53 protein-coding genes, 2 tRNA genes and 2 rRNA genes (1 of these 57 cut by a window edge) are annotated in these 56,830 nt (G+C 67.9%); 35 read left to right on the top strand and 22 right to left on the bottom strand.

The window, feature by feature from the left end:
* A protein-coding gene (chrA, locus tag QZ271_RS03310; RefSeq protein WP_291428938.1) for a chromate efflux transporter crosses the window boundary here: on the top strand, positions 1-494 show its 3' end. It extends 655 nt beyond the left edge of the window; only the last 494 of its 1,149 coding nucleotides appear in the window; its start codon lies off the left edge, out of view; its stop codon occupies positions 492-494.
* A gap of 11 nt (positions 495-505) precedes the next feature.
* Here the strand turns inward: chrA and QZ271_RS03305 are convergent, their stop codons facing one another.
* On the bottom strand, positions 506-832 hold the full coding sequence (locus QZ271_RS03305; RefSeq protein ID WP_291428948.1) for a YkgJ family cysteine cluster protein: 327 nt from the start codon (positions 830-832) through the stop codon (positions 506-508).
* Between the two features lie 32 nt (positions 833-864).
* A complete protein-coding gene (hisC, locus tag QZ271_RS03300) occupies positions 865-1,950 on the bottom strand; it encodes a histidinol-phosphate transaminase (protein ID WP_291428935.1) in 1,086 nt (361 codons plus the stop codon).
* Positions 1,951-2,256: 306 nt separating this feature from the next.
* Between hisC and QZ271_RS03295 the strand changes: the two genes are divergently transcribed.
* Together QZ271_RS03295 and QZ271_RS03290 are read left to right on the top strand one after the other, a co-directional pair.
* Complete coding sequence (locus tag QZ271_RS03295; protein ID WP_291428933.1) at positions 2,257-2,859, top strand: TetR/AcrR family transcriptional regulator; 603 nt, start codon at positions 2,257-2,259, stop codon at positions 2,857-2,859.
* Positions 2,852-3,181 (top strand): hypothetical protein, encoded by a 330-nt coding sequence (locus QZ271_RS03290; protein WP_291428931.1) that lies wholly within the window; start codon positions 2,852-2,854, stop codon positions 3,179-3,181. The genes QZ271_RS03295 and QZ271_RS03290 overlap by 8 nt, the downstream gene beginning before the upstream one ends.
* Before the next feature lie 555 nt (positions 3,182-3,736).
* On the opposite strand, the gene QZ271_RS03285 is transcribed toward QZ271_RS03290, so the two are convergent.
* Positions 3,737-4,387, bottom strand: a complete 651-nt coding sequence (locus tag QZ271_RS03285; protein WP_291428929.1) for an SRPBCC family protein — start codon at positions 4,385-4,387, stop codon at positions 3,737-3,739.
* Positions 4,388-4,636: 249 nt separating this feature from the next.
* Between QZ271_RS03285 and QZ271_RS03280 the strand changes: the two genes are divergently transcribed.
* From QZ271_RS03280 to tmpR, 4 genes are read left to right on the top strand one after another with little or no spacing between them, the layout of a single operon-like run.
* On the top strand, positions 4,637-5,608 hold the full coding sequence (locus QZ271_RS03280; protein ID WP_291428927.1) for a DMT family transporter: 972 nt from the start codon (positions 4,637-4,639) through the stop codon (positions 5,606-5,608).
* On the top strand, positions 5,605-7,077 hold the full coding sequence (locus QZ271_RS03275) for an ABC transporter permease subunit (RefSeq protein WP_291428925.1): 1,473 nt from the start codon (positions 5,605-5,607) through the stop codon (positions 7,075-7,077). The genes QZ271_RS03280 and QZ271_RS03275 overlap by 4 nt, the downstream gene beginning before the upstream one ends.
* A gap of 46 nt (positions 7,078-7,123) precedes the next feature.
* The gene (locus QZ271_RS03270) at positions 7,124-7,534 is read left to right on the top strand and encodes an NUDIX domain-containing protein (RefSeq protein WP_291428923.1); all 411 of its coding nucleotides are present in this window, start codon (positions 7,124-7,126) and stop codon (positions 7,532-7,534) included.
* Positions 7,531-8,271: a bifunctional dihydropteridine reductase/dihydrofolate reductase TmpR gene (gene tmpR / locus QZ271_RS03265; RefSeq protein ID WP_291428921.1), complete on the top strand. Its 741-nt coding sequence runs from the start codon at positions 7,531-7,533 to the stop codon at positions 8,269-8,271. The genes QZ271_RS03270 and tmpR overlap by 4 nt, the downstream gene beginning before the upstream one ends.
* Before the next feature lie 256 nt (positions 8,272-8,527).
* Here tmpR and QZ271_RS03260 read toward each other — a convergent pair whose 3' ends face one another.
* Positions 8,528-9,025: a YbaY family lipoprotein gene (locus tag QZ271_RS03260; protein WP_291428920.1), complete on the bottom strand. Its 498-nt coding sequence runs from the start codon at positions 9,023-9,025 to the stop codon at positions 8,528-8,530.
* A 175-nt stretch (positions 9,026-9,200) separates the two neighbouring features.
* Between QZ271_RS03260 and QZ271_RS14505 the strand changes: the two genes are divergently transcribed.
* Entirely contained in the window at positions 9,201-10,373 is a 1,173-nt protein-coding gene (locus QZ271_RS14505; protein ID WP_367114297.1) for a trypsin-like serine protease, read from the top strand.
* A 76-nt stretch (positions 10,374-10,449) separates the two neighbouring features.
* Here the strand turns inward: QZ271_RS14505 and QZ271_RS03245 are convergent, their stop codons facing one another.
* Entirely contained in the window at positions 10,450-11,124 is a 675-nt protein-coding gene (locus tag QZ271_RS03245; RefSeq protein ID WP_291428918.1) for a flavin reductase family protein, read from the bottom strand.
* A 29-nt stretch (positions 11,125-11,153) separates the two neighbouring features.
* Between QZ271_RS03245 and xseB the strand changes: the two genes are divergently transcribed.
* From xseB to QZ271_RS03215, 6 genes are all read left to right on the top strand, one after another.
* A complete protein-coding gene (gene xseB, locus QZ271_RS03240; protein WP_291428916.1) occupies positions 11,154-11,417 on the top strand; it encodes an exodeoxyribonuclease VII small subunit in 264 nt (87 codons plus the stop codon).
* A gap of 278 nt (positions 11,418-11,695) precedes the next feature.
* Positions 11,696-12,358 carry a lysophospholipid acyltransferase family protein gene (locus tag QZ271_RS03235; RefSeq protein WP_367114296.1) on the top strand — a complete coding sequence of 221 codons (663 nt, stop codon included), beginning with the start codon at positions 11,696-11,698 and terminating at the stop codon, positions 12,356-12,358.
* Positions 12,359-12,661: 303 nt separating this feature from the next.
* Positions 12,662-13,537: an ABC transporter substrate-binding protein gene (locus QZ271_RS03230; protein WP_291428914.1), complete on the top strand. Its 876-nt coding sequence runs from the start codon at positions 12,662-12,664 to the stop codon at positions 13,535-13,537.
* A 9-nt stretch (positions 13,538-13,546) separates the two neighbouring features.
* Positions 13,547-14,557 carry an iron ABC transporter permease gene (locus QZ271_RS03225; protein WP_291428912.1) on the top strand — a complete coding sequence of 337 codons (1,011 nt, stop codon included), beginning with the start codon at positions 13,547-13,549 and terminating at the stop codon, positions 14,555-14,557.
* A 46-nt stretch (positions 14,558-14,603) separates the two neighbouring features.
* On the top strand, positions 14,604-15,404 hold the full coding sequence (locus QZ271_RS03220) for an ABC transporter ATP-binding protein (RefSeq protein WP_291428910.1): 801 nt from the start codon (positions 14,604-14,606) through the stop codon (positions 15,402-15,404).
* Between the two features lie 5 nt (positions 15,405-15,409).
* Complete coding sequence (locus tag QZ271_RS03215; protein WP_291428908.1) at positions 15,410-15,754, top strand: (2Fe-2S) ferredoxin domain-containing protein; 345 nt, start codon at positions 15,410-15,412, stop codon at positions 15,752-15,754.
* Between the two features lie 176 nt (positions 15,755-15,930).
* On the opposite strand, the gene glmS is transcribed toward QZ271_RS03215, so the two are convergent.
* Positions 15,931-17,751, bottom strand: a complete 1,821-nt coding sequence (gene glmS, locus QZ271_RS03210; protein ID WP_291428907.1) for a glutamine--fructose-6-phosphate transaminase (isomerizing) — start codon at positions 17,749-17,751, stop codon at positions 15,931-15,933.
* Positions 17,752-18,375: 624 nt separating this feature from the next.
* Between glmS and QZ271_RS03205 the strand changes: the two genes are divergently transcribed.
* The 9 genes from QZ271_RS03205 (at position 18,376) to QZ271_RS03165 (ending at position 28,380) form a co-directional block, all read left to right on the top strand.
* Complete coding sequence (locus QZ271_RS03205; RefSeq protein WP_291428905.1) at positions 18,376-18,585, top strand: FmdB family transcriptional regulator; 210 nt, start codon at positions 18,376-18,378, stop codon at positions 18,583-18,585.
* A gap of 71 nt (positions 18,586-18,656) precedes the next feature.
* Positions 18,657-19,754 carry a S1C family serine protease gene (locus QZ271_RS03200; RefSeq protein WP_291428942.1) on the top strand — a complete coding sequence of 366 codons (1,098 nt, stop codon included), beginning with the start codon at positions 18,657-18,659 and terminating at the stop codon, positions 19,752-19,754.
* Between the two features lie 170 nt (positions 19,755-19,924).
* The gene (locus QZ271_RS03195) at positions 19,925-20,536 is read left to right on the top strand and encodes a deoxynucleoside kinase (protein ID WP_291428903.1); all 612 of its coding nucleotides are present in this window, start codon (positions 19,925-19,927) and stop codon (positions 20,534-20,536) included.
* Positions 20,536-21,159 carry a deoxynucleoside kinase gene (locus tag QZ271_RS03190; RefSeq protein ID WP_291428902.1) on the top strand — a complete coding sequence of 208 codons (624 nt, stop codon included), beginning with the start codon at positions 20,536-20,538 and terminating at the stop codon, positions 21,157-21,159. Before QZ271_RS03195 ends, QZ271_RS03190 begins: the two co-directional genes overlap by 1 nt.
* A gap of 342 nt (positions 21,160-21,501) precedes the next feature.
* Positions 21,502-22,185, top strand: coding sequence for a hypothetical protein (locus QZ271_RS03185; protein ID WP_291428900.1), 684 nt, complete (start codon positions 21,502-21,504; stop codon positions 22,183-22,185).
* A 29-nt stretch (positions 22,186-22,214) separates the two neighbouring features.
* Entirely contained in the window at positions 22,215-23,672 is a 1,458-nt protein-coding gene (locus QZ271_RS03180) for a UDP-N-acetylmuramoyl-L-alanyl-D-glutamate--2,6-diaminopimelate ligase (protein WP_291428898.1), read from the top strand.
* Between the two features lie 545 nt (positions 23,673-24,217).
* Positions 24,218-25,621 (top strand): RtcB family protein, encoded by a 1,404-nt coding sequence (locus tag QZ271_RS03175; protein WP_291428897.1) that lies wholly within the window; start codon positions 24,218-24,220, stop codon positions 25,619-25,621.
* Positions 25,622-26,216: 595 nt separating this feature from the next.
* A complete protein-coding gene (locus tag QZ271_RS03170) occupies positions 26,217-27,335 on the top strand; it encodes a carbohydrate kinase (RefSeq protein ID WP_291428896.1) in 1,119 nt (372 codons plus the stop codon).
* A 106-nt stretch (positions 27,336-27,441) separates the two neighbouring features.
* Positions 27,442-28,380 (top strand): pseudouridine-5'-phosphate glycosidase, encoded by a 939-nt coding sequence (locus QZ271_RS03165; RefSeq protein WP_291428894.1) that lies wholly within the window; start codon positions 27,442-27,444, stop codon positions 28,378-28,380.
* 86 nt (positions 28,381-28,466) lie between these two features.
* Here QZ271_RS03165 and QZ271_RS03160 read toward each other — a convergent pair whose 3' ends face one another.
* Positions 28,467-29,795: a dicarboxylate/amino acid:cation symporter gene (locus QZ271_RS03160; protein ID WP_291428893.1), complete on the bottom strand. Its 1,329-nt coding sequence runs from the start codon at positions 29,793-29,795 to the stop codon at positions 28,467-28,469.
* 395 nt (positions 29,796-30,190) lie between these two features.
* Here QZ271_RS03160 and QZ271_RS03155 point away from each other — a divergent pair, with 395 nt between their 5' ends.
* The 7 genes from QZ271_RS03155 (at position 30,191) to QZ271_RS03125 (ending at position 35,241) form a co-directional block, all read left to right on the top strand.
* Complete coding sequence (locus QZ271_RS03155; RefSeq protein ID WP_291428892.1) at positions 30,191-31,840, top strand: ATP-binding protein; 1,650 nt, start codon at positions 30,191-30,193, stop codon at positions 31,838-31,840.
* Positions 31,837-32,508 (top strand): response regulator, encoded by a 672-nt coding sequence (locus tag QZ271_RS03150; RefSeq protein ID WP_291428891.1) that lies wholly within the window; start codon positions 31,837-31,839, stop codon positions 32,506-32,508. The genes QZ271_RS03155 and QZ271_RS03150 overlap by 4 nt, the downstream gene beginning before the upstream one ends.
* 150 nt (positions 32,509-32,658) lie before the next feature.
* Entirely contained in the window at positions 32,659-34,065 is a 1,407-nt protein-coding gene (lpdA, locus tag QZ271_RS03145) for a dihydrolipoyl dehydrogenase (RefSeq protein ID WP_291428890.1), read from the top strand.
* A gap of 162 nt (positions 34,066-34,227) precedes the next feature.
* A tRNA-Glu gene (locus tag QZ271_RS03140) sits at positions 34,228-34,302 on the top strand.
* 103 nt (positions 34,303-34,405) lie between these two features.
* Positions 34,406-34,564, top strand: coding sequence for a hypothetical protein (locus QZ271_RS03135; protein WP_291428889.1), 159 nt, complete (start codon positions 34,406-34,408; stop codon positions 34,562-34,564).
* A gap of 77 nt (positions 34,565-34,641) precedes the next feature.
* The gene (locus QZ271_RS03130) at positions 34,642-35,016 is read left to right on the top strand and encodes an O-antigen ligase family protein (RefSeq protein WP_291428888.1); all 375 of its coding nucleotides are present in this window, start codon (positions 34,642-34,644) and stop codon (positions 35,014-35,016) included.
* A gap of 6 nt (positions 35,017-35,022) precedes the next feature.
* Complete coding sequence (locus tag QZ271_RS03125; protein ID WP_291428887.1) at positions 35,023-35,241, top strand: hypothetical protein; 219 nt, start codon at positions 35,023-35,025, stop codon at positions 35,239-35,241.
* Positions 35,242-35,258: 17 nt separating this feature from the next.
* Here the strand turns inward: QZ271_RS03125 and QZ271_RS03120 are convergent, their stop codons facing one another.
* The 6 genes from QZ271_RS03120 to QZ271_RS03095 form a co-directional block, all read right to left on the bottom strand.
* Positions 35,259-35,990 (bottom strand): NAD(P)-dependent oxidoreductase, encoded by a 732-nt coding sequence (locus QZ271_RS03120; RefSeq protein ID WP_291428886.1) that lies wholly within the window; start codon positions 35,988-35,990, stop codon positions 35,259-35,261.
* Positions 35,987-36,547 (bottom strand): dTDP-4-dehydrorhamnose 3,5-epimerase family protein, encoded by a 561-nt coding sequence (locus QZ271_RS03115; RefSeq protein ID WP_291428885.1) that lies wholly within the window; start codon positions 36,545-36,547, stop codon positions 35,987-35,989. Before QZ271_RS03115 ends, QZ271_RS03120 begins: the two co-directional genes overlap by 4 nt.
* Complete coding sequence (gene rfbA, locus QZ271_RS03110; RefSeq protein ID WP_291428884.1) at positions 36,540-37,439, bottom strand: glucose-1-phosphate thymidylyltransferase RfbA; 900 nt, start codon at positions 37,437-37,439, stop codon at positions 36,540-36,542. The genes QZ271_RS03115 and rfbA overlap by 8 nt, the downstream gene beginning before the upstream one ends.
* A complete protein-coding gene (gene rfbB / locus QZ271_RS03105; protein WP_291428883.1) occupies positions 37,436-38,473 on the bottom strand; it encodes a dTDP-glucose 4,6-dehydratase in 1,038 nt (345 codons plus the stop codon). Before rfbB ends, rfbA begins: the two co-directional genes overlap by 4 nt.
* Before the next feature lie 396 nt (positions 38,474-38,869).
* Positions 38,870-39,067 (bottom strand): hypothetical protein, encoded by a 198-nt coding sequence (locus tag QZ271_RS03100; RefSeq protein WP_291428882.1) that lies wholly within the window; start codon positions 39,065-39,067, stop codon positions 38,870-38,872.
* On the bottom strand, positions 39,068-40,645 hold the full coding sequence (locus tag QZ271_RS03095; protein ID WP_367114295.1) for an AAA family ATPase: 1,578 nt from the start codon (positions 40,643-40,645) through the stop codon (positions 39,068-39,070).
* Positions 40,646-41,132: 487 nt separating this feature from the next.
* Here QZ271_RS03095 and QZ271_RS03090 point away from each other — a divergent pair, with 487 nt between their 5' ends.
* From QZ271_RS03090 to QZ271_RS03075, 4 genes are all read left to right on the top strand, one after another.
* Positions 41,133-42,191, top strand: coding sequence for a glucose-1-phosphate thymidylyltransferase (locus QZ271_RS03090; protein ID WP_291428880.1), 1,059 nt, complete (start codon positions 41,133-41,135; stop codon positions 42,189-42,191).
* Between the two features lie 357 nt (positions 42,192-42,548).
* Positions 42,549-43,154, top strand: coding sequence for a YceD family protein (locus QZ271_RS03085; RefSeq protein ID WP_291428878.1), 606 nt, complete (start codon positions 42,549-42,551; stop codon positions 43,152-43,154).
* A gap of 1 nt (position 43,155) precedes the next feature.
* Entirely contained in the window at positions 43,156-43,650 is a 495-nt protein-coding gene (gene moaC / locus QZ271_RS03080) for a cyclic pyranopterin monophosphate synthase MoaC (protein ID WP_291428876.1), read from the top strand.
* Positions 43,651-43,777: 127 nt separating this feature from the next.
* Positions 43,778-45,754 (top strand): polymer-forming cytoskeletal protein, encoded by a 1,977-nt coding sequence (locus tag QZ271_RS03075; protein ID WP_291428874.1) that lies wholly within the window; start codon positions 43,778-43,780, stop codon positions 45,752-45,754.
* A gap of 305 nt (positions 45,755-46,059) precedes the next feature.
* Here QZ271_RS03075 and QZ271_RS03070 read toward each other — a convergent pair whose 3' ends face one another.
* A complete protein-coding gene (locus QZ271_RS03070; RefSeq protein WP_189064303.1) occupies positions 46,060-46,449 on the bottom strand; it encodes a helix-turn-helix transcriptional regulator in 390 nt (129 codons plus the stop codon).
* A gap of 358 nt (positions 46,450-46,807) precedes the next feature.
* On the opposite strand from QZ271_RS03070, the gene QZ271_RS03065 reads away from it, so the two are divergent.
* Positions 46,808-47,059 (top strand): hypothetical protein, encoded by a 252-nt coding sequence (locus QZ271_RS03065; protein WP_055362122.1) that lies wholly within the window; start codon positions 46,808-46,810, stop codon positions 47,057-47,059.
* A gap of 175 nt (positions 47,060-47,234) precedes the next feature.
* Here QZ271_RS03065 and QZ271_RS03060 read toward each other — a convergent pair whose 3' ends face one another.
* The 8 genes from QZ271_RS03060 to QZ271_RS03025 form a co-directional block, all read right to left on the bottom strand.
* Entirely contained in the window at positions 47,235-48,761 is a 1,527-nt protein-coding gene (locus QZ271_RS03060) for a carboxypeptidase M32 (protein ID WP_291428865.1), read from the bottom strand.
* A gap of 180 nt (positions 48,762-48,941) precedes the next feature.
* Positions 48,942-50,231, bottom strand: a complete 1,290-nt coding sequence (locus QZ271_RS03055; protein ID WP_291428863.1) for a folylpolyglutamate synthase/dihydrofolate synthase family protein — start codon at positions 50,229-50,231, stop codon at positions 48,942-48,944.
* 136 nt (positions 50,232-50,367) lie between these two features.
* On the bottom strand, positions 50,368-51,312 hold the full coding sequence (locus QZ271_RS03050; protein WP_291428860.1) for a manganese-dependent inorganic pyrophosphatase: 945 nt from the start codon (positions 51,310-51,312) through the stop codon (positions 50,368-50,370).
* Positions 51,313-51,461: 149 nt separating this feature from the next.
* Positions 51,462-54,563 (bottom strand): S-layer homology domain-containing protein, encoded by a 3,102-nt coding sequence (locus tag QZ271_RS03045; RefSeq protein WP_291428858.1) that lies wholly within the window; start codon positions 54,561-54,563, stop codon positions 51,462-51,464.
* Between the two features lie 375 nt (positions 54,564-54,938).
* Positions 54,939-56,093 (bottom strand): tRNA guanosine(34) transglycosylase Tgt, encoded by a 1,155-nt coding sequence (tgt, locus tag QZ271_RS03040; protein WP_291428856.1) that lies wholly within the window; start codon positions 56,091-56,093, stop codon positions 54,939-54,941.
* 228 nt (positions 56,094-56,321) lie between these two features.
* Positions 56,322-56,397, bottom strand: a tRNA-Gly gene (locus QZ271_RS03035).
* Positions 56,398-56,437: 40 nt separating this feature from the next.
* Positions 56,438-56,554: ribosomal RNA gene (rrf, locus tag QZ271_RS03030) — 5S ribosomal RNA — on the bottom strand.
* 125 nt (positions 56,555-56,679) lie between these two features.
* Positions 56,680-56,830, bottom strand: a 23S ribosomal RNA gene (locus tag QZ271_RS03025); the annotation flags it as partial.

The following is a 56,830-nucleotide window of genomic DNA, read 5'->3' as shown; positions in this document are numbered from 1 at the left end:
TCCTGGACGCCACGTACCGCGCCGGGGCGCTGGTGTTCGGAGGCGGCCACGTGGTTCTCCCGCTGCTCGAAGGCCGGTTCGCGAACGCGCTGCCGCCGGGCACCTTCACGGCCGGGTACGGCGCGGCAAACGCCATGCCGGGACCGCTGTTCACCTTCGCCACCTTCCTGGGCGCCGCCGCGCACGGCCTCGCCGGGGCGCTGATCGCCACGCTGGGCATCTTCCTGCCCGGCGCGCTGCTGATGGTCGGTGCCCTACCCCACTGGGCGGCGCTGGCCGCCCGGCCCGCCGCCCGCGCCGCGCTGGCCGGCCTGAACGCCGGGGTGGTCGGCCTGCTGCTGGCCGCGCTGTACAACCCGGTGTTTACCAGCGCCGTGCGCGGCCCGCGTGACCTCGCGCTGGCCGTGCTGGCCTACGCCGCCCTGACCGTCCTGAGGTGGCCCGCCTGGGCTGTCGTGCTGGCCTGCGCGGGCGCCGGGTGGGCGGCGCTGTAGGAACCAGGGTTCTACACACCGGCCTCGTACTGAAGGCCGTAGAGGGTCAGGAAGCGCCCCACGCGGGCACCCAGGGTCGGCAGGGGCGCCACCTCGCCGCACACCCAGTCCGGCTGGTACGCGCGGCACACGCCGGGGCGCGTGTCGTACACGGCGCACAGGTGCCCGCACCCCCGGTCCGGGCCGAGATGAACGCACGGCACGCCCAGCGGTTTGCCCAGCGCGTGAATGTCCGGCGCGGCGCAACAGGCCCCGCAGGCCGTGCATTCACGCGTGACCGGACTGCGCGGGGCGGCCCCTGCGGGCGGAGTGAACCGGGCCGTTTCCTGCGCGTTCAGGAGCAGCGGCCCGCCCCCGCCTGCCTCTGCGGTCACGCCAGTTCGGCCAGCGCGGCCAGCAGCGCGTCGTTCTCGGCGGGCGTGCCGACGGCCACGCGCAGGCAGCCCTCCAGCAGGTGCAGGCGGTCCTGGCGGCGCACGACAATCCCGCGTGACAGCAGGTGCGCGTAGGTGGTCTCGGCGTCCGGGCAGCGCAGCAGGAAGAAGTTAGCGCCGCTGGGCAGCGCCTGCAGGGTCGGGTGCGCGGTCAGGGCCCCGACCACCCGCGCGCGCTCGCGCAGGCCCTCCCGGACGCGCTCCTGCACGTACGCGGGGTTATCCAGCGCGACTTCCAGGGCCGTCTGGGTCAGCAGGCTGACGTTAAAGGCCGGCACGAGTTTCTGAAGCTGCCCGGCCAGTTCCGGGTGGGCCAGCGCGTAGCCCAGGCGCAGGCCCGCCAGTCCCCAGGCCTTGCTGAAGGTGCGCAGGCTCAGGCAATGGGGGTGCGCGCGGATCAGGTCGCGGTGATCCTGTCCGCTGTACTGGTAGTACGCCTCGTCGAGCACCACGATCCAGCCCTGGGCCGCGTCGATCAGGGCGCGGATGTCGCGTTCGGCGTCCACGTGCCCGGTCGGGGCGTGCGGCTGCGTGATGTACAGCACGCCGGGCTCCCGCGCGGCCAGCTCGGCCTTCAGGGCCTCGACCGGCAGGCTGAAGTCCGCGTTCAGCGGCACCTGCACCAGCTCGGCGCCCAGCAGCTGCGCCTCGAGGGTATACACGCTGAAGGTGGGGCTGACAGTCAGGACCGTCTGCCCGATCCCGCCCAGTTCGGTCAGCAGTTTGATCAGCACGTTACTGCCGGGCGTGACCACTACGCCCGCGGCGTCCCAGTCCTCGAACGCGGCGATGCGTTCCCGCAGGGTGTCGGCGTGCAGGTCCGGGTAGCGGTTCCAGGGGCGGGCCGCCATGCGCGCCAGGGCCTCGGCTTTCAGGTCCGCCGGGAAATCGTAGGGGTTCTCGTTCTGGTCGAGTTTGATGGGTACGTCCAGCGGCGTGAACGGGTAGGCGGGCACGTCGCGCACGGCGGCGCGCACCCCGGCCGGAGTGGTTCCGGCGTCGGCAGAGGGCGTGGAGGTCATGGGGTTCGTTGTATCATACGGATTCCGATTGATTCGGCGCACTTCCGAATCAATCCGAGCGGATGCGAGTAGGAACAGTAGACGGGTTGCGCGGTACGGAGCCGCGGGCGGCGCTTTTCCGACTGTGGCGCAGTGGAGCGGCAGTCCGGATCACCTGCCTCCCGCCGGGCGTCCACCCAGGGCAGACCCGCCGCCGTTCTCGCCGGGCCGCGCGGGCGCACCGACCGGTACCGTCGCCGCACCAGACGCCCGTTTGGGCGCGTGCTACCCTTCCCTGCAGGAGCGCCACGCGCCCACCCCACCACCATGACAGACACCGCCAAACCCCGCCGCGAGCAGATTCTCGACTCGGCCAGCCGCCTCTTCTCGGAGCGCGGGTATCACGCGACCAGCATGCGTGACCTGGCCGGGGACCTGGGCATGCAGGGCGGCAGCCTCTACGCACACATTTCCTCCAAGGAAGAACTGCTGATCGAGATCGTGAATCAGGCGTCCCGGCAGTTCGACGCGACGCTGTTCACGCTGCGCGGCGAGGCCATGCCCGCCGACCAGAAACTCCGCGAGGCTATGTACCGTCACATCCGCGTGGTCGCGGACAACATGGACAGCGCCACCGTGTTCTTCCACGAGTGGAAACACCTGTCGCCCGAGGCGTACGCCCGCGTGACCGGCTGGCGCGACACCATCGACGCCTTCTACCGCGAGCTGATCACGCAGGGCGTGCAGGAAGGCACCCTGCGCGCCGACCTGGACATCAAGATGGCCTCGTACCTCGTGCTGTCCGCCGTGAACTGGGCGTACACCTGGTACCGTCCCGGTGGCACCCTCGGCCCGCGCGACGTGGCCGAACAGTACGCGGACATGCTGCTGGGCGGCCTGCTCCCCCCGCCGGATGGCCACCGTGAGTAACCCCACCGTCACCGTCCCCATACGCGAGGCGCTCCGTTACGCGCAGGGCCGCGCCGAACGCCTGGGCCGCACCCAGCAGCTCGAGATCGGCCCGGACCTGTTCATCCGCATCGGCCCCGGTGGCCGCAAGTTCCTGCTGTTCTGCCTGGACGACGAACCGCAGCGCAGCAACGCCGAAGCCATCGCCGCCGCCCTAGGCCTGAAGAACCCCACCTACGGCTGGCATCAGGGCGCCACGCTGCGCTCCCTGACCGTCATCGAGGAAGGCGCGCACAACGTTCCCGAGTCCGGCCCCGCCGAGGCGAACGACGGCACCCTGTAATACGTGTTCCGTGTGTTTCACTCGGACTGAATCGGCACTGCACCGAATCAATCGGAATCCATATCAGTCCGTCTGGCCAGACCTGTCCCTGAGCAGTCTCGCCACCAGCAGGCTCGTTACCGGAACGACAAAAATAGCCACGCTGACCCCGATCTCGCCAAAACGCAGATACACCAGGAAAAAGATGACAAGGTGGAGAACGACCGCCGCTGTGTAGAGTGCAAGGATTCGCATCAAACCAACTTCCTCCAGAGTGATTCAAATTCCGATTGATTCGGTGCAGTTCAGAATCAATCCGAGCGGACGCGAGTAGGAATAGCAGACGCCCCTTCGCGGTATGGAGCCGCAAGCGGCGCTTTTCCGACTGTGTCGGAATGCAGCGAAGGGGCGTCTGAAGTCTTCCCGTGGCAAGATCGCGGCCCCGCACTGACGGTTCATGCGTTCTGGGACGGCAGGCCCGCCTCGCCCGCAGGAGAAAGTGGGAGTGTCAGCTGCACATCTGCTGACACCCCCACTTCTCTGTGTTCTACCGGTGGACTTCACCGGGCAGGGCCTTCAGTTCTTGGGCTTCGCTTCGAAGGCTGCCTTGAATTTCTGGAGGTCCTCGGCGATCTGCTGGCTGGGTTCCTCACCGAACAGTTTCGCCACAGCCGCGCCGAGCGGGCCGGCCGGGGGACGGTACGAGAGGGCCACGTGCACGCGGGTGCCCCCGCTGGGGAGCGATTCGAACTGCACGCTGCCGGCGTTGTCCACGGTCGCGCCGGGCAGGGAGTGCCAGCCGATGCGCTGGCCGGGCTTGTCGTTCACGATCTCGGCTTCCCACTCGACGTGCGTGCCCAGCGGGGCCTTGGCGACCCAGCGGCTGCGTTTCTCGTCGAGTGCCGTGACGCTCTCCAGGTGGCTCATGATCTGGGGAAGGTTCTCCAGTTTGCGCCAGAAGTCGTACACGTCCTGCGCGGAGCGGTCGATGACGACGCTGTGCTCCACGAAGATCGGCTTGGCAGCGGCGCTGTTGCCGCTCAGTCCGGCCGCTGCCATGACGGGGTCGTTGCCGGTCGCGGCGCGGTACGCGAGGTACCCACCCACGGCCGCCAGACCCAGGCCCAGCACTCCACGTTTACGAAGTCCCATCAGCAGCAGCGCGCCGCCAGCGGCGCCACTGATCATGCGGGTCTGATCCATTCCACCTTCGTTGTTATTGGTCATAATTCGTCCTCCGTAAGGGTCAGTGTAATAACGCCCCGCACCTTCGGGGTGAAGTTCCACGCAGAACCCATTACCTAGCCTTGATCTTCGCAGGGCCGTTCGGGGGAGTGTGGGGCTGTCGTTCGCGGAGTGCATCCTGTGTCCTGTGGCGCGGCACCCGGCAGACACCTGCTTCCAGACGCCTGCTTCCAGACCCCTGTGCGGGCTGGTCTGCGGCGGCAGGCGTTCCTGGGCTACCCTGCCCTCTATATGAGATCCTCCCCTACTCCGGGCCGACTGGACGGCCTTTCACTGGCCGCTATTCTGGTCACGATCGTGTTCTGGGCGTCGGCCTTCGCGGGGATTCGCGCGGGACTGGAGGTCTTCTCGCCGGGGCACGTCACGCTGTACCGGTTTCTGGTCGCCAGTCTGGCGCTGGGGGTGTACGCGCTGATTGCGCGGATTCCGGTGCCTCCGCTCCCGGACCTGGGGCGGATCGCGGCGCTGAGTTTCTCGGGCATCACGCTGTACCACATCTGCCTGAATTACGGCGAGGTGAGCGTCCCGGCGGGCACGGCCAGCCTGATCATCGCGGCGGGGCCGGTCATCACGGCGCTGCTCGCCACGCGTTTTGGCGGGGAGCGGCTGAACGCGCTGGGGTGGGCGGGCACGCTGGTCAGTCTGGGCGGCGTGACCCTGATCGTGCTGGGCAGCGGTCAGGGCGTGAGTTTCACGCGGGGGGCGCTGCTGATCCTGGCGGCGGCGGCGTTTACCAGCGTGTACTTCGTGTTCCAGAAGCCGCTGCTGCGGCGCATGAACCCGCTGCACTTCACGGTCTGGTCGCTGATTCTGGGGACCGTGCCGATGCTGGTGTTCCTGCCGGGCTTCGGGGCCGAGCTGCGCGCCGCGCCGCTGCACGCGCACCTGGCGGTGGTGTACATCGGGTTGTTCCCGGGGGCGCTGGCGTACCTGACCTGGACGTTCGCGCTCTCGCGGGTGGGGGCGGGCGTGACCACGTCGTTCCTGTACGTGTCCCCAGTGTTCGCGGTGCTGATCGCGTGGGCGTGGCTGGGTGAACTGCCGACCCGGATCAGCGTGCTGGGCGGCGTGATTGCCGTGGCGGGCGTGGTGCTGGTGAACTCGCTGGGCCGCCCGGCGCCGCTGATTGCCCCCGAGCCTGCCCCAGTGCCTCCCCCCTTGCCCGCCCCCTTGCCCGCTGAGGCGCCGGACGCGCGGCCATGAGCGCCGGGGCGGAACTGCTGGGTGTGCAGGACGTGACGGTCCGCCTGGGCGGCGAGGTGATCCTGAGTGGCGTGACCCTGGACGTGCAGCGCGGCGAGTTCCTGGCCCTGATCGGCCCGTCCGGTGGGGGCAAGAGCACGCTGCTGCGCGTCCTGGCGGGACTGCTGAAGCCGGAGTCCGGCACGGTCCGGATCGGGACACCCCCGGCGCTGGTGTTTCAGGATTACCGGCTGCTCCCGTGGCGCAGCGCCCTGCGGAACGTGGCGCTGCCCGCCGACCTGGGAGCCGGGGGAGGCCTGCCGCCCGCCGAGGCGCTGAAACTGGTGGGCATGGAGCAGTACGGGGGGTATTTCCCGGCGCAACTGTCGGGCGGCATGCGGGCGCGGGTGGCGCTGGCCCGCGCGCTGGCGCAGAGCGGGGAGGTGCTGCTGCTGGACGAACCGTTCGCGGCGCTCGACGCGCTGGTCCGCGAGCGCTTTAACGCCGAGTTGCGCCACCTGCACGAGAAGACGGGCCGCACGACCGTGCTGGTCACGCACTCGATCCGGGAGGCGGTGTGGCTGGCCGACCGGGTGGCAGTCCTGCGCGGCGGGCAGATCGTCGAGGTGCTCGATACGCGCGGAGAGGGCCGCGTGAGTGCGTACACGGACGGGCTGGAGGCGCACCTGCGCTCGGTGCTGGGCACCGGGGACAGCACCCGCGTGCGCTCGGACGTGCCTGCCCCGCGCAGCGCCGGGTGGCTGCTGCCGCTGCTGGCGGTGGGGCTGGCGCTGGCCGGGTGGCAGCTGGGCGCGTCGGCGCTGGGGCAGCCGTTCCTGCTGCCCACCCCGGCCGCCGTGTGGCAGGAGGCGGCCCGCAGCGCTCCGGCGCTGGCGGCGGCGTTCTGGGTGACGGTCCGCACGGCGCTGCTGGGCACGCTGCTGGGCGCGCTGGGCGGCGTGCTGATCGGGTACCCGCTGGCAAAGTGGCGGGCGCTGGAACGCTTCCTGAGTCCGTTCATCGTGGCGTCGCAGAGTACGCCGATCGTGGTTCTCGCCCCGCTGCTGGTGTCGTGGCTGGGCTTCGGGTTCCTGCCGGCGGTGGTCGTGTCGGCCCTGAGCGCCCTGTACCCGATCATGGTGGCGACCCTGGTGGGCGTGCGCGAACTGGAAGCCACGTACCACGAGCTGTTCAACACGCTCCAGGCCAGCGCGTGGCAGCGGCTGCGGCGGCTGGAACTGCCGGGCGCCTTACCCGTCATGCTGGGCGGCCTGCGGCTAGCGGCCAGTCTGGCGCTGATCGGAGCGGTCGTGTGGGAGTTCGTGGACCCCAACCAGAAGGGCCTGGGCCTGTCGGTGCAGGTGGCAGGCGTGTACCAGAACAAGGCGGCGCAGTTCGCGGCCATCGCGCTGCTGATCGGGTACGGGGTGCTGGTGTACGCGCTGATCACGGGCCTGGAACGCCGCGTCATGCGGCGGCGGGGTCGGTAGGCGTTCACCCGGACCAGGGAGCGCGGCGGGCGCTACCCTGGGCCGCATGGACAGACCGCTGGTGTGTGTGGGGGCGCTCGTGTGGGGCGAAGGTGGCCGGGTGCTGCTGGTGCGCACCACGAAATGGCGCGGCCTGTGGGGCGTTCCCGGAGGCAAGGTCGAGTGGGGCGAGACGCTGCTGGACGCCGTGACCCGCGAATTCCGTGAGGAAGTGGGCCTGGTATTGCGGGACGTGCAGTACGCGCAGACGCAGGAATCGGTCCTGAACCCGGAGTTCCACAAGCCCGCGCACATGCTGCTGGTGGACTTCTTTGCCCGCACGGACGGGCACCAGATCACGCCGAACGAGGAGATCGAGGAGTGGGCCTGGGTGCACCTGCACTCGGCGCTGGACTACCCGCTGAACGGCGTGACGCGCACGCTGGTGGAACTGGCCCTGCAACGGGGCGAGCAGTGAGTCACCCCGGCGCGGCGCAGGGCCGGGGGACGGCGCTCGTCACGGGCGCGTCACGGGGCATCGGGCGGGCGCTGGCTGTCGCCCTGGGCGCCGAGGGGTTCGACGTGGCCGTTCACTACCGGGGCAGCGAGGCGGGCGCGCAGGAGACCGCGCGGCTGTGCCGCGAGTACGGAGTGCAGGCGGCCACGTTACAGGCGGACCTGACCGACCCGGCCCAGGCGCGCGCGCTGGTCCGCGCCGCCCACTTGAGCTTCCGGGGGTCGGGGCTGGCGGTGCTGGTGAACAACGTGGGCAACTACGTGAACCGGCCCCTACTGGACACTACCGACGCCGAGTGGGCCGAGATGCTCGGCAGCAATCTGACGGCCACCTTTGCCACCTGCCAGGAGGCCGCGCCGCTGCTAAGCGCGCGTGGCTGGGGGCGCATCGTGAACCTGGGGTACGCGGGGGCGTCGCTGAACGTGGCGCGGCCCGGCATCGTGCCGTACGTGATCGCCAAGGCCGGGGTGCTGCAACTGAGCCGGTCGCTGGCGGTGGTGCTGGCGGGCACGGGTGTCAGCGTGAACGTGGTCAGTCCCGGCGTGATCGAAACGAGCGTGAGTCAGCCGCTCGCGCAGATCCCGGCCGGTCGGCCCGGCACCGTGCCAGAACTGGTGCAGGCAGCCCTGGCGTTCGTGCGGGCCAGCGATTACCTGACCGGTCAGGAACTGGAAGTCGCGGGCGGCTGGAACCTCTGACACGGACTCCGATTGAATGGGCTGCAAAGCCCGTTCAATCCGAGCGGAGCGAGTGGGAGCAAATCGGGTTCCGGACGTGGAGCCGGCAATCCGGCGAAGTTCCGGGTTGTCGGCGAAACAAACGGAATCCGTATGATACGGATTCCGCTCCATTCCGCCACAGTTGGGAAGACAGCGCCCTCCATACCGCGAAACCCATATGTCGGCCCTACTCGCATCCGCCCATAGGGGGAGAACCGCCCCTGCAGGTCCGGGGTCAGCGGAGGTTCAGGACGGCGCGGGGCGTGGCGGGCAGCGGGGCAGCGGCACTCTTCCAGAGGGTCTGTCCGGTGGGGCTGGTCAGGGTCGCCTGCACGGTGTACGTGTGGCCCCCTTGCAGACGGACGGGGTTGAACACGATCTGATAGGGAGCGGGAAGGCGGCTGACCGGGAACCGGACGGTGACGAGCGTGCGGTCAGGCGCGGTGGTGTCGCGGAGGGTGACGGTGGCCTGCGTGCCGTCCGGGAAGCTCTGGCGGGTGTTCGTGGCGGTACGCAGTTGTCCGCGCAGTTCGTGCCAGCCGGTGGGAATGTCGCGGCTGGCCCCGGCGTCCACGGGGGTCAGGGTGACCTGTGCCAGGACCGGACTGAGGATGACGCTGCCCGCGCGGTTCTGGGCGTGGGCGATAGGAAACAGCAGGCTGGGCAGAAGCGCGGCGCGGAGCAGGGCAGCAGGCACCGGGACAGAGGACAGGGGACTTGTGAAAACCTTCATACCCACATGGTGCGCGTCCGACCTGCTTCATGCAAGACCCTGGCGCAAGGACGGAACAGCGGGTGTGCGGTAGCGCGGCGCCCCCGGGCGCTCATCTGGACGCTGCTCCGTTCGCCCGTGGATGGGCGGGTCGCCAATGAATCAGACGGGGTCCGGATCAGAGGCTTATGAGGCTTTGTCCGGCAGCGGCACTAGCAGCATCCTGCTGTACCCGGGCCGCAGCACCAGCAGCGACGCCTACGACATCGCGCTCATCAAGGTCAGCAGCCCCTTCACGCTGGGCAGCACCGTGCAGCCCGCCGCGCTGCCCAGCAACACCGTCGAGGCCATCGTGGACGTAAACGGCAGGAGCGCCACCGTCAGCGGGTGGGGCGAGACCGAAACCGGCGCCTCCAGCCCCACCGCGCTGCGCGAGGTGACCATTCCCATCACCCCCACCGGCAGCGACTGCGGCTCGCGTCCCGGCAACACCATCTGCGGCCGGTACGCCAGCGGCAAGGACTCCTGCAACGGTGACAGCTACGGCCCGGCCGCCTGCCGCGGCTACGGCGTGTACACCCGCGTCAACGGGTACATCAACTGGATCTACCAGCGGACCGGCGGACCGGCGTCGCCGCGCAGTAAACCCGAACCCCGCCACTCCTCTGCGCAGCGAACCCGGGGCTTTCCCGCCCGGGTTCGCTGTTCCCTGCCGGGCTGCCCCCCCCGCATCCGCGAGAATGGGGGCGTGCCTTCCTCCGTTCCGCTGACCAGTCACGCCCAGGCGACCGCGCACCTGTCACTGGACCCCGTTCTGGCCGAAGTGATCGCCCGCGTGGGTGAGCTACCGGTCCTGACGCCCACCCCGGACCCGTTCGGGATGCTGATCCGCAGCGTGACCGGACAGCAACTGAGCGTGAAGGCCGCCGCCAGCATCCACGCCCGACTGAGCACCGAACTGGGCGAGATCAGCGCCGACACACTGCTCGCCGCGAGTGGCGATACCCTGCGCGGCGCGGGCCTGTCGTGGGCGAAAGTGCGGACCGTGCAGGCCGCCGCGCAGGCCGCCCGGAGCGGCGCGGTGGATTTCGCCCATCTGGCCACGCAGGACGACGAGGACGTGATTGCGGCGCTGCTGCCGCTGCCGGGCATCGGCCGCTGGACCGCCGAGATGTTCCTGATGTTCGCCCTGGCCCGCCCGGACGTGTTCAGCCTGGGAGACCTCGCGCTGCGCCAGGGCCTGAGCCGCCTGCACCCGCACGAACCGCCCGCCGAGGTGCTGCTCCGCTGGAGCCCGTACCGCACCCTGGCCGCCCGTTACGTCTGGGCCGACAACGCCCGCGTGAAGGCGGGCGGCCAGCCGGTATGACGGGCGGGATGGGGTTGGTGGTCAGGAGCGTGTGCGTGGCCCCACCACCCACGTCACGCGGACTCCGGCAGCCTTGTCAAGAACCTCCTTCCTCCTGCTCCTTGCGCCACTGCTCGAAGGGAACGCGGTCAAGGGTGAAGGTGTCGCGGGTGTGCGCGTACGTGCCGCGCCCGCCCAGGCGGCCGATCAGGTCGAGGGCGGCGGTGTCCACGTAGTGCTTCTGTGCGTTTTGCACGGCGCCCGAGTGCAGGGTCAGGCCCAGTACCTCGCCCAGGATGATGCGGGTGCGGCCGATGATCAGGGTCTGCACCTCCCGGCACTCCAGCGCGGCGGGCGCGGCGGCCACGCGCGGCACGCGGACTTTCACGCCCGGCGTGAGGGTAATGCCCAGCGCGCCGGGTTCCGAGTGCCCGTACGGGAAGTCGGTGGCCGTGGCGTTCATAGCGTCGGCCAGGGCGGCGCTGACCATGTTCACGGTGAATTCCCCGCCGGATGGGATGTTCAGCGCCGTGTCCTTGGGCGTGCCGTCGGCGCGGTCACCGGGCGCGAAGGCCACGACGGGCGGATCGCTGCCCATCAACCCGAAGAACGAGTACGGCGCGAGGTTCACGTGTCCGTCCGCGCCGAGTGTGCCGACCCACGCGATGGGACGCGGGACGACGGTGGCAGTCAGCAGTTTGTAGCGCGCGGCGGCCGGCAGCGCGGTCAGGTCGAAGTGCTGCACGTCCGGCGGGGTGGGAGCCTGGGTCATGCGCGCAGCGTAGCGGTAACATGCCGGTCATGACTGAGCCTCAGCACACCCCGCCCGGCCCCGTCCCGTACCGCGAGGCGTACGCGCGGCTGTCGCGCATCGCGGCCGAACTGGAATCCGGCGAGGCTGACCTGGACCGCGTCCTGCCCCTGCTGGAGGAGGCGCGCGAGGCGTACGGGCAGTGCCGCGGGCGCATCGAGGCGGTGCGCAGTGTCCTGGCCGGCGACTGGGCAGACGGCGAACCAGACAGCGAGCCGGAGAGCGAACCGGACAGCGAATCCGGCGCTGAATAGGCCGCCAGCAGGGAGGCGAGAAACGGGTGGCGAATCCCCACGCCTATAACCCGTTTCTCGCCCGGATGGTGACCCAAACAGACGGCCGTCCGTGTCATACGGACTGCCGCCCCATTCCACCACAGTCGGAAAAGCGCCGCCTGCGGCTCCATACCGCCCAATCCGTATGCTGTTCCCACTCGCATCCGCTCGGAGTGATTCGGAAGTACGCCCAATCAATCGGAATCCGTGTCAGGTTGCGCCTGTGCGGGGGGGCGGCAGGCGTATCCTCTGACTTGATGAGTGAAGTCGCCCGCCCTGACCTGAACGGCTCCGGCTCTCCCGAGTCGGTGCATGACCCGCGCCCGGCCCCCCCGGAACCCGGCCCGCCCTCCGTCATTCCGGCCGTGTACCGCTTCGTGGTGAATGTGACGTACCTGCCGGTCCTGGCGAGCGGCATGCACCTGGAAGTACACGGCCGGGAGCATGTGCCGGTCGCGGGGACGCCGCTGGTCGTGGCGGCCAACCACGTGAGCAGCCTGGACCCGTTCCTGGTGGCGCGGGCGCTGCCGCACGGGCGGTTCATGCAGTTCATGGCGAAAAAGGAACTGTTCGTGCCGCTGATCGGGGACGTGATCCGCGCCGGCGGGTCGTTCCCGGTGGACCGCAGCGGCAACGACCTGGGCGCGGTCCGCACGTCCCTGCGGATCCTGAAGGCGGGCGGCACGCTCGGCATCTTCCCGCAGGGAACGCGCGGCGGCAGCGAACTGCACGGCGGGGCGGCGCTGATCGCCGCGAAGGGCCGCGCACCGCTCCTGCCGGCCGGGATCAGCCGCGACGGGAAACGCTGGATCGTGCGCTTCGGCGAGCCCATCTCGCCGCGCGGCGGGATCAAGAGTGTCACGGCAGAACTGGGGGTGGCGCTCTCGGCGCTGGCCACGCCGGTCGGCCGGGCGTACTGACGGTCCGGCGGGCCGGGGGCGGCGTGCGCTATGCTGGGCGGCGACGGCTGCGGGGGGAAATCCGGTGAGAGTCCGGTCCTGTCGCGCAAAGGTAACCCGCCCCTGGTGGCGGTCAAGGCCGAGCACCCCCGCCGTTCACGCCTGCCCGGCACCCGGGGGGCGTGTGGCATGACCTCTCGCGGAGCAGGGGGTACGCCGTGGTTGGCCCGCCCCTGGCGCGCGTCTGCCCACGGACTGCTGATCCCCGCGCCGCTCCATTCCGGGGCGGCGCTGTCGTTCCGGGCGGGAGGCGAGGAGCACCCCATGAACCGCACGTTTCTGATTGCAGCCCTGAGCGGCTTCCTGACCCTGGGCGGCGCGTCTGCCGCGACCTCCTACCCCCTGACTCTGAAAGACGACCTGGGCCGCACCGTGACCGTGAAGGCCGAGCCCCGGCGGATCGTGAGCATGCTGCCCAGCACCACCGAGACGCTGTGCGCCATCGCCGCCTGCGAGAAGCTGGTGGGCGTGGACACGTACAGCGACTACCCGCAGGCGGTCACGAAACTGCCCAAGCTGGGCGGCCTGTACGACCCGAACGTCGAGGCGATCATCGCGCAGAAACCGGACCTGGTGCTGGTCAGTCAGTACGGGAAGCTGGAGGGGCCGCTGACGCAGGCGGGCATCACGGTGGTGGCCGTGAACCCGGAAACGTACGACGAGGTGTTCAGCAAGACCCTGACCGTGGGCCGCATCGTGAACCGCGAAGCGCAGGCGCGGGCGCTGGTGACGCGCATGAAGAGCGACATCGCCCGCGTGGAGATCCTGACGAAGAACGTGGTGCGCAAGCCCACCGCGTACCTGGAGATCGACCCCACGCCGTACTCGGTCGGCCCGAACTCGTTCATGGGCGTGCTGCTGACCAAGGCGGGCGCGCGGAACATCATCCCGGCCAGCATGGGGGACTTCCCGAAGGTGGACCCGGAATTCATCGTGAAGGCCAACCCGCAGCTGATCCTGGGCGTGGACGCGAAGACGGCGGGCGCGCGGCCCGGCTGGAACAGCATCGGCGCCCTGAAGACCGGGCGGGTCGTGAACATCCCCGCCGAACTGAACACCATGCTGGGACGCCCCGGCCCGCGCCTGCCGCTGGCCCTGCGCGGCCTGGCGAAGATCGTTCACCCGGAACTGTTCAAGTAAGCGGTGAGCGTGATCACGCATGAACGCCGGAGCGCCGCCCGAACCGCGCTCCCCCTGAAAACCGCCGCCCTGGTACTGCTGCTGATCTCGGCGGTGGTGCTGGGCACCGGGCTGGGCAGCGTGAACGTGCCGCCCGGCGAGGTGCTGGGGGCGCTGTGGCGCGGCCTGACCGGTCAGGCCCTGGTGGGAAACGACGTGATCGTGTGGCAGATCCGCCTGCCGCGCGTGGTGATGGGCGTGCTGGTGGGCGCCAGTCTCAGCGTGTGCGGCGGCGCGTTCCAGGGCGTGTTCCGCAACCCGCTGGCCGATCCGTACCTGCTGGGCGTGGCGAGCGGCAGCGCGCTTGGGGCTACGATTGCCATCGTGGCCGGCTGGCCGCGCACCCTGATTCCCGTGACGGCGCTGCTGCTGGCGCTCGCAGCCGTGACCTGCACGCTGGCCCTGGCGCGCGAGGGCCGCCGCTTTCCGCCGAACCGACTGATCCTGGCGGGCGTGGTGGTGGGCAGCGTCCTGAGCGCGGCTACCACGGCCCTGATCCTGCGCGGCGAGGACCGCGCGCGTCAGGTGCTGGCGTACACGCTGGGCGACCTGGGCTTCAGCGGCTGGCCGGACGTGCTGACGGTCCTGCCGTACGCGGCGCTGGGCGGCGGGGCGCTGCTGCTGCTGGCGCGCGCGCTGGACACGCTGCAACTGGGGGAACTGACCGCCCGCAGTCTGGGCGTGCCGGTCGAGCGGTTGCGGCTGATCACGGTCGTGGCGGCCAGCGTCGCCACGGCGGGCGCGGTGGCGTACGTGGGCGTGATCGGCTTCGTGGGATTGATCGTGCCGCACGTGGTGCGCCTGCTGTTCGGCCCCGGGCACCGGACGCTGCTGCCGGTCAGTGCGCTGCTGGGCGGGGCGCTGCTGGTGTACGCGGACCTGCTGGCCCGCACCACGCCGCTGTCGCAGGTGGGAATCGTGACCACGCTGCTGGGCGGCCCGTTCTTCCTGTGGCTGCTGAGGCGGCAATCCAGTGAGTAGGGTCCAGTCAGGAGGATCCGGTCAGGAGGGGCCAGTAAGCAGGGCCATGCAGAGCCCGGCCAGTAGCCCGGACCGCCTGGAAGCGCACGACGTGCACGTGCAGGCCGGGTCGTTCCCGGCGGTGCGGGGCGTGAGCGCCACGTTCGCGCCGGGAGAGTTCACGGCCGTGATCGGCCCGAACGGCGCGGGGAAAAGTACGCTGCTGCGCGCCCTGATCGGCCTGACCCCCGTCACGCGCGGCGAGGTGCGACTGGCCGGCAAGCCGCTGCGAGGCTGGAGCCGCGCCGAGCGGTCGCGGGCGCTGGCGTTCCTGGCGCAGAGCGAGGGCCTGCCAGCCGCCGCGCGCGTGCGGGACGTGGTCGCCCTGGGGCGCGGCGCGGGCGACTGGCGCTTTGGCCTGCTGCCCCGGTCCCCCTGGACCGCCGAGGACGAGGCCGCCGTGGACGCCGCACTCGACCGCACGGACACCCGCCGCTTCGAGGACCGGCGCGTGTCGGAACTGTCGGGCGGCGAAGCGCAGCGCGTGGCCCTGGCCCGAGCCCTGGCCGCGCAACCCCGCTTCCTGCTGCTGGACGAACCCACCAACCACCTGGACCTCGCATACGCGCTGGACGTGGTGCGCTACCTGCGCTGCGAGGTGGCCGGGGGCCTGGGCGTCGTGGCGGTCCTGCACGACCTGAACCTCGCGGCCCGCGCGGACCGGCTGGTACTGCTGCACGCCGGGCAGGTCCTGGCGACCGGCACCCCGCGCGAGGTCCTGACGCCCGCGCACCTGCACGCGGCGTACGGGGTGCGGGTCAGGGTGGTGCAGGACTCAGACCGCCTGCTGGTTATCCCCGAGGATTAGAGACGATGCCAGCCAAGTACTTCCCCACCCACGGCCACCTGCTCGTCTGCCAGGGCCCCAACTGTCAGGCACGCGGGTCGGCGCTGCTGCACAAAGCCCTGTGGAACCACCTGGAACGCGAGTCCCTGGCGTACTACAAGCGGGGCGGCACGCTGCGCCTGACCGAGAGCGGCTGCCTGGGCTCGTGCAGTTTCGGCCCGAGCCTGTGCGTGTACCGCGCCGCGCCCGGCAGCGCGGGCCTGGAAGAAGCCTGGTACGCCGCCGTGGACTTCCCGCTGGCCGCCCGCATCGCGCAGGCCGTCCACGAACAGCGGCCCCTGCCCGCCGAGCATCAATACGGCCCAGAGTGATCCCCCGACGGAACGGTATGGACAGCATTCCACCGGAGTCCGCATCGAAGGGGGCCGCAGCCAGTCGCGCCGCGCCCCCCCTTCCTGCCGATTCGTTACTTGCCCGTATGTAGAGCCTGTTGACTCGGTTCTATTGACTCGGCCCTGTCAACTCGGCCGTATTGACTCGACCCTGTTTATTCGACGGTGACGCTCTTGGCGAGGTTGCGGGGTTTGTCCACGTCCTTGCCCAGCGCGGTGGCCGTGAAGTACGCCAGGAGTTGCATGGCGACGGCGTTCACGACGGGGCTGACCATCTCGTGCGCGCGGGGGACGTAGATGACGTCGTCGCCGTGGCGGGCGTTCTCGGTGTCGCCGTCGCTGAGCAGCAGGATGACCTTACCGGCGCGGGCGCGGACTTCCTGCACGTTGCTGATGGTTTTTTCCAGCAGGCGGCTCTCGGTGGCGATCACGGCGACCGGCAGGTTCTCGTCGATCAGGGCGATGGGGCCGTGTTTCATCTCGCCGGCGGCGTAGGCCTCGGCGTGGATGTAGCTGATCTCCTTGAGTTTCAGGGCGCCCTCGTACGCGGTGGGGCTGTTCACGCCGCGTCCCAGGAACAGATAGTCGCGGGCGTGTGCGTACTTCTCGGCGACTTCCTTGATGCGGGCCACGCGTTCGGGGGCCAGCGCTTCCTCGACCAGGCGGGGCAGTTCGCGCGCGGCTTTCAGGAGTTCGGCGCCCTGCTCCTCGCTGAGCGTCCCGCGGGCGCGGCCGAGCCACAGGGCCAGCATCAGGAAGGCGCTGACCATTGACGTATACGCCTTGGTGCTGGCGACGCCGATCTCGGGTCCGGCGTGGATGTACAGGGTGTCGTCGAGTTCGCGGGTCATGGAGCTGCCCTTGGCGTTGATGACGCCCAGGGTCTTGGCGCCGAATTTCTTGGCTTCGCGCAGCGCCTCGAGGGTGTCGATGGTCTCGCCGCTCTGGGACACGACGATGGCCAGGGTGTTCTCGCTGACCAGGGGGTCGCGGTAGCGGTACTCGCTGGCCACGTCCACCTCGACGGGAATGCGGGCCAGCTGCTCGATCAGGTACTCGCCGACCAGTCCGGCGTAGAAGGCGGTGCCGCACGCGATGATGCTGATTCGCTTGAAGCTGCCGGGATCGAGGTTGATGTCGAGGTTGACCTCGCCGGTCTCGTCGTGCAGGCGGCCGATCAGGGTGTTGGTGAGCGCCTGGGGCTGCTCGTAGATTTCCTTGAGCATGTACGTGTCGTACCCGCCCTTCTCGGCGGCCTCGGCGTCCCATTCGATGTGCTCGGTAGTGCGCGCCTGGGGGTTGCCGGCCAGGTCCATGACGCGGAAGCCGTCATCGCTCAGGACGACCATGTCGCCGTCGTGCAGGAAGACCATGTTGCGGGTGTAGGCCAGCAGGGCGGGTACGTCGGACGCCAGGAACATCTCGCCCTCGCCGACGCCCATGACGAGCGGGCTGACGGTGCGGGCCGCGACGATCTCGCGGTGATCGACGTGCGTGACGACAATGCCGTATGCGCCGCGCACCTGCGCGAGGGCCGCGCGGACCGCTTCTTCGAGGTTGCCCGCGTAGGCTTCCTCGATCAGGTGGGCCAGCACTTCACTGTCGGTTTCGCTCTTGAACTCGTGCCCGCGCTCCTGGAGGCGCTCTTTGAGGCTCAGGTAGTTCTCGATGATGCCGTTGTGAATGATGACGATGCGGCCGTCCTCGGTGGCGTGAGGGTGGGCGTTCGTGTCGTTCGGCAGGCCGTGCGTGGCCCAGCGGGTGTGCCCGATGCCCAGCGAGCCGGTCATGGGCTGGCCGTCCAGGAGGGAGCTGAGGTTCTCGAGCTTCCCGGCTTTCTTCTTCACGTCGATGCACTCGCCGTCATGGATGGCGATGCCAGCGCTGTCGTAGCCGCGGTACTCGAGTTTGGCAAGTCCGGAGATCAGGACCTGCTGGGCTTGACGGTGGCCGATGTATCCAACGATTCCACACATGATGACTCCGTCCCACCGGCGGCGCGGGGCCGGGCGGGGGTGCCTTTGATTTGTTGTGCGTCGTGCGCGGCCTTATGTCCACGTTGCCGTGGGGATTATCGCCGCGCTTCCCGCCCCGGTGTGGGGCGTCGGGTAGGCGCCTGAACGCGCGCCTGGAGGCATCCGCAGATTGCTCGCTGACCTCCACCTCGTCTCCCCCGCGTGTGTCGGGGGCCTTGCGCTGCCCTGTTGGTGTGAACCGGACACCAGCGGTTCACGCCGCAGCATAGCGCGGGCCGTGGGTAGACGCATGTGAGTGACTGCCGCCCGTGAGTACAGTACTCATGGAGCGGGGGGTGAGAGCGGCCACAGAGCTGCACGGGGCCGGGGCGGGACGGCAGCTGAAGAAAGGCCCAAGCCTGCGGCAGGCGGGCGCTGTGCCGGGCGGCCCGCGCGGAACAGACCGGGCGCGGCGGTCCTTGCTAGGATAGGTACGGACGTGCTTTGCCGGACCATGCGCGCGTCTGGCTCAAGCGCCCCGAAGAGCGCACGGCAGGGGCCGCCCCGCATCCGCTCTGTAGTCGCTGGGCCGCCAGACCCACGCAAGCACGCAAGTCAGCACGACCAGAGGACACCGTAACCACCATGCCTACGTACCTTTACAAGAACATCGAAACTGGCGAAGTCTACGAGTTGCAGCAGAGCATGCGCGACGAGGCCTACACCACTCACCCGGAAACGGGCGTGCCCGTCAAGCGGATCCTGGCGCGGCCCGGCATTGCCTTTAAAGGCAGCGGGTTCTACGTGACCGATTCCCGCCCCAAGGGCAGCGGCGAGGGCGGCGGCGGCGAGTGACTCCGCCCGGCACCCCGGCCCGCCCGGCACCCCGCACCGGACGGCTGGGCCTACGATTGGGCCTGCGGGGATTGGGCCTACGCGTGCTGGGCGCGGCGCTGCTGCTGAGCGGCGCGGTCGCCGGGGCGTACATCACGGGACGGGTCAGCGCCGAGCGGGCCCTGGTCACGCCGGACGAGGTGAACACCGTCGAGGTGGCTCAGAAAGCCATTCAGGCCGTGGTCCGCATCGACAACCGCCTGCAACGCGAGAGGTTGCAGGTCGGGGATGACCCCATCGACACCGGCACGGGCTTCTTCTACAAGAAGGACCTGATCGTCACGAACTACCACGTGGTGCAGTACCAGGAGTCCCTGACGGTCACGCTGTTCAACGGGCGGCGCGTCAGCGCGAAGATCGAGGGCATCGACCCCGGCATCGACATTGCGATCCTGCGCGTGACCGGCGTGACCGCGCCCGCCACCCTGAGTTTCGGGTCGAGCGCGCGCCTGATTCCGGGGCAGAAACTGCTCACCATCGGCACGCCGCTGCGGATTCAGAATTTCGTGGGCAGCGGCGTGTTCAGCGTGGCCGCCAGCGCCCGCGACCTGAACCGCAACGACGGCTTTGCCAACGAGGTCGGGCAGTACATCGTCACGACGGCCAGCATCCAGCAGGGCAACAGCGGCGGCCCGGTCCTGGATTCACGCGGGGCGGTGGTGGGCGTGGCCGACGCGAACGTGTCGGCCAACGGCTTGATTCCAGGCGTGATCGGCATTGCCGTGCCCGGTGATCTGGTCAAGCAGAGCCTGGACGACCTGGAGAAGATCGGGGTGCCGCAGCGTGGCACGCTGGGCGTGACCATGGTGGACCTGGACAACCTGGACCCGGCGCTGCGGCAACTGGCGGGCCTGAACAGCTCTGAGGGCGCGCTGGTGGACGAGGTTCCGGCCGGAACGGCCGCCGCCCGCGCGGGCCTACGCGGCAGCCTGCGCAACAGCAAGGATCAGCTGCTCGCGCCGCTGGGCGACATCATCGTGGCGGTGGACGGCCAGCGCGTGCGCGACTCCTTCGACGTGATCCGGCTGGTGGCCGCCAAGCGCCCCGGTCAGACCGTCACCCTGCGCGTGTGGCGCAACAAGAAGAGTGTGGACATGAAGGTCACGCTGCTCAAACGCACCCTGCAATAAGGGTTGGCAGTGAAGGATCGGTGGTTGATGGGCGGGCCATCCCCCGCTGTCAACCACCGATCTTTGACTCCTGATACGGACTGCGGCTCCATCACCTCATCCCGCCCTGCGCGTGTCAAGGCGTTCATCCACCCTTCAGACTTCCGGGGGGCGCTATGCTCTGGCCTGTCATGTACGTTGTCGTCGAAGGGCCCATCGGGGTCGGGAAAACAAGCCTCGCCGGACGCCTCGCCGCGCGCCACGGCGCCGAACTGAACCTGGAGATCGTCGAGGAGAACCCCTTCCTGGCGAAATTCTACGAGCAGCCTGAAGCGTTCTCGTTTCAGGTGCAGGCGTTCTTTCTGCTGTCGCGCTTCAAGCAGCTCTCGGCGCTGTGGCAGCCGGGGCTGTACAAGGGCAGCGTGGTCAGCGACTACCTGTTCGACAAGGACTTCATCTTCGCGTCCATGAACCTGCGCGACGCCGAGTTCGCGCTGTACGAGGACCTGTACTCGCACCTGTCGCCGCGCCTGCCCACCCCGGACCTCGTGGTGTACCTGCGCGCCGACACCGACGAACTGCTGCGCCGCATCGCGCTGCGCGGCCGACCCTTCGAGCAGGACATGCAGGCCGCGTACCTCGCGGACCTGACCGGCCGGTACGACGAGTACTTCCGCACGTACCCGCACCCGCACCTGACCATCGACGCGGCCGGCATCGATTTCGTGAACAACCCGGACGACGAACAGAACCTGATGGACCGCATCGACGGCGCCCTGCGTGACACGCAGGCGGCCGACTGATGTACCTCGCGATTTCCGGGAACATCGGCAGCGGCAAGAGCACCCTGACGCGCATGCTGGCCGACCGCTACGGCCTGCGCCCCGTGTACGAACCGCACGCCGACAACCCCTACCTGGAAGACTTCTACCGCGACATGCGGCAGTACTCGTTCCACTCGCAGGTGTACTTCCTGTCCCGCCGCCTGGAACAGCACCTGAATCTCGTGACCGGCGCCCGCTACGTCATTCAGGACCGAACGGTGTTCGAGGACGCCAACATCTTCGCGCGCAACCTGTTCGAGAGCGGGCAGATGGCGCGGCGCGACTGGGACACCTACCGCAGCCTGTACGAGGGCGTGCTGAGCGCCCTGCGCGTCCCGGACCTGCTGATTCACATCGACGCCAGCCTGCCCACCCTGAAACGGCGCATCGCGCAGCGCGGCCGCGAGTACGAACAGGCCATCCCCGACGAGTACCTGGGCGGCCTGAACCGCCTGTACGACAGTTGGGTCACGGGCTTCGACGCCTGCCCGGTCGTGCGCGTCCCCGGCGATCAGCTGGACTTCGTGGCCGACCCACAGGCCTTCGAGTGGGTGTGCGCGCGCGTGCAGGCCAACGGCTTCGGCCTGCCCCTGCTGCGCTGATCCGCACGCCCGTTGAACGGCTTGCGAGAACCGTTCAGCGCCCTTCGAGAGCTGTCCTGCGGGGCGAGCAGGAGCCACGAGGACTGCCTGATATCAAGTTGGCAACCCGGTGTGTTTCCGGGTAGAGAGCGAAAGAAACGGCAGTCCAGTCTGATACGGACTGCCGCTCCACAGCGCCACAGTCGGAAGGGCGCCGCCTGCGGCTCCATACCGCGAAACCCGTATGCTGTTCCTACTCGCGTCCGCTCAGATTGATTCAGAACTGCACCGAATCAATCGGAATCCGTATCAGGCGGGCTCAGGCCCACCATTCGTCATGGCGTGGCGCGGTACCCTGCACGGATGACGGCTTTGCATTCCGGCGCTTCCACGTACCGGCTGACCCGGCGGCTTGTGGGCCGGGTGGCGCTGATGGCCCTGATCTCGCCGCTCGCGGCGGCCACGGCCACGCCTCCCATCAGCCCGGAGATGGTGGGCTGCCCTACCGCGTGGACGGAACTGAACCCCGAGCAGTTGCGGGCCGCGCAGGTCAGCGTGCCGCGCGCGACGTTCAGTGACGCGCGCGGCGTGGCCGGCCGGTTCAGCGTGCGGGCCGGTGATCTGCTGCTTCAGGGCCGCAGCGTGCAGGGCCGCCGGTGCAGTTACCTGCTGCCCATCGGCGGCCTGCCGGATCAGGTGATGCGCGGGTTCCTGCCGGACACGCAGGTAGAGGCGCTGCCAGTCCCGGCGGACCTGCACGGCACGTGGGCGCGGGACGCCAACGCGGGCCTCACGGTCCGCCAGGGCGTGGGCGGCGCGCTGACCCTGAACGGGTCGGCCACGCACGCCGGAGCGGACGGCAGCGTGAACATGGGGAACCTGAACGGCCCGCTGCGCCGCCAGGAGGGAGCGTGGCCGCTGGCGTACAGCGACGGCGGGTGCAGCGTCCGCCTGCGGCCGGTGGGGCCGTGGCTGCTGGCCACCGACAACGGGCAGTGCGGCGGGTTGAACGTCCGCTTCGACGGGCTGTACCAGCGCGTCCACTGAGCGCTAAGCTCAGCCCGTATCATCCCCCCATGCGTCTTTCCGAGCTGGCCGCCCACCTGAACGTTCCCGCCCCCACCGAGCATCCGGAGGTGACGGGCGTCACCCACAACGCCGAGTGGGCGCAGCCTGGCTTTGCGTTCGTGGCGATTCGTGGCGCGAAGTTCGACGGGCATGACTTTATAGAAAAGGCGCGTGAACGGGGCGCGGTGGCTGTGCTGGGCGAGGGCCTGCCGGACGGCGTGAACAGCCCCCTGCCGTACCTGCGCGTCGTGAGCGCCCGCGCCGCGCTGGCCGACGCGGCGGCGGCGCTGGCCGGGCACCCCAGTCAGGCGCTGCGGGTGGTGGGTGTGACCGGCACGGACGGCAAGACCACCACCAGCTGGATCACGCGGCACCTGCTGCGCGCCGCCGGGCTGCGCACGGGCCTGCTGAGTACCGTCGGGTACGAGCTGCCGGACGGCGAGCTGCGGCACTTCCCGGCGCACTTCACGACGCCCGAGGCTCCGCAGGTGCAGGCCACGCTGGCCGACATGGTCAGGGCGGGCGCGGACGCGGCGGTGCTGGAGGCCAGCAGTCACGCCCTGGCCCTGGAGCGCGTGCGCGGCGTGAACTGGGACGTGGCTGTCTGGACGCACCTGAGCAGCGAACACCTGGATTTTCACGGCACGCTGGAGAACTACTGTGCCGATAAACGCCGCCTGATCGAGGCCGCGCCGTTCGCGGTCCTGAACGTGGACGACCCCTGGACGGCGCAGCTGCGCGGCGTGGCGCCCCTGGAAACCACCTACAGCGCCGAGGGCCAGCACGCCGACTGGCGAGCCACAGAGATCGAGGAACGCAGCACGGGCCTGCACTTCCACGTGATCAGTCCCCTGGGCGAGTTCGACGCGAACCTGCCCATGATCGGGCGTTTTAACGTCGCGAACGCCCTGGCCGCCCTGGCCGCGAGCGCGCACCTGGGCGCCGGCTGGGAGGCGCTGGCCGGGGGTCTGGCGTCGTTCAGGGGCGTGCCGGGCCGCATGGAACTCGTGCCGGACGGGCGCGGGCGGCGCGTGGTCGTGGATTTCGCGCACACGCCCGCCAGCCTCGAAAAGGCACTCGGGACGCTGCGGACCACCACGCCCGGCCGCCTGATCGTGGTCCTCGGCTCGGCCGGCGGCCCCCGCGATCCCGGCAAGCGCGCCCCCCTGGGCGAGGTCGCCACCCGCCTGGCGGATCACGCGGTCTTCACCGAGGAGGACTGCCGCGACACGCCCCTGGCCGACATCCTGAGTGAAATGGAACGCGGCGCGCGGGAGGCGGGCCGCGCGAACTTCGAGTCGGTCCCGGACCGCCGCGCCGCCATTCGCCACGCCACCGCCCTAGCACAGCCCGGCGACACGGTCCTGCTGGCTGGCAAGGGTCCCGAGGACACCCTGGAACGCGCCCACGAGACCCTCCCCTGGAACGAGACGCAGGAGGCCCTGGACGCCCTGAAGCTGATCTGATACGGATTCCGATTGATTCGGTGCCGTTCTGAATCAATCCGAGCGGATGCGAGTGGGAACAATATACGGATTCCGCGGCATGGAGCCGCAGGCGGCGCTTTTTCGACTGTGGCGCAGTGCTGCGGAATCCGTATGACCGGGTGCCCAGCGACAGGGTATGCAGGCGGCATGCGTCCCCATATGGACTGCGTTTGTTTCGCTAGCAGGTCCGAAACCCGCTTGTGCTCCCACTCTCTTCGCTCGGATTGAAGGGTCTTTGCAGCCCATTCAACCCGGAGTCCGTATCATCTGTGCGTCCTGACCCTGCCGTGCCTGCGCTCGCAGATCTGCTTCGACCCGCCCGCAAGTGGGTACTGGCCTACGCCACAGCGCGGATGCCCGCCTTCCCGGCCACGCGGCACACTCATGACAGCCCGGTTCAGGGAAAGGAGGCGACCATGCCCGCACGGACCAGCACATCCACACCCGCCACCACCAACACGCCCGGAGGCCCGCTCGCCTCCCACCCCCACTGAAAGCCATCCCCACTAAAAGAGAGCCCCGACATGAACGGCAAACACCTCGTGAAACTCGGCCTGGCAAAGAAAGCCATCGCCCTCGCCCAGACCGCCGCCACCACCCGCGAAAGCGCGGGCCTGAGCCGCGACGACATCCTCAACGAACTGCGCGCCGTGCAGCAGAATCCCGCCGCGTACGCCGCAGGCGGCGTGTACGCCCCCCTGGCCGCCGAACTGCTGTCGCAGCAGGCCATCATCGACGCCCGCCGGGCCAGCGACCTGCGCGCCCAGCCCCTCCCCTACCCCACCTGGGGCGCCGACCTGATCGACCCCGGCGCACACCGTCAGATGGACGTTGCCATGCGCCTGCCCGTCAGCCGCGCCGGCGCCCTGATGCCCGACGCGCACGTCGGCTACGGCCTCCCCATCGGCGGGGTCCTCGCCACCGAGAACGCCGTCATCCCCTACGGCGTCGGCGTGGACATCGGCTGCTCCATGATGCTGTCCATCCTGCCCATCCAGCCCGACGCGCTCCACACCGACGAAGCCACGACCCTCCTGCTGAAACACACCCGCTTCGGCGCGGGCGTCGCCTTCGAGAAACGCGACCGCCAGGACCACCCCGTCCTGCACGAACCCACCTGGCAGCAGCAACCCATCCTCCAACACCTGTTTGAAAAGGCCGCCACGCAGATCGGCACCAGTGGCAGCGGCAACCACTTCGCCGAATTCGGCACCCTCACCCTCCCGCAAAGCGACCTGGGCCTCGACGCCGGACCGTACCTCGCGCTGCTCACCCACAGCGGCAGCCGGGGCTTCGGCGCGCAGGTCGCCGGGCACTTCACCACCCTCGCCGAACGCCACCACCCGACCCTTGCCCCGGAAGCCAAGAAACTCGCGTGGCTTCCCCTCGACCACGAAGACGGACAGGCGTACTGGCAGGCCATGAACCTCGCCGGCCGCTACGCCCTCGCCAACCACCACCTCATCCACGCCCGCCTCGCCCGCGCCCTGAACGTCACCCCCCTCACGCAGATCAGCAACAGCCACAACCTCGCCTGGAAACAAACCGTGAACGGCCAGGAACGCATCATCCACCGCAAAGGCGCCACCCCCGCCGCCCCCGGCCAGCTCGGCCTGATCCCCGGCAGCATGGCCGACCCCGGCTACGTCGTTCGCGGCCTCGGCCACGCAGGTGCCCTGCAAAGCGCCAGCCACGGCGCCGGCCGCCAACTCGGCCGCAAAGCCGCCACCAGCACCCTCAACAAGAAAGACGTCCAGGCGTACCTTGCCCAGCGCGGCGTCACCCTCATCGGCGGCGGCATCGACGAAGCCCCACAGGCGTACAAACGCATCGAGGACGTCATCGCCCGGCAGGCGGACCTCGTGAACGTCGTCGCCAGCTTCCAGCCTCGCGTGGTTCGCATGGACAGCGGGAGTGAGGACATCTAGAAGTTGGGGTGCGCCTGGCGGCGAGCTTCCTACGTGCTTCCCCACCCCCCAGCCCCCTACCCCGGGGGGGCAGGGGGAGCCGTCGTTGGCACTGGGCAGGTATTTCGCTCAAGTGGTCGGCAGGCATGGGGCGGGGACGGCCACGCCTCACACGCCATCCTCTGATGTCGCGCCGTTCGCCCCGCGCGCTGCGCGCACGACGGGCCGCGTCGCCACGGCAACTGTATGGCCCCAACTCTTGGTGCGTTCCGGCAGGTTCTACTTTTCTGGCTTCTGCAAAAGCCTGATTGTCAAAGTCGATCAGCGGAATTCGGTCAGTTACCTGACCAGTTTTCGCAGATCACCACCGGCCGTCGTGCGCGCAGCGCGCGGGCCTATCCGGGGGGCGGCAGGATGGCGTCGAAGCCGGACACGTCACTGGCCACAGCAAGCACGCCGCAATAGTCAAATCTCTTGCCCAGTGCAACGCCGGCTCCCCCTGCCCCCCTGGGGGAGGGGGCTGGGGGGTGGGTAGGCCCGCCGCCAGGCGCCCACCTTCCAACCCACCCATCACACCTTGATTAACTACAGCCAGTACCTTTACTATAGTTAACAGATGCCACTGACCGAGACTGAATCCGCCCTGCTCGCCCTGATCCGCGAGACCCCGCTGGCAACCCCGGAGGAACTGGCGCGCCGCCTGGGGTCCACGCGGGCGTCGGTGAACGTGCACGTGAGCAACCTGGTGCGCAAGGGGGCACTGCTGGGGCGCGGGTACGTGCTGCCGGTGCAGGGCGGGCCGGGGCGCGTGGTGGTGGTGGGCGGCGCGAACGTGGACGTGAAAGCCCGGACCCTGCATGCCGCCGTTCCCGGGACGAGTAATCCGGGTGTGACAGTGCAGGCGGCGGGTGGCGTGGCGCGGAACGTGGCGGAGAACCTGGCGCGATTGGGCGCGCCGGTGTCGCTGATCAGCGTGGTGGGCCGTGACGCGCTGGGTGAGGGGCTGCTGCGGGCGACGGAAGCGGCGGGCGTGGACGTCCGGCCGGTCCTGCGGGCGGCGGGCGTGACGACGGGCACGTACACGGCGGTGCTGGACGCCAGTGGTGAGTTGCTGGTGGCGGTCGCGGCGATGGAGGCGATGGAGGCCTTGACGCCGGCGGTGTTGCAGGAGCGGCGGGGTGCGCTGCGCGGGGCGGCGTGGGTGGTCGCGGACGGGAACCTGCCGGAGGGGTCGCTGGCGCACCTGCTGTCGCTGGCGGCGGAGGCGGGCGCGCCCGTGGTGTTCGAGCCGGTCAGTGTGCCCAAAGCGGCCCGGTTGCGTCCCGCGCTGGCAGCGGGCCTGTGCCCGTTCGCGGTGACGCCGAACGTGCCGGAACTGGCGGCGCTGCTGGGCCGGGACGTGCCGGACACGCTGGAGGGTGTGAGCGTGGCGGCGGCTGAGTTGCGGGCGCTGGGCGTGACGCTGGTGTGGGTGCGGCGCGGCGCGAGCGGCAGTGTGCTGTCCGGCCCGGACGGCGTGCATGAACTGCCGGCCCTGCCGGCGACGGTGCGGGACGTGACAGGCGCAGGCGACGCGATGCTCGGGGCGTTCCTGGCGGCCCTGGCGTCCGGCGTGCGCCCTTTGGAGGCGGCGCGGCGGGGGCATGCGGCGGCGGCCATCACCATCGAGAGTGATCACGCGGTCTCGCCTGCCCTGAGCCCGGCGGCCATTACGGCGCGGCTGGAGGGCGCGTAGCAGCATACGGTCCCCCGCTCTCCAGTTTCCTTCGCAGGTCCTTTTCTTCCTGTCTCCTGTCCCCTTTCCCCGGATCAATGGTCCGCTGATCCACCTGAGGTTCCCTATGACACACCAGATTGATCCGTCCGTCGCTCCTTACCTTGACCTTCACCCCGAGGTGGCCGCCGCGCTGGCCGCCGGGCAGGCCGTGGTGGCGCTGGAGAGCACCATCATCAGTCACGGCATGCCGTTCCCGCAGAACGTGGATATGGCGCGCGGCGTGGAGGACGTGGTGCGCGCACACGGCGCGGTTCCCGCGACCATCGCGGTGCTGGGCGGCCGCCTGAAGGTGGGCCTCACGCCCGACGAACTGCACCTGCTGGCGACGGATAAGGGCGTGGATAAGATCAGCACCCGCGACCTGCCGGTGACCGTGGCCCTCGGACGGCACGGCGCGACAACCGTGGCGAGCACCATGCGGATCGCCTCTCTCGCCGGTATCCGCGTGTTCGCCACGGGCGGCACGGGCGGCGTGCACCGGGGCGCGGGCAGCTCCATGGACATCAGTGCGGACCTGCTGGAACTGGCCCGCACGGACGTGTGCGTGGTCAGCGCGGGCGTCAAGAGCATCCTGGACATCGGCCTGACGCTGGAGGTCCTGGAAACGCAGGGCGTCCCGGCTATCACGCTGGGCGGGACGGAATTCCCGGCGTTCTACTCGCGCCAGAGCGGTTTCACGTCCCCCCTGAGCGTGCAGACGCCGGCCGAGGCCGCCCGCGTGCTGAAGGCGAAATGGGATCTGGGCCTGTCGGGCGGCGTGATGCTCGCCAACCCCGTTCCCGAGGGGGCCGAGATCCCGGCGGCCGAGATCACGCCGCATATCGAACAGGCCCTGCGTGACATGGACGCCCTGGGCCTGACGGGCAAGGACACCACGCCGTACCTGCTGGGCCGCATCGTGGAAATCACGGGCGGCCGCAGCCTGGACACCAACATCGCCCTGGTACGCCACAACGCCATGGTGGCCGCGCAGGTGGCCGTAGCGTACGCGCAGCTGGGTTGATGGTTAATGGTTAATGGTTAATGGTTGATGGTTGATGGAGTGGGGAGTGCCCCGTCCATCAACCATCAACTTTCGACTTTCAACCTTTACGCGGGTTGTGCGCCTCCCAGGGTGCGGCCTTCGCCGTGCTGCTCGGCCTGCACGTCGGCGTTCACGGGGGGCAGTTGCTCGCCGTTCAGGATGCGGGTGAGGCGGTCCATGTCGAGTTCGTTCTCGCTGCGGGCGACGACGAGGGTGGCGACGCCGTTGCCGATGATGTTGGTGATGGCGCGGCCCTCGCTCATGAAGCGGTCGATGCCGAGGATCAGGGCGAGGCCCGCGACGGGCACGGTGCCCAGGGCGGCCAGGGTGCCGGCCAGAACCACGAAGCCGCTGCCTGTGACGCCGGCGGCGCCCTTACTGGTCAGGAGCAGGATGCCCAGCAGCGCGAGTTCCTGCGCGAACGACAGGTTGGTGTTGGTGGCCTGCGCGATGAACACGGCGGCCATGGTCAGGTAGATGCTGGTGCCGTCGAGGTTAAACGAGTACCCGGTGGGCACGACCAGACCGACGACGCTCTTGTTCGCACCGGCGTTTTCCAGTTTGGTCATCAGGCGCGGCAGGGCACTCTCGCTGGAGCTGGTGCCCAGCACGAGCAGCAGTTCTTCCTTGATGTAGCGCAGGAACTTCCACAGGCTGAACCCCGCGAGTCTGGCAATGATGTTCAGCAGGACGAACACGAACAGGGCGCAGGTGAGGTAGAAGGTGCCCATCAGGTACGCGAGCTGCTGGAGGCTGCCGACGCCGTACTTGCCGATGGTGAAGGCCATCGCGCCGAACGCGCCGATCGGGGCGAGTTTCATGATGAAGCCCAGGATGACGAATACCATGGCACTGAGCGAGTCGATGCCTTTCAGGATGCGCTGGCCGGTGTCACCCATGCGGATCAGGGCGAAGCCGCTGAGCAGCGCGATCAACAGGACCTGGAGCAGGTCGCCCTCGGTGAACGCACTGACGAAGGTGGTAGGAATGACGTGCAGCACGAAGTCCGCGACGGTCTGCTCACCGGCGGCGTCGGTGTACTTACTGATGCCGCTGGTGTCCAGGGTGGCGGGGTTGATGTTCATGCCGCGTCCGGGGCCGACGAGGTTCACGACGACCAGACCGATCAGCAGGGCGGCGGTGGTGACGACCTCGAAGTACAGCAGGGCCTTGCCGCCCACACGGCCGATCTTTCTCGTGTCGCGCATGCTGGCGACGCCGCTGACGACCGTGCAGAAGATGATCGGGCCGATGACGACCTTGATCAGTTTGATGAAGCCGTCCCCGAGGGGCTTGAGCTGTTCCCCGACGCTGGGGAAGAAGTGCCCGACGGCGACGCCGATCACGATGGCGATCAGAACCTGGGCGTACAGACTGCGGAAGATCTTGGGCATGCGTGGAGTCTCCTGGAATGGGGGGTGGGCGGCTGGAGCGGCCCGCCGCGCCGGTGGGGCAGCGCGGGCCGGGTTCAGACGGAATGACGGTGACCCTGCGGCGGTGCAGGGCAGTGCGGGTGGGGTTGGTGCGGGTGGGGATTATGTTGCCTGTCAGCATGCGCGCTCCGGGGGGCGGACGGCCCGCCGCGCGGGACTCCGGTCCGGGTCGGGGTGGGCTGCGTGCCGTCCTGGTGGACCTGCGCGGCCACGCGGGCGGGAGCGGGTATCGTGCACGCCGTGAACACAAGGGCTGATCTGGCACGGCACGGTCGGTCAGGACGCAGGCTGGTGGGACTGGGTGGGCGCTGGGAATGGGGGCTGGGAGCGGGCGCTGTGGCAGACTGCCCGGTACTGTGCCTGTCCGCCTACCTGCCCTTGATTCCTCGCGCCTGACGGTGCTGGCGCGCGAGGTGGCGTTGCCGCACACGCCCCGGCTGCTGCGGGTCGCGCCCCGGCTGTTCCTGATGACGCTGGGCGCGTTCCTGCTGCTGGCGTTGCCGCTGGCGGGGCTGGTCAGTCAGGGCGTGTACAGCGGGATTCACCGGTCGTTCGCGGAGCGGTCCCTGCGGGAGTCGCGGCTGGTGGCGGCGCTGCCGCCGGTGGTGGCGGCCCTGTCTGGCAACGCGGCCGAACGGGCGAACCTGAACACCCTCATGAACCGTTACCGGGTGGTGCTGGGCGCGGATTACGTGGTGGTCACGGACCGCGCGGCGCGGCGCCTCACGCACCCGGACGCCGCGCGGATCGGGCAGCACATGGCGGGCGGGGATTTCACGGCGTTCCTGCGCGGCCAGAGCGTCACGGAGACGGTGCAGGGCACGCTGGGGCCGTCCGTGCGGGCCAAGGTGCCGGTCGTGGACAGGCAGGGGCGGGTGCTGGGGCTGGCCAGCGTGGGCTTCCTGCTACCCAGGTTGCGGGACGTGTTCCGGGACGTGCTGCGCGCCGCGCTGCCCTGGTACCTGGGGGCGCTGGGGCTGGCGCTGGTGCTGGCGCTGCTCGTGGCGCGGCAGGTGAAGGCCGAGATGCTGGGCCTGGAACCCGAGCAGATCGCCGGGGGCCTGCGGCAGTACCGCGCGGTCCTGAACACCCTGGAGGAGGGCGTGCTGGTCACGCGGGCCGGGCAGGTGTTCGTGATGAACCCGCAGGCGCGCGCGCTGCTGGGCACGGCCGGGGGCACGCTGCCGCTGCCGTGGCCGCCGGGGCTACCGCTGCCCGCGCCGGGGGCGGGGCCGGTCACGGCGGATGTGGCGGGCCGCCCGGTCCTGCTGGCCGCGCAGGACGCCGGGGACGGGGCGGTCGTGGTGACCGTGCGGGACCTGGCGCGCGTGCGGGCGCTGGCGGACGAACTGACGCAGTCGCAGCGCTACGCGGAACTGCTGCGCGCGCAGACACACGAGTTCACGAACCGCCTGCACACCCTGGCGGGGCTGCTGCACCTGGGCGAAACGCGCGAGGCGCTGGCCCTGATTCACGGGCAGTCGGCGCGGCACGGCGCGCACGCGGACGCGGTGCGCTCGCTGCGGCACCTGCGGCTGTCGGCGCTGCTGCTGGGCAAGTTCGACCGGGCCGCCGAGCGGCGCGTCACCCTGACCCTGGACCCGCTGTCCGGCCTGCCGCCCCAGTTGCCGCCGGGCGTGCTGGACCTGCTGGAACTCGCCAGCGGGAACCTGATCGAGAACGCGCTGGACGCCGCGAGCGGCACGCCGGACGCGCAGGTGCGGGTCCTGATCGCCGCCGACCCGGAAGGGGTGGTGCTGGAGGTGCGGGACAACGGCCCGGGCGTCCCGGCACAGATCACGCACTCGCTGACCCGCCGGGGCGTGAGCACCAAGGGGGCCGCGCCGGACGGAACGCCGCGCGGGGTGGGCCTGGCCCTCGTCGCGGACCGCGCGCAGGCGCTGGGAGCCAGCCTCACGCACGACCGCGTCACGGACGCCACCTGCACCTGGACGCGCTTCACGCTGGACGTGCCGCTGCCCCCCCATGAACCGGAGGGCGCGTGACCCGGCCCGCCTCGCTCCCGCCCCTGCGCGTGCTGATCGTCGAGGACGACCCGCAGATCGCGTCACTGCACTGGCGACTGCTGGAGGGCGCCGGGGGCTTCACGGTCCTCGGGCAGGCCGAGACGCTGGGCGTGGCGCGGGCCATGCTGCGCACCCTGCGCCCCGACCTGCTGCTGCTGGACGTACACCTGCCCGACGGGCGCGGCCTGGACCTGCTGCGCGAGGCGAGACTGGCAGGCGCGCCCCTGGACGCCATTCTGGTCACGGCCGCCAGCGACGCGCCCAGCGTGCAGGACGCCCTGCTGCACGGCGCGGCCGATTACCTCGTGAAGCCCGTCACGCCGGGGCGGTTCATGCTGGCCCTGGAACGCGTGCGGGAACGCGCGGCCCTGTGGGCGCAGGGGAACGTGCGCCAGGGTCAACTCGACGCCCTGTTCACGCCCGCTCCCGCCGACGCGGCCGGCCTGGACCCGGACACCCTGCGCCGCGTCCGCACGGCCCTGCGTGAGGGCGGCCCGGTCAGCGCCGCCGAACTCGGCGTGAGCCTGGGCCTGAGCCGCGTGACCGCGTGGCGCTACCTCGAATACCTCGTCGAGTCCGGCGAGGCCAGCGTCAGCACCGACGCCCGCACGGGCGGAAGGCCTGCCAAACGCTACCGCCGGGCGTGAGGATGGGTGATGGGTGATAGACCAGCTTCCGCTCAGGCCCATGCCAGAGCTTCCATCAACCATCCTCCATCACCTATCGACATCCCCTGTCCCTGACGGGGGAACGGGTCACGCTGGGCGTTTCGGGGGGGTGGTACGCTGCAAAGCGCTATGGACTCTTTCGACGTACTGGTAATTGGTGGCGGCCCCGCGGGGTACGTGGCGGCGATTCGCGCGGCCCAGCTGGGCTTCAAGACGGCCTGCGTGGACGCCTTCGAGCGCAACGGCAAGGCCAGCCTGGGGGGCACCTGCCTGAACGTGGGCTGCATTCCCAGCAAGGCAATGCTGGACAGCAGCGAGAAGTTCGAGGTCATGCAGCATGAATTTGCCGAGCACGGCATCAACGTGCAGGGCGCGTCCGTGGACATCGCGACGATGCTGGGCCGCAAGAACGGCGTGGTGGACAAGCTGACGGGCGGCGTGGCGTTCCTGTTCAAGAAGAACAAGATCACGTCGTTCTTCGGGCTGGGCAAGCTGGTCCGCGCGGACGGTGACGGCTGGATCGTGGACGCCGCCGGCACCGAGGTCCGGGCCGCGCGCGTGATCGTTGCGACCGGCAGCAGCCCCCGCGCCCTGCCGCTCGCTCCGTTTGGTGGGCACATCGTGGAGAACAGCGGCGCGCTGGTATTCACGGAAGTGCCCGGCAAGCTCGGCGTGATCGGCGCGGGCGTGATCGGCCTGGAACTCGGCAGCGTCTGGCGCCGCCTGGGCGCCGACGTAACGGTCCTGGAAGCCATGCCCGGCTTCCTGATGGCCGCCGACGACGCGATTGCCAAAGAAGGCCTGAAGCTCTTCAAGAAGCAGGGCCTGGACTTCCACTTCGGCGTGAACATCACGGCCGTCGAGCAGGACGACAGCGGCGTGAGCGTCACGTACACCGAACAGGACCAGGAAGTCACGGCGCGCTTCGACAAGCTGATCGTGTCTATCGGGCGCGTGCCGCACACCCAGGGCCTCGGAGCCGACACGGTGGGCCTCGCGCTGGATGAACGCGGCTTCGTGAAAGTCGACCAGCACTACCGCACCAACCTCCAGAACGTCTTTGCCATCGGCGACGTGATCGGCGGCGCCATGCTGGCCCACAAGGCCGAGGAAGAAGGCGTGGCCCTCGCCGAGATGCTGGCCGGACAGGCCGGGCACGTGAACTACGACGTGATCCCCTGGGTGATCTACACCAGCCCCGAGATCGCCTGGGCCGGCCTGACCGAGAAACAGGCCAGGGACCGGGGCCTGAGCGTCAAGACCGGGCAGTTCCCGTTCAGCGCGAACGGCCGCGCCCTGGGCCACGGCGACACGCGCGGCTTCGTGAAGATCATCGCGGATGCCCAGACCGACAAACTCCTGGGCGTGCACATGATCGGCGGCGGCGTCAGCGAACTGATCGGCGAGGTCGTGGCCATCATGGAATTCGGCGGCAGCAGCGAGGACCTTGCCCGTACCGTCCACGCCCACCCCACCCTCAGCGAAGTCGTCAAGGAAGCCGCCCTGGCCGCTGACAAACGCGCCTTGCACATGTAATCTCCACACTCCGGGCGGGTCGTGACCAGCGTGGTCCGGCCCGCCCGACCCACAGCGCTTGACGAATACCCAGAAAGCCTGTATCTTTCTGTGCGTGCCGGAAACGGCACCCCTTGAAAGGCAGAAAGCGAAGGCGAAAGCCAACGACAACTGAAGTGGTGTGGCCCCATCGTCTAACGGTTAGGACACTACCCTTTCAAGGTAGCGATACGGGTTCGAATCCCGTTGGGGTCACCAAACAGCAGCGCCTCCGCCCACGCGGAGGCGCTGCTGCTTTACAGACCACCGCAACAGTGCGCCGGAACAGGACACTGCGACCCGGAGTTCTATACTGCCCGGCGTGACTTCCGAGCACCAGCCCCTCCCGAACGTTGCCCGGCCCCGCTGGGTGGCGTGGCTGATCGCCCTGGTGCCGGTCGTCCCGCCGCTGTACCTTGCCGCGCTGGCCTGCTTGGGCCACCTACTGATCTCTTCGCCAGCGCCTGGGCCTACACCCTGACAACACAGGGCTGGGCGGGCGTGCAGGAATGCTTGGGGCACCTTTACTACTACTACTCTGTGGCGTCTCTGGGGCTGTTGACCTTCATTCCCCTCTGGATCACCCTGTACTGGAAAGGCGGGGCTGGGGCCACCGTGGCCGCCCTGGCCTTCCAGCGGGGCAAGCGGCGACCCTGGGCACTCCTGCCAGCCGTGACGATCGTCCTGGCCGCCACACTGAGCACCCGCCTGGATATCCCCCTGCAACCCGTCGAGCGCCTTCTGAACGACCAGACCAGCGGCCGTGAGTACGTGTGGCGTGACGCGGTGCAGGGCTGGCAGACCGCACCGATTGGCGGTGTCGGCCCCTACCAGGGAGGCCCGTACCTGACGTACCTGTTCAAGGACGGTTGCCAGCTTACCCCGACCCTAAAACGCAACAAGATCAGTTGCCCCGACGCGCTGAGCCGCTGATCCAGCGTGTGGCTCATCGCGCACAACGCCTGGCTGCACTGGCTGCTGGAAACCGGCGTGATCGGCACGGCTGGCCTGCTGGCCGTCATGGGCTGCGGTCTGTGGCGCGCCACCCGGCAGGGCGCCCCCCTGACCCTGGCGGTCCTGTTCGATTACACCGCCATGAATGTCGTCCGGTCAGGCCGGTCAGGGTCCAACCGGCCGGCACGTCTGTTCTCAGATTGACGGTGGTGACGGTGGGTTCAGGGGCGGCCATCGCTCCAGGATGCCACGAGTGCCTGCCAGCGGTCGGTGTTCAGGCTGACGTCGCCGGGCAGGGTCACGCCGGCCTGGGCGCGGGTGCCTTCCTGCACGTCGGGTTTGCGGCGGCGGGCCAGTTCGAAAACGCTCTTGCGTTCGGTGACAATGTGCAGCAGGTCGTGCGGGATCTCATGGGCGTGCGTGATGGCCTGCGCGATCTGCGGGGCCAGCACGTCCACGTAGTCCTGGCCAGTGTAAACGTCGCTGAAGGCGACCGGGTACGCGAACTCGCGGGGGCGGAAGCTGGTGCGGATGATCAGGTGGTCACGGGCGGCGCGGGCTGCTTCCTCGGCGACCAGTTTGGTCAACGAGTAGTAGTTGACGACCGGGCCGGGCGTGTCGTCCTCGCGGTAGTTGCCAGTGTCGCCGCTGAACACGTAGTCGGTGCTGATGTGCACCAGTTTGGCGTTCACGGCGTTCGCGGCGGCGGCCATGGTGCGGGTGCCGATCACGTTGGCGTTCCAGCAGGCGTCGCGGTCCTTCTCGGCGGCGCCCACGTTGGTATATGCGGCGGCGTGCACGATCAGATCGGGCTGCTCGCGGCGCGCCACGTCCAGCACCTGCGCGGCGTCCATGATGTTCATTTCTGCCGACATGGGGGCCACGATACCGGGCAGCAGGGCGCGCAGTTCGGTGCCCAGGCGTCCGCTGCCGCCGGTCAGCAGAATCTTCATCCCATGTCCTCGGCCCACAGGTCATCACCGAAGTGATTCCAGGGCAGGCGGCCCTCGTTGGGGTCGGTGATGTCGAACTGGGCGTCCATGGTATACAGCAGGGTCGCCCCCTGCTCGCCTGCCTGATACCCGTGCGCGACGCCACTGGGGATGTGCACCATCATGGGTTGCTCGCCGCTGAACACCAGTTTGCGTTTCACGCCCAGCGTGGGGCTGCCGGCGCGGCAGTCCACCAGCCAGATCATCAGCTGACCCTGCAAGACGCACCAGATCTCGTTCTGTTCCTGCTTGACATGAATATGGAACGCGTTGATGCGTTTCGGCGCGGCCCACGAGACGCTGATCTGCCGGGGCGTCAGCTGGCCCGGCAGGCCCTGCACGCCCTGTTCATCCAGACGGACGTACTCCATGAACGCACCGTTCTCGCTGCGGTTCTTCTTCAACGCGTGAAACCACACCCCTTCGATCTGCGGGGCGGCCGGGTAAGTTTCGAATTTCAGTTCCTGCGCGTACTCGGGCGCCAGTTTGATGGTGTGCTCGGGGGTCTGTTCAGGCATGGCGTTTCTCCTTGCTCAGTTTCAGCAGGTACTTCCCGTACCCGTTTTTCGCGAGTTTCTGTGCCTGTTCCAGCAGCATCTCGGTGCTGATCCAGCCGTTGCGCCACGCGATCTCCTCGGGCGAGGCGATCTTCAGACCCTGGCGGTGCTCGATGGCCTGCACGAACAGACTGGCTTCCAGCATGCTCTCGTGCGTGCCGGTATCCAGCCATGCAAAGCCACGGCGCATGAGTTGCACGTCCAGCAGACCCTCGTGCAGGTAGGCGCTGTTCACGTCCGTGATCTCCAGTTCGCCGCGCGGTGAAGGCCGGATGCTGCGGGCAATATCGACCACGCGCTCGTCATAGAAGTACAGGCCGGTGACAGCGTAGTCGGATTTCGGTTCGGCGGGCTTCTCCTCAATAGAGAGCGCCTTCCCGTTATCGTCGAAGTCCACCACGCCGTAGCGTTCCGGGTCGCTCACCTGGTACGCGAACACGGTGGCGCCCTCGGCGCGGGTGTTGGCGTCCTGCATCAATTCAGACAGGTCGTTGCCGTAAAAGATGTTGTCGCCCAGCACCAGGGCGCTGGGGTTCCCGGCAATGAACTCCTCACCGATCAGGAACGCCTGCGCCAGCCCGTCGGGTCTGGGTTGCACGGCGTACTCCAGACGAATGCCCCACTGCGACCCGTCGCCCAGCAACTGCTTGAAGCGCGGGGTGTCCTCGGGGGTGCTGATGATCAGGATGTCCTGCATGCCGCCCAGCATCAGCGTGGTCAGCGGGTAGTAGATCATCGGCTTGTCGTAGATGGGCAGCAGTTGCTTACTGACGGCAATCGTCGCCGGGTACAGGCGCGTGCCGGACCCGCCCGCCAGAATGATGCCCCGGCGGGACGTAGTGAACGCCGTCACTTCGCCCCGGTTCCCGCGAGACGCTCGGCGTACTGGCGGTCGTAGTACTCGCGGAACTCGCCGCTACGGATCGGTTCCCACCACCACCGGTTCTCAACGTACCACCGCGCGGCCTCCGCGACCGCCTGCTTGGGGTCGTACTTCGGCTCCCAGCCCAGGGCGCGCAGCTTATCCACGTTCATGGAGTACCGGCGGTCATGACCGGGGCGGTCCGTCACGTGCTTCACGAGACTGTGGTCCTTGCCAAGTGTGTCCAGCACGATATCCACCATCTCCAGGTTCGTCATCTCGCGCCCGGTACCGACGTTGTACACCTCGCCGATCACCCCTTTCAGGAGGACCGCTTCGATACCGGTACAGTGGTCGTACACGTGCGCGTAATCGCGCATCTGCAGGCCGTCACCGTACACGGGCAGCGGCTCGCCCAGAATGGCGTTCGTGCTGAACAGCGGAACGGCCTTCTCCGGGTACTGGTACGGCCCCACGTTGTTCGCGCCGCGCGTGATCGTCACCGGAATCCCGTACGTGATCGCGTACGCCTGCACCAGCTGATCAGCGGCTGCCTTGCTCGCCGCGTACGGACTGCGCGGAGCCAGTTCATCCGTCTCCACGCTCTGGTGGTTGTCCCTGATGTGGCCGTACACCTCGTCCGTGCTGATGTGATGCAGCCGGATCCCCAGTTCACGCGCCACCTCAAGCAGGACGTGCGTGCCGCGCACGTTCGTGTCCGTGAATACCAGCGGCCCCAGAATGCTCTGATCCACGTGCGTCTCGGCCGCGAAGTTAACGATCAAGTCGATCCCCTCATCCTGGCAGGTCCGGCGCACCAGATCCTGATCACCGATATCGCCCACGACCAGCGACACGTTCGCCGTGTCCCACAGGTCATGCAGGTTCTCTTTACGGCCCGCGTACGTCAACTTGTCGTACACCACCACACGACTCTGGGGGTGCTGCGCCAGCCAGTACCGCACGAAATTACTCCCAATAAACCCACAACCGCCCGTCACCAGTAGATTCTTGATTTCACGCATAGGTCACTCCTTCTTCTGATCCCAATGATAACTGTGCATACTCATCCGTTTCTTAACGGACAACGGAAGAAAGCGGTGCTGTTTCCCCAGCTGGAACGCCGAGAATTTACTAATCTTCTAGCATATGTTAGAACAAATAGCAGAGCACGCCTTCGAGAAAAATGTGCTTTCAAATCTCAGTTTTTACATCCGAACTTTTATCGGTTTGATCTGTGGACGTAAATACGAAATAACGGGAAAACGCTCAATAATCAGTGATCTATATTAAAGCGTTTGCCTAGAATAAGACACAATAGACTTATCGTTATCCATCGGCTCGAATAATTTTTTATTGCACATGAATCAGGTATTTTCGCATTTTGTATCATTAAATCAACAGCTTAGCGCCGCTTTTCCCTAAAAGCCGTGTAGCTCAATCCCTTGCACACCCAGTGTGGAAAGCAGCGGCTGAATGATCAGGTAGGAGACGCTCAGGGCCATGAGATCACCTGTGATCAGTGCGCTCGCCTGCGGCACGCTGTTGAGTGTGCCGGCGCCGCTGCGTTCCGCCTGCCGGACGGGGCTCGTGGATGGAGTCAGGATGCCCATGGTCACTTACCCCTTGTTTCCCCTGGGAGCGTAACCGTAGCTGTAGCCGTAGGTTTTGCCGTCCTGTCCGGAGGGATTGACCTTGTTCATGATGAATCCGAGGACGTTCACGTTGGCGTTGCGGGCCCGCCGCAGACTCTGCCGGATGGCCTGGAGGCTGGTGCGGCCTTCCTCGACGACCAGCAGCACATGGTCCACGTGACGGCCGATGACCAGGCCGTCAGCCAGGGCCAGCAGGGGTGGGCTGTCGATCAGGATCAGGTCGTACCCCTGTCCCCACTGGGTCAGGTACTCACCCAGTGGGGCGCGGTTAAGCAGGCTGAGACTGTCGTGAATACCGGGACCGGCTGGCAGGACATGCACACCCGGTTCGGTCTTCATGACCTGGACGTTCTGCGGGTCTTTCAGGGCCTCTGCGAGTGTACGTGCGCCATTCTGGCCGGCCAGCTGCACCCATTCGTGCTGGGTTTCGTACTTGTCCCAGACTTCCTGCTGCGTGCCGCGGCGCATATCAGCGTCGATGATCAGGACGCGCTGACCGCTGGCGGCCAGGCCGTCGGCGAGGGTGGCGGTCAGGCTGCTTTTCCCTTCGCCCGGTGCCGTAGAGGAGATCATCACGCGCTGGCCGGGTGTATTCCCGATGCGTGACAGGATGTTCACGCGCAGAAACCCGATGGCTTCGTACAGGCCGGCGAGGCGCGCGGCGCGCACGATCCCGTTAAAGACGACTTCGCGGCGGCGCAGGCGGGGAATCATGCCCAGGGTCGGGATGCCGAACGTGAGCAGGTCGTCTTCCGTGCGGGCCGTGCGGTCGGTCACGGTCCGAAGCGCGGCAATCCCGGTTCCGAGCAGCAGGGTCAGGAGACCCACCAGCACTGCGTTCCGAGTGGGTTTAGGGGCCACGCGGTCCAGCGGAACGACGGCCGGCGCGACCAGTTCCAGTGAACCGCTGACGCCCTCGGCCTGAATGCCCGTCTGCGCCAGGCTGCGCTGCAAAGTAGCGCGGGAGGCAATCAGGGTCTGCCGCTCCAGACTACTCTGTCCACCGTCCGTCAGTTGACGGTCCACTTCGCCCAGCTGGGCGCGCAGGCTGCGCTCGGCACGCTGCACGCCGCTCAAAGCGCGGCCGCGATCCCAGTTGAGCAGCGCCTGGGCTGTCGTGTCTGCCAAGAAGGTGGCCGCTTCGGGCGTCCCGGCGCGGGCGCTGACGGTGTAGATTCCATTTCCGTTGAAATCCAGCTGGTTCTGCAACTCGATGGTGGTCACATCACGGCGACGCAGTTCCTTCTGCAGGTCGCTGGCAATTTCGGTTCGCAGATCGGTGTCCAGGGACCGCTCATCGTTGACCCGTTTGATGATCTCGCCGAGGACCACGGGTCCGCGTAGGGCTTCTTGCAGGGCGCCCCCGGGGAGTGGCGCGGCCGTGACCACGCTGTCCCTGAGCGCGCCAATGTTGGAACTGTTACCAGTGGTGACCAGGCTGGAGGACGCCTCGAAAACGTCCGGCTGAGCGCGCGACCACAGGAAGGCGGTGATGGCCATCAGGACGGTGGCCAGCGCAATCCAGGGAAGCTGCCGGCGCACACCTTGCCACAGGACAGCCAGATCAATCTCATTGTCCTGGGCGGACTCTCGAGGGTCTGTAGGGCGCGTTCGCGAGGCCACGTCGGAAGTCTTGGAGAATGGATCCGTCATGCGAGATCCCTGCCGCAACGGGTCGGCAGAACGGAGTGGTTGGCTGTCCACTGGAAAGTGAAGTGTCCTCCCGGGTGGTCAGCGGCCCGGAGGCCTTGCGTCAAGGACATCATGCGCTTGCTCTTTGGGCGGGGTTTCTGAAGTGCTTGCATCTGGTCTCCGTATACGGCGAGTTCCCGCATCTGTTGATCTTACTGTGTGAAAAATCACATCTGCACCGGTCGGGCAACTGAAAGAAACGCGCTCCCGGCTCCGGCTAAAGACGCAATCTCTGTATCAGAACATAGTTCATCTCTTTGCCGTATGCACGGGCACCCATCAATCTTCAACGTCGCATCAGATAGATGATAAACCGGCGGAGCGTAGAATACCCGGTGTGAAAGCCATTATTCCCGCTGCTGGTCTGGGTACGCGTCTCCGACCTCTTACCTATACGCGGCCCAAGCCGGTGTTGCGGGTGGCAGGCAAGCCGATCATCGTGCATGCTATCGAGTCGCTGCAGGCAGCGGGTATCCCCGAGATCGGCGTGGTGGTGTCAGATATCACGCGGGTGGAGATTCAGCACGCCATCCGGGAGATTTCGGGCGTGCAGGTAACGCTGATCAATCAGCATGAGCAGCTGGGGCTGGGGCACGCGGTGCTGGTGGCGCGCGACTGGGTGGGCCAGGATGATTTCTGCGTGTACCTGGGGGACAACCTGTTCGAGTTCGGGGCGCGGCCGTTCGTGGACCGCTTCCTGGCGGAGCGTCCGGCGGCGTTGATCGCGCTGGTAGAGGTCGAGGACGCGACGGCCTTCGGGGTGGCGCAGATGGACGGGACGCGCATCACGCGGCTGGTAGAGAAACCCAAGGTGCCGCCGAGCAACCTGGCGGTGGCGGGCCTGTACTGCTTCACGCCGCAGATCTTCTCGGTGCTGGACGGCATGGCGCCTTCTGCGCGGGGTGAGTACGAGATCACGGACGGCATTCAGGGGCTGATTGATCGCGGCGCGGATGTGACGGGTCAGCCGGTGATGGGCTGGTGGAAGGACACGGGTCGCCCGGCGGACCTGCTGGACGCCAACCGCCTGCTGCTCGAGCGGATCGTGCTGGACGTGAAGGGAACCGTCGAGGATTCGCGGATCACGGGCCGGGTGGTGATTCCGGCCTCGGCGCGGGTGACGCGCAGCAAGATCGTGGGGCCGGTGATGCTGGGTGAAGGCGTGGTCATCGAGGACGCGTACATCGGGCCGTTTACCAGCATCGGGGCCAACACGCTCGTGCGCGGCGCCGAGGTCGAGCACAGCGTGGTGGATGAGGAGGCCTGCATCGAGAACCTCAGCAAGCGTCTGCAGGACTGCCTGATCGGCGTGCGGGCGCAGGTGCGGGGTGGGCGGACGCTGCCGCGCACGCACAAGCTGACCATCAGTGACGCCAGCGTGGTCGAACTGGCGTGATCTGGCCCGGCTGATACGAACTGACGTCTGTCTCCTTCACAAGCCGCCCATGCACCGGGTTGCCACCTCCACGCCCGACAGGCCGGTTCTCTCCTGCTGGCCCCCTGCGGCGCGGCTCTCCGCTCGGGTTAAACGGTTGTTGCAGGCCACTCAACCGGAGTCTGATACGGACTGCCGTTTGTTTCGTTGACAACCCGCAACTGCACCGGGTTGTCAACTCCACGTCCGGAACCCGCTTTTCTCCTGCTCGCTCCGCTCGGACCCAGCGGCTTTGCAGCCCATTCAACCGGAGTCTGAACGGGGCGCTTTGAGGGTGAGAGCAGGGTTGTGTCGGCCCGGCGGCCCTATCATGTGGGCATGACGGATTCACCTCGTATTCACCTGGGTTCCCTGCTGCGCTCCTCTACCGAGGACGCGCACGCGGAAGGCAACCTTGATCACCTCCAGTACGAGCAGGGCCGCACGCAGCACACGTTGCGCTTCGCGGAGCCCGCGCCGTTCGAGGTGGATGTCAACGCGCTGGGCACCAACGAAATGTACCTTCAGGGCACCTTCGAGCCGGTGCTGGTCATGGAGTGCGCCCGCTGCCTGCGGGAAGTGCACGTGCCGCTGGAGATCACGCTGGGTACGCTGCTGCGTTACGAGCCCTCTGCCGAGACGCCGTACCTGGAGGAGGCGGAGACGGGCGAGGAGATGCTGGTGTTCGGCGATCCGGACCTGGACCTGAGTGCGTACCTCGCGGAGACGACGCTGCTGAGCGCGCCGCTGAGCGTGCTGCACGATGAGGCCTGCCTGGGACTGTGTCAGGTGTGCGGGCATGACCTGAACGACGGGCCGTGCGAGCACATGGCGCAGGTGCCGGTCGAGGAGATCGACGATGATCTGGGCATCCCGGTCGGGTCGCTGCATGCCAAGCAGAACCCGTTTGCGTCCCTGGCGGACCTGAAGCTGCCGGAGGAGTGAGGTGAGTGCGCCGGAACTGACGCATTTCCGTGATGGGTTGCCGCGCATGGTGGACGTGACCGGCAAGGTCGCCACGTCGCGCGAGGCGAGCGCCGAGGCGTGGGTGCGCCTCCCACCGGAGGCCCGCGCGGCGCTGGAGGCCGGCACCAATCCCAAGGGCGACCCGCTGATCGTGGCGCGACTGGCCGGACTGGCGGGCAGTAAGCGCACGGCGGACCTCGTAACGCTGTGCCATCCGATTCCGGTGACGGGCGCGGACGTGCAGGTGACGCTGGAGGACGCGGGCGTGTGGGTGCGGGCGACCGTGCGGACCACCGCGCCGACCGGTGTGGAGATGGAGGCCCTGACGGCCGTGACGGTGGCGGCGCTGAACGTGTACGACATGCTCAAGGCGGCCAGCAAGGCCATAGAGATCACGGGCGTGCGGCTGCTGAGCAAGTCGGGCGGCAAGAGCGGCGATTTCGTCGCGCCGGATCAGCTGCCACCGTCTGGCTGAGCGCTGCCCGGGGCCGGCTGGTCGGGGCGCTGGCTGGTCGGGGCGCCGGCTGGTCGGGGGGGCTGGCTGGTCGGGGCGCCGGGAAGGTCCGGGAACCCGGCGGGTCTGTTCGACGTAAAGGGACCGTATGGGCGCAGAACGTAACAACCCAGTTTCAGCGGCCTCGCACCGGGCCCGGCTGAAGCTGCTGCACCTGCTGGAGTTGCTGCACCTGGAAGCCGACGGCACCCTGGACACGGCGGGGCAGGCCGCGCTGGCGCAGCTGGAGACTGACCCGTCGGGACTACCGGTCACGCAGTGGCGGCAGCAACTGGCGCGCACGGTGACGCTGCTGCAGGGGCTGCCGCGCCCGGAGCGGCCGGGCAGCGTGGCGGCGCTGGTGGTCAGTGAGATTCAGGGCGGCCGGTGGCTGGGTGCGCCCGCGCCTGTCATGCCCGCGCCTGCCATGCCTGTGCCCGCCATGCCTGTATCGGTGGCGCGGGTCGTGGCGACCGACGTCAGTCTGGACTGCTACCTGAGGGCTCCCCCCCTGCCGGAAGGCGTGAGTGTCGCAGCTGCCGTGGCGCGGGACGTGTCGGTGCAGGTCGCCCTGAGCCGCGTGCCGCCCATACCGGGCAGTGTGGCGGCGCTGGTCGCGGCTGAGGTGAGCAGTTCGGTGCCCCTGATACGGACTCCGATTGAATGGCCTACAAAGCCGCTGGGTCCGAGCGGAGCGAGCAGGAGAGAAACGGGTTCCGGACGTGGAGTGGGTAGATCGGTGGTGTTCCGATCTGTTGACGAAACAAACGGAATCCGTATGACAACCCTGGCCCGGCCACCGGCAAGGGCGGGGCACCCGGTCCCTCCTGCACCGGCACCGGCCGCGCGGATGGCCGCCCGCATGGCCGGGGAAGCCGCGTCTGAGCGGACGCCAGCTGTCAAGACGGAACCCGGTCTGGGGCCGTCTGGGGCCTCCGGGCTTCCTCCGCTGGCTCCTGCCTTCCCGGCCGGGCCGGCGTTCCTGACTGGAGCCGGGCCGTTCAACCCGCCGGACCGGCCGCTGCGGCACCATCCGGCCCCGCTGTTTCTGGTGGCGTCCATGATGGTCGCCCTGACGCTGATGGGCGTCACGAGCGTCTGGCCGAACCTCGCGGCGGGCGCCGAGGTCGCGCGGGCGCTGCTGGCGCAGGTGTCGCCGGTGGCCCTGGCGGGTCTGGGCCTGCTGCTGGTCACGAGCGTACTGGTCAGCCTGCGTCCCGGCCCACTTACGCAGAGGGTGGGGGCCGGAGCGTTCGCGCTGAGCGCCGCGCTCACCCTGCCCACGCTGTACGGGACGCTCAGTCACGGCAACGTGACGTTCGGGAAGGACCTGCAGGTCAGCGGGCCGGTGCGCGGAAATGTGATCAACGTGGGCGGCAGCGTACACCTGCGCCCGGACGCCCAGGTGCAGGGTGAGGTCGTCGCGTTACTGGGCGACGTGCACCGTGACGCTGGCGCGCAGGTCAGCGGCCGCGTGAACGCCCTGCTCGGGCATGCGCCAGATGACCATGCTCCACATGACGATGCGCCACATGACTGGGCCGCGTTGCAGACGGGCGTGCCGCAGCGGCTGGCGGCCGTGACGGCGGCGGCGTTCCGTCCGGTGCTGGGATGGCTGGGCAGCGCGGCCTGGCCGCAGGTGTTCGTGACCCTGACCGGCGGGGTGCTGCTGCTGCTGTTCGTGTCGGGGTTGGCTCCCATGCTGGCGCGTCGGCAGCGGTCCGCGCCGGTCCGCACCCTCGCGCTGGGTGTACTGGCCCTCTCGGCGCTGCTGGGGCCAGCCTGCGGGTTGACGCTGGCGGGTCTGCTGGGGCCGGCGCTGATCGCACTGGCCCTGACGGCGCTGCTGATCGCGCTGGGCCTGAGTGTCAGCGCGTACGACGTGGGCCGCGCGCTGGCCCTGCGGGTGCGCCTGCCGGTGCCGGACGCCGTGGGCGCCTTCATCGGCCTGAGCGCGGTGGCGGCGACCCTGAGTGTGCCGCCACTGGCCTTCGCACTCGCGCTGGTCGGCGGCACGTGGGGCGCGGGGACGCTACTCCTGACCCGTGGGCGACCGGAACGGCTGGACCTGACGCAGGCCGCCTGATTTCCGGTTGATTCGGTGCAGTTCCGAATCAATCCGAGCGCATCCGAGAAGGAACAACAGACGCTCCTGGGCGGTATGGAGCCGCAGGCGGTGCCTTCCCGACTGTGGTGCAGTCAAGCCGAATCCGCCTGCTACGAACTCCGATTGAAGGGGCTGCAAAGCATCCGAGCGAAGCGAGTGGGAGCACAACGGGTTCCGGTCAGCCGGGGGTGGAGCGTCAGGCAGCCATGAAAAGAGGACCGGATCTCAGTGAGGTTCCGGTCCCTGCTGTGGTGCAGATGGTGCATTGGCACTGACGGCGCGCGTCAGTTCAGGATGCGTTTGAGGTGCAGGTAGATCTCGTACCAGTCCTGCTTGTCGCGGGGGCGCTTGCCACGCAGTTCGATGCGGGACAGGGTACGGACCCAGTCGGGCGTGATCTGCGGTCCCAGGGTCGGGTCGGCGACGAGGTCGGCGAGACCCTTGGGCAGGGCGCCCTCGGTGGATGCGCCGTAGAATTCGACGCCCTCAAGCAGATCGTGAACGGTGATGGCGTAGGCGCCGGCCAGGGTCTGGAGGGTTTCCAGGCTGGGGTTGGTGCGGCCACGTTCAAGGTCGCTGAGGTAGGGGACACTGATCCCGGCTATCTCGGCGACGTCCTTGAGCCGCAGCCCGCGTTCGCTGCGCAGTTCGCGGAGTCTTTCGTGCAGTTTCATTGTTCACCTCCTTGGCTGCGGCGTGGCCTCACGCCGGAAGCCGGGCATGGTTGGGTGCCGGGCTGGGGCGCGTGCCGCCTGGGGCTGCGCCTCTACTCACGGGCGGGATTTGCCTGTGGGCAGAATGGGCTAGCCTTGATTGGAGTGTAACACCGCTCGTCGGTACGGTCAATACAGAATACACGGGGCGACTTCTTGCCTCTCCCGATATGTTCCTGCTATAATCTGTCAAGATCGTAATCAGCCCAGCGATTCGTCTCCGACAGAACCCCTGTGAGCGCCGTCCTGGCCCCCGCCCGCCCATCCCTTCACGGCCCCACCGACCCCACTGCCCTCCGGGCGGGAAGGAGTGCTCCTCATGCGCTCACTGGACACCATCACTGAAAGCATCCGCCTGGGCCACGCCCATCCCACCACCCTGCTGAACACCTTCATTGAACTGGAAAACGAGGGTGGACTGGTCGCCGTGCGCCGCATGGAACGGCAGTTGCAACTGGGCGTGCGGGCCATGCGGGAGCGCGGCCATCCCCACAGTGACCTCGCGCAGAAGTGGCTGAACTCCGCGCGCGCCTACCTGATCACCCGCGCCGAACGGCGGCAGGCCAGCTGACCCACTCCCAGAACACCCAGCAGCAGGCCCCCGGCATGAACGTCACCGGGGGCCTTTCATCATTCTGTCGCCGCTGTCCGACTGGACTTCCATCTGAACTTCCATCTGGACTTCCAGTCCCGCTGTGATCCAGCCCGACCCGGCGCAGCCAACTTCAGACCCGGCACAGCCAACTTCAGTCCAGGCGGTAGATCTCGCCGTACTTGCGGTGCAGGTACGTCACGTACGGGTCCGCCGTCAGGGCCTGCCCGGTGGCCTGCATGGTCAGTTCGGCGGGTGTCAGGCTGCGCCCGTGCTGATGCACATGCTCGACCAGCCACGCACGCAGCGGGCCGTACTCGGCGGCGGCCACGCCCTGCGCCACGGCGGGGTCGCGCTGCGCGGCCTCCAGCAGTTGCACGCTCAGCAGGTTGCCCAGCGTGTACGTGGGGAAGTACCCGATCAGACCAGCTGACCAGTGGATGTCCTGCAGCACCCCGCTCGCGTCGTCCGGGGGGGTCAGGCCCAGGTACCCCTGCATCTTCTCGTTCCAGGCGTCTGGCAGGTCCCGCACGGCCAGATTGCCTTCAAGCAGCGCGAGTTCCAGCTCGAAGCGCAGCATCACGTGAAAGTTGTACGTGACCTCGTCGGCCTCCACGCGGATCAGGCTGGGATTCACTCGGTTCACGGCGCGGTACAGCGCCGCGGCGTCCAGCCCCTCGGTCACGGAGGGGGCAGCCTGCTGAAGCTGCGGGAAGTACCGCTCCCAGAACGGGAGGCTGCGGGCCAGCAGGTTCTCGAACATCCGCGACTGGCTCTCGTGCACGCCCAGGCTCGCCCCGGCAGAGACCGGCGTGCGCGCCCAGCGTTCACCCACACCCCGCTCGTACATGGCGTGCCCCGTCTCGTGCCAGGTACCGAACAGGCAGGCGGGCCAGTACGGCTCCACGCGGGTCGTGATGCGAATGTCGCTGCGACTGAAGTTCGACTGGAACGGGTGCGCGCTCTCGTCCTGCCGCGCAAAACTGCCCTGCAACCCGAACGCTTCGCCCGCCACGCGCCACGCGAAGTCCTTCTGCGCCTGCGGGGGGAACGGACGGGTCAGCACGCTGTAATCGGCGGCGTCCCCGGCAGCGCGGATGCGTTCCAGCAGCGGCAGCGTGCGGTCTCGCAGGTCCGCGAACACGGCCCGCACCTGCGAGGCGCGCATGCCCGGCTCGTAATCGTCGATCAGGGCGTCGTAGGGATGCTCGTCGAAACCCATCAGGTCCGCCTGACGGCGCGCCAGATCCATCATGCGTTCCAGGTGCGGCGCGAAGGTCCCGAAATCGCTGTGGCGGCGGGCCTCGATCCAGGCGTGGTGCGCCTCGTTCTGCGCGCGGGTCTGCTCTTCCACGAACGCGGTGGGCAGGCGGGTGGCCTTGGCGTGGTCGCGGCGGGCGACGCGCACCACGGCCCGGTCCGTCTCGCCCTGTGGCTGCGCGGCGCTCAGTAGCTCGCCGGTCTCGGGGGCCGTGAACAGTTCGTGGGACAGGCCAGCCAGCGTGGCCAGCTGCTGGCCCCGGACCGGGGCGGCCTCCTCGGGCATGAAGGTTTCCTGCTCCCAGGAGAGCAGGCTGGCGGCGGCGTTCAGGTCACTGACCTGTCCCAGGCGGCGCTGGAGGGCCTGCATGGTCGGGTGGGCCGGGGTCGCATCGGTGGCCGTCTGATCGGGCGTGGTCATGGCCTTCAGGGTACTGCGGCTCGGCGTGCGCTAGGCCACCTGGCCCAGGCGGCCCCTCCCTTCCCTTTTCTGCCGGCGTCTCAGACGGACTGCCGCTCCATTCCGCCCAATCCGTCTGCTGTTCCTGCTCGCGTCCGCTCGGATTGATTCAGAACCGCACCGAATCAATCGGAATCCGTCTCACTGCCAGCGTTCGCGGGATGCGCCGGCCTCGCCCAGCAGCAGGGGCCGCACCTCGCCCAGCAGGTACAGGCTGCCGCACACCAACGCCAGCGGCGCACGCCGGGCAGCCAGGACGGACAGCGCCCCCATGGGTGAGTCCGTGACCGTCACCGGCAAACCCGCGAACAGCGAGGCCAGCGAGTGCGGATCGGCCGCCCGTGGACTCAGGGCCGCGCGGGTCAGGATCACCTCTGACGCGCAGGAGTGCAGGGCCGCGGCGACCCCGCTGATGTCCTTGTCACCAGCCGCACCGAACACCAGCGGGATCGGGCCGACGCCCAGTTCCCCCAGCGCGGCAGCCAGCGCCCGCGCGCCGTCCGGGTTGTGCGCGCCGTCCAGCAGGACCCGCCCACCCTGCCAGGCCAGGACCTCCAGCCGCCCCGGCCACTGCACGGAAGCGGCCCCGCGCGCCACGGCGTCTGCCGGCAGACCCAGGCGCAGGGCTGCCAGGGCGGCCAGAGCCGCGTTCCGGGCCCCGTGGGCGCCCAGCAGCGGAGTGGAGAGGCTCAGAGGCCCTTCCTTTCCTGCGAGCGTCACCTGGGCCCCCTGCCAGCCCCGCAGTTCTGTCCCCAGCAGGTGATCGTCGAGCCTCCACACGTCTGCGCCCTGCGCGGCGAAGATGGCTTGCACCTGCGGCGCGGCCCCCACCACCGCGGGACGCCCGGCCCGCAGAATCCCGGCCTTCTCCCGCGCGATGGCCTCCAGCGTGTCGCCCAGGAATTCCGTGTGATCGAGCGCCACGTTCGTCACGACGCTCAGCACCGGGTCCAGGGCGTTCGTGGAGTCCAGTCGGCCGCCCAGCCCCACCTCCATGACGGCCACCTGCACGCCCGCCTGCGCGAACAGCAGCGCCCCGAGGGCCGTCACGATCTCGAAGAACGACGCCCCGACCGCCTCGGCCGCCGGGCGCACGCGGGCCAGCGCCGCCGCGACCACGGCTTCCGGTAGTTCCTGACCGTCCACCACGAACCGCTCCGTGAACCGCGTCAGGTGCGGACTGGTGAACAGGCCCGCCCGCACGCTCCCGGCCCGCAGCATGGCCGCCAGCGTGGCCGCCGTGGACCCCTTCCCGTTCGTGCCGCCCACCAGCACCGTCCGGAACGACGCCTGCGGAGTCTCCAGTCGCGCCAGCAGCGCCTGCACCCGCCCCAGCCCCGGATGCACCCCGAAGCGCTGCCGGGCGAACAGCCAGTCCAGCTCCGCCTGCCACGCCTCCTGCCAGCCCGTCCCGTCCTGATCCGTTCTCACGGGACCCAGCATAGGCTGCCCCGGCAGCACGGCACACAGCACGGCAACGAGGGGGCGGCCCGGTGTGAACCGACCCCCCCCGCCCTCAGCCGCCTCTATTCGCTGCCTTCGCACCCGCTTTTCCGCGTCTGCCTCCTTAAGCCTGGGGCGCGAAGAACCCTTCTAGCACCGGCACGATCTGCTTTTTGCGACTGATCCGGGCTCCCAGGTCCGCGACCGGACCGTTCACGCTCACCCCAAACGCACCCGCCAGGACCTGCGCCTCGGTAGGTCCCAGTACCAGCGTGCGGTTCGTCCCGTTCAGGATATCCACCACGCTCAGCAGCACGCCCGACAGGCCGTCGGCCGCTTTCACGTCTGCCATGGCGGCCAGCAGTTCGGCCTGACGACCGAAGACATACGCCGGGTTCGTCGTCTCGATCACCCCGATTCCCCACTGCTGCGGCGTGTCCGCGTCACCGAACGGAAACACCTTGTAATCCATGCGCAGCAGCGTCTCGGCCGGCGTATCACCCAGGTCGCTCTTGGCCGCGAACATGGCCAACGCGTACGCCTCCACGTCCTCCACGCCGGCCACCGGGGCCAGGAACGCCACCGCGTCACGGTCCTCCTGCGTGGTCGTGGGACTGCGGAAGTGCAGCGTGTCACTCAGGACGGCGCTCAGCATCAAGCGGGCGTCCAGGGTCTCTACGCTCAGGCCCGCCTCACGGTGCAGCTTCAGCAGAATCGTGCCTGTGGAGCCCAGCGGCTCGAAACGCAGGTAGGGGGGCTGCGCGGTACTCAGGTCACCGAGCTTGTGGTGATCCACGACGCGAGTCACGTTCAACTCCGCAAGGTTCGGCGTGGACTGCGCACTCTCGTTGTGATCCACCAGCGCCACCGCCGCGCCGGCCTGTAGCGCCGGAAGCAACGCCGGGGCGTCCACGCCCGCTTCCCGCAACACGAACGCCGTCTCGAAATTCAAGTCGCCCAGCCGGAACGCCCGGGCGTCCACGCCCTGACGGTTCAGCAGGCGCGCGTACACCAGCGCGGCCGTGATGGCATCGGTATCGGGGTTCACGTGACCAAAAACAGCAAGCATAGCCGCAGTCTACCTGCCTGCCCACCGCGAAACCAACCCGACTGCACAGGGCACAAGCCCCCGCATAACAGGAAAAACCCCCGCGCGTGGCGGGGGCTTCTTTCTGCTTGGCGCTGCTCCGGTGAATCCGGGGGGATTCAGGTCAGGCTTTAGAATTTGACCGTGTAGTTGATCTTGAAGATGTTGCCCTTGGCGTCGGCAGCCCCGGGCACAACAACGTTGTTGGCGTCGCGCATGCGCAGGTTGCCGTAACCGTAGCCGAAGCTCAGGTCGTAGTAGTTGGCTTCAACGTACACGAGGTCCTGGCTGATGGTGCGGCCGTGGTTGCTGTCGCTGAAGGCGCCCGCCGTACCGGCCGTCTCCTTGCCCGCGCTGTCCAGAGCACCGGCCACGTAGGGGGTGTAGACGCGGTTCTTGCCCTGGTAACCGGCGTAGTACACGGCCAGCTTGGTGTTGGGGAGCAGGAACTCGTTCAGCTTCACGCCGACGCGGTAGGTCACGTCATTGGCGGTGTAGGTCTGGAGGGCAGTGTTGTTGTTGGTCCTGTACTGCTTGCTGTAGCCCTTGACGTACCCTTCGAAGCTGGGCTTGAAGGTGACGTTCAGGGGGTCGGTCTTGACGTCCACGGTACCGTCGAGGGTCGTGTAGTCGGCGCTCGTATCATTCGCAGCGAAGTCGCTGTTCTCGAAGCCGGCCTTCAGGTTGACGTTCGCCACGCCGACCTTGGTGGTGTAGTCAGCGGTGCCGTACAGCACGTTGTTCGTGTAGCCGTACGTGGTCACATTGTTGGCCGTGATTGCACGGTAGCGGGCCTTGTAGCCGAGCGTCAGGTTAAGGTCCTTGACCAGGGCGTTGGCGTCTTTACCGTTGTGCATGGCTTCCACACCGTACTCGCTGTAGCAGGTGGTGGTGAAGCAGCTGTTGGTGGTCAGGTCGTCGCCGGTCAGACCGAAGGCGTTCGTCGCGGCGTACAGGCCATTGCTGAACAGCTTAGCGTCGTCGGGGATACGGGTGTTGGCGTTGGCCACGTTGCGGTAGAAGGCGCCGACACTGATGCCCAGGCCGGGGGTCACGTCGCCACGCACGTCGTAACGCACGCCGTTCTTCCCGTTGAACGAACCGCCGAGGGGGGAGTTCGTGCCGGTCAGCAGTTCGTAGTAGCCGCCGCGAACGGTGACCAGGTTGAACAGGCTAACGCGGGCTGCGACGCCACGGTCAACGATGGCAGAAGGCTCAGCAACCGTGTTCAGCGGGCTCTTGCCGTAGTCAACGCTGTTGTCCACGTAACCACCCAGGGCAACGGGGCCAACGTTGGTGGTGACTTTCACGCCGAAGCCGGTGCGGCCGTTGATGTAAGGAGCCGTGCTGTAGGTGTCCGTGGGGTTCGCTTCCATGATGCCGGCCGTCGCGTCGTAGCCAGCGCTGATGGTGCGGTAGTTCAGATCGGTGATCTTCACGGGACCCAGGGTACCGCTCGTCTTGGCGTAGAAGGCGCTCTGGGTTTCCACAGTTCCGGCGGTAGCGCCAGGGATGCGGCTGGGAGCAATGCGGCTCTGAGCGTACTCGCTGTCGAGCTGCCAGCCGGCCACCTGACCGTGCAGATCGGCACCGTAGACGGTGACGTCCTTAACGGGCTGGGACAGGCCGAAGGCGTCCACGCCCTCCTGCAGGACCTGCACGCCGGCCTTGAGGGTCCCGACCGGGGTGATCTCGGCGCGCACGCCGCGGTAGTACTGGTTATCGGTGTTGGCGCCCTTGCGGCTGCCATAGACGGTGGTGATCACGGGCTTGTAGGCGCCGATCACAGGCACGGTGCTGCCGTCGATCTTGACATTGAACCCGTCGCCGCGGCCCACTGCGTCGTTATCGCCGATGTAGTCAGAGAACTTGAACTTCAGGCCCTTACCGAAGGTGACGGTCACGGGGGCGTTGCCGACCGTGAACGCAGCCGTGGCGTTCTTGAAGTAGAAGAACAGGGGGCGGTAGGTGATGCCATCCGTGCCGTTCACTTCGGGGTAGACGGAAGCGCGAACGTCATCCGCCGTGCCATACACGTTATCGACGCCGGGGCCAGAAAGGTAGGTCGGTGCAGTCGCGTTGCTAGGCAGGCCGGAACGGATGCCGAAGTTGACATCAACGGTGTTGACGCTCAGGCCACCCTTGCCCTTGGCGTAGGTGCCGGTCACGTCGCTCTTGGCGGTATCGAACTTACCGCTGCTACCAAAGGTAATGCCAAAGTTGATGGTGGTGCTGCCCTCAGTAAGAACAGCCTTGTTAGGCAGGTTCCCAGCGTTCGAGAAGCCGTAGAAGTTCTCCGCTCCGGCCAGCACGGCGGCCTTTTTGCCCGAGAAGTCAGCGTAGTCAACAGCGCTGTCCTTGGTGATCTCGGTGCCGTCGTCACCGGTGCTGAGCACGGTACCGGGCAGCAGGCGGTCAATGTCCATGTCGCGGGTCGCGCGGCCAACGAGGTAGGTGGCGCTCAGGGTGGGCTTGATGCTGAAGGCGTACTTCTCGAGCTGCGTGACGCGGTTGTCGATGCTGGTGACTTTGGTCTCGACGACGCCGACGCGGCCGGCGAGGTTGTCGAAGTCGGCGCGGGCCACCAGGTTGGCCTGGGCGTCTTCGACGGCGCTGACGCGGTCCTGGAGGTTCAGGATGTCCTGGTTCAGGAGGACGGTCAGGTCGTTCAGGGCAGCGATGGAGCTGGCGTTGTCGTCAACGTCGGCACGCAGGGTGTCGTAGTCGTCGGCGCGGGCGGTCAGCTCGTCAATCTGGCTGGTGAGGCCAGCGAGGGCTTCGGGATCCCCGTTCTGGAGGGCGATGGCTTCGACACGCTCTTCGAGGCGGGCGAAGTCGTCACGGCTGACGGCGTTCTCCTCGAGGTCGCTGACGCGCACGCCCAGGGCGGCGAGGTCGGCGGCGAGTTCCTGAATCGCGTTCTGGAGCGCGGTCAGGGTCTCGGGGTCCATGGTGCCGGGGTTGACTTCGCCGGTCTTCACCTGGTCGAGCAGGCGGGCGATGATGACGGCCGCTTCGTAGCGGGTCAGGTTCTGGGTGCCGCGGAAGGTGCCGTCGGGGTAACCCAGGATGATGCCGGTGCTGACCAGCTTGTCGATGGCGTCTTTGGCCCAGTGACCGGCGGGAACGTCGGTCAGTGCAGGGACCTGGGGCGCGCTGGCAGGAGCCGCAGTCTGAGCAGCGGCAACGCCAAAGGACAGCGCAGCGGTGAGAACGAGCAGGCTTTTCTTCATATGAAACCCCCAAAAGGTCGTCGCGCGTCGGAGTCACGTCCGGCTCTGAAGTTGACGTTGGGGCGAGTTGCCGGGTTTCCTCTCCCGGAGTGGTTCGCCGTCCTGTGTCCCTTTCGCGCAACCTGACGTTCCTCTCCTGTCGGATGAGAACTATCAGATCAGGTGGATGATACAAGCATGAAAGAGACCGGGTCAAGTCTGAGATTCATGTAAAAGGCCCCTGCTACGCGAGAATGCCTATTGCTGACGAACCGATGAAGGTCCGTCCAGTCGGTTTGGAAACGAAAAAGTGCCCAGGCGCTGTCAGAAGACTGTGACATTTCAGGGCGTGCCAGGGGACGTTCATGGCTACCGGAGCATCCACCAGCTTGGAAGTCAGATAGCCCGTTGCCCGGCGTCGATGGCCTGCTGGAACCAGACCGGAACCTGCCCCTTGAAGTAGCGGTCCGCCCAGGTTAAAGCCCACACGTGGTACTCACCTCTCTCGATGGCGGCGCGCGCCCGCTCGACCAACCGGTGCAGGTACCGCAGGTTGTGCAGCGACAGCATGCGCGGCGCGAGCATCTCCTCTGCCTTGACCAGATGCGCGAGATACGCGCGGGTGTACTGCTGGCAGGCGTAGCAGTCGCAGTCGGCGTCCATGGGGATCAACTGCCGGCGCGGGAGGCTGGAATTCATGTTCAGTCGCCCGTCATCGGTCAGGGCGTACCCAAACCGTCCGGTCCGGGTGGGGTACACACAGTCGAACATATCGACGCCAAGCGCGATACCGGCGACCAGATCCTCGGGGTGCCCCACACCCATCAGGTAACGGGGCTTGTGCTCCGGCAACCTCTCAGCCGTAAAGGCGACCGCCGGGTACATCTGATCCTTCGGTTCACCGACCGCCAGGCCACCAATGGCAAATCCCGGCGTGTTGTAGGGCAGCGTCAGCTCCAGGCTCTGACGGCGCAGGTCCTCATGAACGCCCCCCTGCACAATGGCAAAGAGTGCCTGATGATCGTTGGTCTTGGCCATGAGGCTACGCCCCAGCCAGCGCTCCGTGCGTTCCAGACTCCTCTGGATGTACTCCCGCTCCGCCGGGTACGGGGGGCACTCGTCGAACGCCATGATCACGTCCGCTCCGAGTGCCTGCTGCACCTCGATGCTGCGTTCAGGAGTCAGTTGCACCAGACTCCCGTCAAGGTGGCTTTTAAAAGTGACACCCTCCTCAGTGATCTTGCGCATGTGCCCAAGGCTCATCACCTGAAAGCCCCCTGAATCGGTCAGGAAGGGGCCAGGGTAGGCCGTGAAGCCCGGCAGGCCACCATGCGCCTCCACGAGGGCCTCACCAGGCCGGAGCATCAGGTGATAGGTGTTGCCGAGGATCATCTGTGATCCGATTTCCAGCAGTTCCTGTGGACTGATACCCTTGACGGTTCCCTGAGTTCCGACAGGCATGAACATGGGCGTGGCGACCACGCCACGCGGTGTGTGAAACTGGGCCACGCGTGCGCGCCCATCACGGTGTTGAACGTCAAACTCAAACATACCGGGCATTCTGCCTGATGAGCTGCAGATAGAACGTCCATACGCAGCTCATTCGAGGGTGCAGGATTTGATACGGACAGCCAGTGGGCGCAAGGCGGGTTCCGGGCGTAGAGTCGGCAACCCGGTGTGATTCCGGGGCAGTGTAGGTCCACATCATGGTCCAGCCAGACATGGTCGTTCAGGGTGAAGAATAGAAGAAGCCCCCACCAGTGAGGGTGGGGGCGGGTGTGGAGCGGGAGACGAGATTCGAACTCGCGACATCTACCTTGGCAAGGTAGTGCTCTACCAGCTGAGCTACTCCCGCGTGACGCTGCCCGTGGGCAGCGGTGTGTGGATAAGAAAAACCCCCGCGCTGACCGACTTTTCCGGGACCCTGCGGTCCGAGTATCATTGGCGCGACTGCGTTTCACGACCCAGTTCGGCATGGAGTGGGGTGGTTCCGCAGTGCTATGGGCACGGGGGTGTCTTGATTTGTCATGAACTCCGGCCGGGGAAACGGGTGGGCGGAGTGATGCAAGACGAGGTGTGAAAGGCGCGAGGGTCTGGCGGTACAACCCCCGTGGGGGGTTGCGGATGATGGCGGTTGATGGTCAAGACCTCGACTGATGAGCACCAGTCAGCTGAGCGCATTGCTGCGCTTGCACTTCTGGCCTCTTAACCCGGTGGTCTTCCGGGAGTCTTACCTGCTTTCGCAGTGGGAATACTCATCTTGGGGCTGGCTTCCCGCTTAGATGCTT

This window comes from Deinococcus sp. (assembly GCF_018260555.1).
Lineage (GTDB): Bacteria > Deinococcota > Deinococci > Deinococcales > Deinococcaceae > Deinococcus.
The sequence above is the reverse complement of the archived record's forward strand: the minus strand, read 5'-3'. Positions and strand labels throughout refer to the sequence as shown.

Bases quoted from the DNA above. Each gene is read 5' to 3' on its own strand.
- QZ271_RS03235 (WP_367114296.1), top strand. From the start codon at position 11,696: ATGAGTGAAGTCGCCCGCCCTGACCTGAACGGCTCCGGCTCTCCCGAG.
- xseB (WP_291428916.1), top strand. From the start codon at position 11,154: ATGACTGAGCCTCAGCACACCCCGCCCGGCCCCGTCCCGTACCGCGAG.
- QZ271_RS03230 (WP_291428914.1), top strand. From the start codon at position 12,662: ATGAACCGCACGTTTCTGATTGCAGCCCTGAGCGGCTTCCTGACCCTG.
- glmS (WP_291428907.1), bottom strand. From the start codon at position 17,751: ATGTGTGGAATCGTTGGATACATCGGCCACCGTCAAGCCCAGCAGGTC.
- QZ271_RS03170 (WP_291428896.1), top strand. From the start codon at position 26,217: ATGCCACTGACCGAGACTGAATCCGCCCTGCTCGCCCTGATCCGCGAG.
- QZ271_RS03285 (WP_291428929.1), bottom strand. From the start codon at position 4,387: ATGACCAATAACAACGAAGGTGGAATGGATCAGACCCGCATGATCAGT.
- QZ271_RS03280 (WP_291428927.1), top strand. From the start codon at position 4,637: ATGAGATCCTCCCCTACTCCGGGCCGACTGGACGGCCTTTCACTGGCC.
- rfbB (WP_291428883.1), bottom strand. From the start codon at position 38,473: ATGCGTGAAATCAAGAATCTACTGGTGACGGGCGGTTGTGGGTTTATT.
- QZ271_RS03260 (WP_291428920.1), bottom strand. From the start codon at position 9,025: ATGAAGGTTTTCACAAGTCCCCTGTCCTCTGTCCCGGTGCCTGCTGCC.
- tgt (WP_291428856.1), bottom strand. From the start codon at position 56,093: ATGTTTGAGTTTGACGTTCAACACCGTGATGGGCGCGCACGCGTGGCC.
- hisC (WP_291428935.1), bottom strand. From the start codon at position 1,950: ATGACCTCCACGCCCTCTGCCGACGCCGGAACCACTCCGGCCGGGGTG.
- QZ271_RS03295 (WP_291428933.1), top strand. From the start codon at position 2,257: ATGACAGACACCGCCAAACCCCGCCGCGAGCAGATTCTCGACTCGGCC.
- lpdA (WP_291428890.1), top strand. From the start codon at position 32,659: ATGGACTCTTTCGACGTACTGGTAATTGGTGGCGGCCCCGCGGGGTAC.
- QZ271_RS03115 (WP_291428885.1), bottom strand. From the start codon at position 36,547: ATGCCTGAACAGACCCCCGAGCACACCATCAAACTGGCGCCCGAGTAC.
- QZ271_RS03060 (WP_291428865.1), bottom strand. From the start codon at position 48,761: ATGACCACGCCCGATCAGACGGCCACCGATGCGACCCCGGCCCACCCG.
- QZ271_RS03195 (WP_291428903.1), top strand. From the start codon at position 19,925: ATGTACGTTGTCGTCGAAGGGCCCATCGGGGTCGGGAAAACAAGCCTC.
- QZ271_RS03175 (WP_291428897.1), top strand. From the start codon at position 24,218: ATGAACGGCAAACACCTCGTGAAACTCGGCCTGGCAAAGAAAGCCATC.
- QZ271_RS03180 (WP_291428898.1), top strand. From the start codon at position 22,215: ATGCGTCTTTCCGAGCTGGCCGCCCACCTGAACGTTCCCGCCCCCACC.
- QZ271_RS03070 (WP_189064303.1), bottom strand. From the start codon at position 46,449: ATGAAACTGCACGAAAGACTCCGCGAACTGCGCAGCGAACGCGGGCTG.
- QZ271_RS03050 (WP_291428860.1), bottom strand. From the start codon at position 51,312: ATGCTTGCTGTTTTTGGTCACGTGAACCCCGATACCGATGCCATCACG.
- QZ271_RS03270 (WP_291428923.1), top strand. From the start codon at position 7,124: ATGGACAGACCGCTGGTGTGTGTGGGGGCGCTCGTGTGGGGCGAAGGT.
- QZ271_RS03185 (WP_291428900.1), top strand. From the start codon at position 21,502: ATGACGGCTTTGCATTCCGGCGCTTCCACGTACCGGCTGACCCGGCGG.
- QZ271_RS03190 (WP_291428902.1), top strand. From the start codon at position 20,536: ATGTACCTCGCGATTTCCGGGAACATCGGCAGCGGCAAGAGCACCCTG.
- QZ271_RS03205 (WP_291428905.1), top strand. From the start codon at position 18,376: ATGCCTACGTACCTTTACAAGAACATCGAAACTGGCGAAGTCTACGAG.
- QZ271_RS03085 (WP_291428878.1), top strand. From the start codon at position 42,549: ATGACGGATTCACCTCGTATTCACCTGGGTTCCCTGCTGCGCTCCTCT.
- QZ271_RS03160 (WP_291428893.1), bottom strand. From the start codon at position 29,795: ATGCCCAAGATCTTCCGCAGTCTGTACGCCCAGGTTCTGATCGCCATC.
- QZ271_RS03045 (WP_291428858.1), bottom strand. From the start codon at position 54,563: ATGAAGAAAAGCCTGCTCGTTCTCACCGCTGCGCTGTCCTTTGGCGTT.
- QZ271_RS03075 (WP_291428874.1), top strand. From the start codon at position 43,778: ATGGGCGCAGAACGTAACAACCCAGTTTCAGCGGCCTCGCACCGGGCC.
- QZ271_RS03215 (WP_291428908.1), top strand. From the start codon at position 15,410: ATGCCAGCCAAGTACTTCCCCACCCACGGCCACCTGCTCGTCTGCCAG.
- QZ271_RS03245 (WP_291428918.1), bottom strand. From the start codon at position 11,124: ATGACCCAGGCTCCCACCCCGCCGGACGTGCAGCACTTCGACCTGACC.
- QZ271_RS03220 (WP_291428910.1), top strand. From the start codon at position 14,604: ATGCAGAGCCCGGCCAGTAGCCCGGACCGCCTGGAAGCGCACGACGTG.
- QZ271_RS03120 (WP_291428886.1), bottom strand. From the start codon at position 35,990: ATGAAGATTCTGCTGACCGGCGGCAGCGGACGCCTGGGCACCGAACTG.
- QZ271_RS03275 (WP_291428925.1), top strand. From the start codon at position 5,605: ATGAGCGCCGGGGCGGAACTGCTGGGTGTGCAGGACGTGACGGTCCGC.
- QZ271_RS03065 (WP_055362122.1), top strand. From the start codon at position 46,808: ATGCGCTCACTGGACACCATCACTGAAAGCATCCGCCTGGGCCACGCC.
- QZ271_RS03165 (WP_291428894.1), top strand. From the start codon at position 27,442: ATGACACACCAGATTGATCCGTCCGTCGCTCCTTACCTTGACCTTCAC.